This window comes from Clostridium sp. CS001 (assembly GCF_020443565.1).
GTDB lineage: Bacteria > Bacillota > Clostridia > Clostridiales > Clostridiaceae > Clostridium_AD.
This window is the reverse complement of the sequence record NZ_JAIZZN010000001.1, coordinates 230,685-288,355: the sequence shown is the minus strand read 5'-3', so window position 1 is coordinate 288,355 and position 57,671 is coordinate 230,685. Positions and strand designations below refer to the sequence as shown.

The window sequence follows — 57,671 nt, the reverse complement described above, 5'->3', positions numbered from 1 at the left end:
AGCTTATTTAAATGAAAAGTTAGCGGAGAGTTATATGAATTGCTTGCAAACTTTAAAAGATAAATATGATATTAAAGATGATATATCTCTTGCTCAAATATCTAGATTACCAGAAGTATTAACGCTTAAGCAAAAGGAAGAAGATGTTTCAGAAACCTTTGAGCATATTGAGCAATCATTAATGAAAGCCCTTGAAGCTCTCCTTTTTATGAGAGAAAAAGAAGGCGAAAAGCTGTTAGAGGATGTTATAAGCAAATGTGATTTAATCCAAGGGCTAGTTGACAGGGTCAGGGAAAGATCACCCTTTGTTGTTTGTGAGTATAAAGAAAAACTAATACAAAGACTAAATACGCTACACAAAGATGTTGATTTTGATGAGAATAGGGTGGCTATGGAGGTTGCAATTTTTGCGGATAAAGCTGGCATTGACGAGGAAATTGTAAGACTAAATAGCCATATTGTGCAAATGAAAGAGACTTTAATTCTAGATGAACCTATTGGCAGAAAACTTGATTTTATTATTCAAGAAATGAATAGAGAAACTAACACTATAGCTTCCAAAGCAAATGATTTAGAAATTTTAAATACGGTAATTAATATGAAAAGTGAAATAGAAAAGATTAGAGAACAAATACAAAACATAGAATAAACGGAGGTAAGTGATGAGTATAAAATTGATAAACATAGGTTTTGGAAACATTGTTTCAGCAAATAGGCTAGTAGCTATAGTTAGCCCTGAATCAGCTCCAATTAAAAGAATAATTCAAGAAGCAAGAGATAGAGGTATGCTTATTGATGCAACTTATGGAAGAAGAACTAGGGCAGTTATTATCACTGATAGTGACCATGTTATTCTATCAGCGGTTCAACCTGAAACTGTTGCTCATAGGTTATCTGCTAAAGATGATGAACGAATAGATGAGGTTGAGGAATAATGAGGGGTAGAGGTCAGCTTATTGTTATTTCAGGGCCTTCTGGTGCTGGAAAGGGGACTGTCTGCAATGAGCTTTTGCAAAAGAACGATTTTTGGATTTCAGTTTCTGCTACTACAAGAAGTCCAAGAAATGGAGAGGTAGAAGGAGAAAGTTACCACTTCATAACTAGAGAAAAGTTCTTAGAAGGAATTGCATCAGATGATTTTCTTGAATATGCGCAGGTTTACGGAAATTATTATGGGACACCTAAATCCGAGGTTTTAAAAGTGTTAGATGGTGGCAGAGATGTAATACTTGAAATAGATATTCAAGGTGCCCTTAAGGTGAAAAAGGCTTATCCCAAGGGTTTATTTATTTTTATTCTTCCGCCATCTATGGAGGAATTAAAGAATAGAATTACAAATAGGGGCAGTGAAACACCAGAGTCCCTAATTACTAGATTTACATCCGCTCATAAAGAAATTAGCTTTGTATCAAAATATGATTATGCAGTGGTAAATGACACTGTATCTAATGCCTGTCAAAAAATTCAAAGCATTATAATTGCAGAAAGATGTAGAGTAGGTAGAATGAATGCAGATTTTCTAAAGGAGGAAATAAGTAATGAATAATTCAATGATTAGCCCATCAATAGTAGATTTATTAAAAAAGGTAGACAACAGGTATTCTTTAGTTGTAGCAACCTCAAAAAGAGCAAGACAAATAATAGAGGGTCAAAGCCCACTTGTACATGTGGATTCCACTAAGCCTGTTACTATAGCTATACATGAAATTCAAGAAGGAGCCATTGTTGCTATTACAACAAAAGAAGGAATAAAGTAATATGGAAAATAAAAAAACGGTAGTTATTGGTGTTTCAGGTGGGATAGCAGCATATAAATCCTTAGATATCATTAGTAGGTTAAGAAAAGAAAATGTTTGCGTACATGTCATCATGACTAAATCTGCAATGGAGTTTGTAAATCCTATAAGCTTTCAATCCCTCAGTCAAAACATGGTAGTACATGATATGTTTGAGGAGCCTAAAGCGTGGGAGATACAACATATATCTCTTGCTAAAAAAGCAGATTTACTTATTGTTGTTCCAGCAACGGCTAATATAATTGGCAAAGTTGCAAATGGCATCGCTGATGATATACTTACTACTACTATTATGGCAACCAAGGCACCAGTAATTTTTGCCCCGGCTATGAATGTTAATATGTACAATAACCTGGTAGTACAGGATAATATTAAAAAGCTTAAGTCCTTTGGCTATGATTTTATTTCTCCAACATCGGGTAGACTTGCTTGTGGAGATATAGGCGAAGGTAAATTAGCACAAACTGAAGAAATTTTTGAAGTAATTATGAGTAATTTATATGATTTAAAAGATATGAAGGGTACTAAGGTTTTAGTTACAGCAGGTCCTACCATTGCACCTATTGATCCAGTAAGATTTATAACAAATAGATCTTCTGGAAAAATGGGATATGCAATTGCCAAAGAAGCCAGAGACAGAGGGGCAGTTGTAACTTTAATATCTGGTCCATGTAATCAGCCCACTCCCTTTGGAGTAAATTTTATAAGGATAAATACTAATGAAGAGATGAGAGAGGCTGTATTAAATAATTATGAAGATAGTGACATAGTTATAAAATCGGCGGCTGTAGCAGACTATAAGCCCAAACTATACTCTAGTATTAAAATCAAAAAGGGTGAAGGCGGATTAAACTTAGAACTAATAAGAGATAATGACATTTTGAAAGAATTAGGATTACATAAAAAGAAACAAATATTAGTTGGCTTTGCTGCTGAAAGTAATGATTTACTGCAAAATGCGAAAGAAAAGCTTCTAAAAAAGAACTTAGACTATATTGTTGCTAATGATATAACAGGAACAGATATTGGTTTTGCAAGTGAAGAAAACAAAGTTACTATCCTAAGCAAAGATAACGATCCAATAGCAATAGATAAAATGCCCAAAAAACAAGTTGCTAGGGAATTGTTTAATTTAATAAATAAAAAGCGCTAATGCGCTTTTTTATATTATAGAATGTTTAAAAAAAAAGGGTGATTAAGTGTATCAGTATGCTGGAGTTGTGGTTAATAACGATTCGGTTCAAGTGGATAAGATTTTCACATATAAAATACCTGTTGATTTAATGGGAAAAATTAATTTAGGATTTAGAGTTAAGGTGCCATTCGGCATGGGAAATAAGACTTTAGATGCTTTTGTGTTGGAACTTTATATGCAGTGTGATAATGTGAATAAAATTAAGGATATCAAAAGTGTTTGTGATGAAATGCCTTTGCTTAAAATAACTGATATTGAACTTATTAAAGTTATGAAAAAAAAATATCTTTGTACATATTTAGAATGCATTAAAGTTATTATTCCAAGGGGTATAACAAAAGGGATAAGAAGCAAAACTATGCAGGTACTAACTGTAGGCAAGGAACTAGAGGGCAAGTTTTTAAGTGAGCCTTATAAAAATATTTACGAATTAGTACAAATGAATAGTATGAAACACAACAAAAGCGATTTTAGTAAAAACTTTAATAAATCATTATCATCAATTAATACATTGATTAAATATGGATTCTTAGCTACAGAAGAAATTGTAATTAATAGATATAACGAAAATACATATTCAAGATATGAAGAAAAGGTGTTAAATATTAGGCAACAGCAATCGGTTGATTTAATAATAAATTCAGAGAAGAAAAAGTTTTTAATGCATGGAGTTACTGGTAGTGGAAAGACTGAAATATATATGAATTTGGTTAGTTATATGTTAAAACAAAATAAACAGTCTATAATACTTATACCAGAGATTTCTTTAACACCTCAAATGGTGGAGAGGTTCAAAGGGAGATTTGGGCGTAATATAGCTGTTTTCCATAGTAAGCTATCGGATGGAGAACGTTTTGACGAATGGATGAGAGTAAAACTTGGGAATGTTAACATTGCTATTGGGGCAAGATCAGCTATCTTTTTGCCTTTTGAAAATCTAGGACTTATTGTTATAGATGAGGAGCATGAAGCAAGTTATAAATCTGATAGTGATCCTAAATTTGATGCTCGTGAAATAGCTTACATGAAATGTGAACTAGAAAATTGTAAATTATTATTAGGCTCAGCAACACCTTCTATTGAAAGCTATTATAAAGCTACTAAAAACGAGTTGGAATTAATTACCATAAGCGAGAGAGCAGATGGTGCGGCTATGCCAAAAGTGGAAATTGTCGACATGCGTGAAGAACTTATGAATAACAATCGTTCAATATTTAGTAAGTCACTACATGAAGGGATTACACAGGCTCTAGAGAAAAAAGAGCAGATTATATTATTTTTAAATAGAAGAGGATTTTCAACCTTCGTCTCCTGTAGAAAATGTGGTTATGTTTTTAAATGCAAAAAATGCGATATTTCGTTAACCTACCATAATGTAGGCGAATACTTAACTTGCCATTACTGTGGAGAAAAGGAGAAAATAAGTAAAACATGTCCTAGTTGTGGGAGTAGCTATGTGAAGTACTTTGGAGTGGGAACTGAAAAAATTGAACAAGAAATTAATAGGATTTTTCCAAGTGCAAGAACACTGAGAATGGATTTTGATACAACTCGGAAAAAAAATTCTTATGAATATATATATAACACCTTTAAAATGAGGCAAGCAGATATTTTAATTGGAACTCAAATGGTTGCTAAAGGATTGGATTTTGAAAATGTTACTTTAGTAGGCGTTATTGCAGCAGATTTATCATTAAATTTGCCTGATTTTAGGGCCTTTGAACGGACATTTCAACTGATTACTCAAGTTTCAGGAAGATCAGGTAGAGGCAAAAAAGAAGGAAATGTAGTTATTCAAACTTATAATGCTGATGATTGTACCCTTCAATATGCAGCAAATAATGACTATGATAGTTTTTATAAAAATGAAATTAATATGAGAAAAACAATGGATTACCCTCCCTTTACAAGTATTCTGGTTATAACCATGAGCTCTGAAGATGAAAATTTGTTAATAAAAAGTATACAAAATGTTGGTATAAACTTAAAATATAAGATCCAAAATGATGATAAAATTACATTGTTAGGTCCTTGTCCTTGTGGTATTTCTAAAATTAAGAACTTCTACAGGTGGCAAATTATCATCAAGGGTAGTATTGAGGAGCTTTTAGCAGAAAAAATAAAGAATTTAGTTTATGAACTAGTTAAAAATGTTTATAATAGTATTAGGGTTAGCATAGATATTAACCCAAGTAGCATGAGTTAGAATAAGGAGGGGTTTTTATGGCTATAAGAAATATTAGAACCTATGGAGACGACATCTTAAGAAAAAAGAGCAAAGTGGTAGATGAGATTAACCCTAGGGTTTTATTACTAATAAAAGATATGACAGAAACAATGTATCATTCTAAAGGTGTAGGTCTTGCTGCACCACAAGTTGGCATTTTAAAACGAATAGCAGTTGTCGATGTTGGTAACGGGCCTATAACAATTATTAATCCGCAAATAGTAGATATGCAAGGCTCACAGGTGACTAATGAAGGCTGCTTAAGTGTGCCTGGTGCACAGAAAAGTGTAGATAGACCTTTAAAAGTTACGGTTAAAGCATTAAACGAAAACGGAGAAGAGACAGTAATTGTAGGGGAAGGACTTCTTGCAAGAGCCCTGTGCCATGAAATTGACCATTTAGATGGAGTGCTTTTTATAGATAAAGCATTAGAGGATGAGGAGGAGTAATATGAAATTAATTTTTATGGGAACACCAGAATTTTCTGTGCCTCCATTGCAAAGACTTATAAATGATTTTGAAGTTTCTGCTGTTTTTACTCAGCCTGATAGGCCAAAAGGAAGAGGTAAGAATTTAGCGGCATCACCTGTTAAGCAGTTAGCACAGAGTTATAATATACCAGTATATCAGCCATTGAAACTTAAAAAAAATGAGGAAATGATAGAAATAATTAAAGGGTTAAAACCAGATTTTATAGTTGTAGTAGCCTTTGGTCAGATCCTACCTAAAGAAATTTTAGATATACCAAAATACGGATGTATAAATCTGCATGCATCTTTATTACCCCAATATAGAGGTGCAGCTCCTATAAATTGGTGTATAATAGAAGGCGAAAGTAAAAGTGGTAATACAACAATGCTTATGGATGTTGGGCTTGATACAGGAGATATGCTTTTGACAGAAGAAATTGAGTTGCCAAGTGCTATGACAGCTGGAGAATTACATGATATTCTTATGAATAGTGGTGGGGAACTTTTAGTTAAAACAATAAATGGTATAGTAAATAATGACATAAAACCGGTTAAGCAAAATGATGATCAAAGCTCATATGCATCAATGCTAGGTAAGGAAATGGCAAACATAAATTGGAAGTGTAGCAATGTTAATATTCATAACTTCATAAGAGGATTAAATCCGTGGCCAATTGCATATACTCACTATAAAGATACTGTTATGAAGATATATAAATCAAAAGTTTTAAATGAAGAGTCCAGTAAGGAAATTGGAACTATTATAGGGGTTTCAAAAGAAGGATTAAAGGTGTCTACAGGAAATGGAGTTTTGCTTGTGGAAGAGATACAATTCCCAGGTAAAAAAACTATAAAAGTAAGGGATTATATAGTAGGAAATAGTATTGATGAAGGCGTAGTTTTAAAATAAAACTTGTTTTTAAGTAAGACTGATTATTATTATATAAATAAATAAAATCTAATAAAAGATTGAGGTAACAAAATGGATAATAGTAGGTTAGTAGCAATTACAGTTGTAGAAAAGGTATTAAATGAAAATGCTTATTCGAATATAGTATTAGGACTAGAACTTAACAAGTCAGAATTAAACGATAAAGATAAAGCATTAGTTACAGAAATAGTTTATGGCACTTTGAAATACAAGTATACTATCGATAAGATATTGTGTAACTATATAAAGAAAGGCATAGACAAATTAGATAGTTTTGTTTTGAATATACTAAGAATATCAATTTATCAAATTAGGTTTTTAGATAAGATCCCTAGCTTTGCAGTAGTTAATGAGGCTGTAAATTTAACTAAAAAAAAGAGCAATATAGGAGCATCAAAACTTGTTAATGGTGTTCTGCGAAATTATCTAAGGGATGTTGATGTCCATTACTATAATGAAAAGGATGATATTGAAAGATTATGCTTTGAATATTCCTTCACTAAGGCCTTGGTTAAACTTTTTATAAAACAATATGGATCTACTGTAGCGGAAGAAATACTAAAAGGATTAAATTATAAACCTGATGTTACGGTTAGAGTAAATACTCTAAAGCTAACTTATGAAGAAATTTGGGGAAAACTTATAGAAAATGGATACAATATAGAAAAGGGTTATGTATGCTCACAGGCTATACGAATTATTAAAGGGAAAAATATAGAGAATAACCTGTTATTCAACGAAGGTTATATAACTGTTCAAGATGAAAGTGCAATGCTCACAGCAATGTCTATGGAACTTGAGCCAAATTTAAAAGTCTTGGACCTTTGTAGTGCCCCAGGAGGGAAAACAACACATATTGCAGAAATTATGAAAAATACAGGAAATGTGCATGCATTTGATATACATAAAAACAAATTATCATTAATTAATGAAAACTTAAAAAGAATAGGAATTACAAATACAACCTGTGAGGTTATGGATGCTACAGTTTATGTAGAGGAGTTATTTGAATCAGCAGACAGAGTGCTTATGGATGTACCTTGCTCTGGTCTTGGAATTATAAGAAAAAAACCAGAGATAAAGTGGAGCAAAGACATAAGTAACATGAAAAGTATAATAGAAACACAAAGAAAGATAATGGATAACGCTTCAAAATACGTGAAAAAAGGTGGGGTTCTTGTATATTCAACTTGTACTCTTAACAAGGAAGAAAATGAAGAGAACATTCAGTGGTTTATAGAATCACATCCGGATTTTAAAATTGAACCAGTGTTTTATGGCGAATTTAATAATATAAGTTATAGCGATAAAGGTTCTGTTACAATATTACCAAATGAGTACATGGATGGTTTTTTTATAACCAAAATTATAAAGTCGTGGTAGGTGAATAAAGTGGAAAATATCTTGGACTTAAACTTAATAGAACTAAAGCAATGGATGAAAAGTAATGGAGAACCTGAATTTAGAGCAAAACAGGTATGGGACTTTATTTATAAGGGTACTTTTAAATTTGAAAATATGAATAATATTCCACAGACTGTAAAAGCAAAGCTACAAAATAATTTTTATATTGGAATGCCAGAGCTTATAGAGGAATATAGTTCAAAACAAAACGATACACGAAAATATCTCTTTTCATTGAATGATGGTAATTTAATTGAATGTGTTGTTATGAAGTATAAACATGGAAATTCAATATGCATATCCTCGCAAGTTGGATGTAGAATGGGATGCAAGTTTTGTGCTTCTACCATTGGCGGAATGGTTAGAAACTTAACCAACGGAGAGATGTTGTCTCAGATAATGAAATCTCAGAATCTAATTGGAGAGCGAATTTCTAATGTTGTATTAATGGGAAGTGGGGAGCCTTTTGATAACTTTGAAAATGTAATGAAATTCCTTGATATTGTGAATTCAGAGGATGGATTAAATATTGGGCAAAGACATATAACTATTTCTACCTGTGGTATTGTACCTAAAATCAAAGAGTTCGCAGATGCTAACGTGCAAACAACACTGGCTATTTCACTTCATGCTCCTACAGACGAGACCAGAGTGAAGACTATGCCAATAGCAAATAAGTATTCTATTGCAGAAGTTATTGATGCGTGCAAGTACTATATAAGTAAGACTAACAGAAGAATAACTTTTGAATATGCTCTTGTAAAAGGTCTTAACGATAGCCGTGAAGATGCAGAGAAGTTAAGTTTGTTATTAAAGGGCATGCTTTGTCATGTTAACTTAATTCCAGTCAATGAGATAAAAGAAAATGAATTAAAAAGATCTTCAAATGACGATGTTGCTGAGTTTATGAAAGTGCTTGAAGCTAATAATATTTTGGCAACAATAAGAAGAGAAATGGGACTTGATATTAATGCGGCATGTGGACAACTTAGAAGAAGCTACATTAAGGAGAAGAACTTAAATAAGGGGGTGTAACAATGCTGGGGATTTTATCTGATGTGGGAAATGTTAGAAAGACAAATGAAGACTCAGTAGGTTATTTTGAGGGCGATGATATTGAAATTTATATTGTAGCAGATGGGATGGGTGGGCATAATGCAGGAGAAGTTGCCAGTGAACTTGCAACTAAGATTATAATTGATTATATTAAAAGTAATCACCACGGTTTGAACATGAAAGATGTGCTTTCAGAAGGGATAAAATCTGCAAATAAAAAAATTTATGATATTGCAAGAGAAAGTGATTTACTTAAAGGAATGGGTACAACTGTAACAATTTGTTTTAAGAAACAAAATAAAATGGTGGTTGCAAACGTAGGTGACAGTAGTTGTTATATTATTGATAACAAAAGAGAGCTATCAAAGATTACAAGAGATCACTCTTTGGTACAACAACTTTTAGATAATGGTACTATAACTGAAGAGAAAGCTAGAAATCATCCAAATAAAAATATTATTACAAGGGCACTTGGAACGAATGAATTAGTGGAAGTTGATTTATTTGATGTTGATTTGACAAAGGTAATCAAGTGTGTTTTATGTACAGATGGGCTTACTAATGATGTGACTTATTCTGAAATGTATGATATTATTATGGAAAATGATAATGATTCTAGTTGCAAAATGCTAGTGGATTTGAGCAAATCTAAGGGTGGACGCGATAACATATCAGTTATCGTATTTGAAGGAGAGTGCAGAGATGATAGGAACCATATTAGGGAGTAGATATGAACTCCTTGAAAAAATTGGAGAGGGTGGAATGGCAATAGTTTATAAAGCTAAGTGTCATTTACTCAATCGTTATGTTGCAGTAAAAATACTAAAAGAAGAATACTCAAATAATGCAGACTTTATGGAAAAATTTAAAAGAGAAGCTGCATCAGTAGCTAGTCTTTCATCTAATAATATAGTTAATATCTATGATGTTGGAAGTGAAAGGGATATTAACTATATTGTAATGGAATATATAGAAGGAAAAACATTGAAGCAAATTATACTTGAAAATGGTAGCATGAATTGTGATCAGGTAATAGACTATGGAATGCAAATTGCTAAAGCACTTGAATGTGCTCATAAGAATAAAATTATACATAGGGATATCAAACCTCATAATATCCTAGTAACTGAAGATGGAACAGTTAAAGTTACGGATTTTGGTATAGCAAAAGCCACTAGCTCTGTAACCATCACTAATACTAGTACAGTAATGGGGTCGGCTCATTATTTCTCACCAGAACAAGCAAAAGCGAGTTTTGTGGACTGTAGAACAGACATTTATTCTTTCGGAATAGTGCTTTATGAGATGACAACAGGTAGGGTGCCTTATGACGCAGAAAGTCCTGTTTCTGTGGCATTAAAGCATATCCAACAACCAATTATACCACCTAAACAAATTAATGGTAATATTCCTGAGAATTTAAATAAATTAATAGTTAAAGCTATTGAAAAGGAACCTATAAAAAGATATCAAACTGCAAAAGAGATGTTTTTAGATTTGAAGAGGATACAAAATAACAGTTCTTACAATATACCAACAAGCAGCAATGAAAATGAATACACAAGAATTATGGAGCCTGTAAATGTACTAGATTATGAAAAGGAACAAGTGCCTAAGGGAGAAAAAAATAAGGTTAATAAAAAAAGCAAAACAAAAATAATAATTTCAGTTGCAATAATTTTAGTAATTCTTCTAGGTAGCGCTTTAGGATACATTTTAACAAAAGGCGGAGCGCCAGGTGAACCCAAAGTTACGAATCAAATATTAGTGCCTAAAATTGTAGGGCTTGATAAAAAAGAAGCAGAAGAGGTAGTTAAAAAGTTAGGACTCATTTTTTCAGTAGCAGATGAAGTGAATAGCGATAAGCCAAAGGACGTTGTTACAACCTGTTTTCCAGAAGAGGGAACGGAAGTCAAACCTAATCAAGAAGTAAGGGTTTATATTAGTAAAGGATTAGAAAGTTTCACCGCTCCTCTTGTTAAAGGGTATGATAAAATTTCAGCAAAATCTCTTATTGAAGGAAGCGGACTAGTGCTAGGTAATGTTACAGAGGAGTTCAGTGATACCATTGCCAGTGGCATAGTAATGAGTCAAAATCCAAGTGAAGATAGTCCAGTGCAAAAGGGCGATAAGATAAGTTTAGTAATAAGTAAGGGAGCTGAAGTTAAATCAACTAAAGTGCCAGATTTAAATGGCTTATCCTTAGATGAAGCACAACGAGTTTTACAAAATAAAAAGCTGAAATTAGGCAATAAAAAGGAAATAGTGACTAATGATAAGTCTCAAGATGGGAAGATTTTCAATCAAGATATTGCTGCATATGCAGAAGTCATTGAAGGTAACTCCGTAGGTGTTAGCTATTATAGGTATGAAGAGCCTAAAAAAGAAGAATTTGTTGTTCCGGACTTTAGGGGGAAAACAATTGCAGAGGCAAAAGCTTTAGCTGAAAGCCTGGATATAAGTATTAATACTGTTGGAAATGATGATTATATTATTGAATCACAAGATAGAAAGCCGGGGGATAAGGCCGATGTTGGAGATGTTATAACGTTAACAGCAAAAGAACCAGTACCACCAGTGACACAATAACTAATTAATTAAGTCAATGAAAGATAAATCATGGAGGTTATATGCAAGGGATAATCATGAAGGGTATCGGTGGGCTTTACTTTGTAAAAGCCGAAGATAAAATCATAGAATGTACAGCAAGGGGTAAGTTCAGATATTCTGGGCTTTCCCCTGTTATTGGTGATAAGGTTGAGGTAATACTAGAAACAGAGGATAAAGGCGTAATTGAAAAGATTTTTACCAGGGAAACAGAGATGATACGCCCTGTAGTTGCTAATGTTACTCAAGCTTTTGTTGTTTTTGCTTTCAAAAAACCGGATTTGAATATGGATTTACTTAATAAATTTCTAGTGCTTTGTAAATATTACAAACTAAAGATAGTTCTTTGTTTAAATAAGTTAGATTTAGTTGAGGAAGTTGACGATGAACTTATTAAAGAATTGAAAAGTGTGGGCTGTGATATAGTATTTTTGAAAGCAAAAGAAGGAGAAGGTCTTGATGAGCTTAAAACAAAGATAAAAGATAATATTAGTGTTTTTTGTGGACCCTCTGGGGTTGGAAAATCAACTATCCTTAATAGCTTAGTTGGAAGAGAAGCAATGAAAACTGGAGAAGTAAGTCAAAAGTCGCAGAAGGGGAAGCACACTACTAGGCATAGTGAGCTTATTGAATGTGGAGAGGGATTTTTGCTGGATACTCCAGGATTTTCATCCTTAAACATAGATTTCATAGAGAAAGAAGAGTTGCAGTATTGTTTTCCAGAGTTTGAAAAGTATAGATGTGAATGTAGATTTTCAAATTGTATACATCATAAAGAACCTAACTGTAGCGTTAAAGACGCGGTAGCAGCAAAAGAAATATACACGTATAGATATAAATTTTATATAAAAACATTAGAAGAAATTATTGCTAGGGGGAATAAAAGATGATAAAAATAGCACCGTCAATATTATCAGCAGATTTTTCAAGATTAGGGGAACACATCAAGCAGTTAGAAGAGTGTGGTGCGGATATGATTCACATTGATGTAATGGACGGTATGTTCGTACCAAATATCTCTTTTGGTACCCCAATTATTAAGAGTATTAGAAAACTAACAAAATTAACATTTGATGTGCATCTTATGATAGAAGAGCCTTCTAGATATGTAGAAGACTTTGTAAAGGCTGGAGCTGATATTATAACTGTTCATTATGAGGCTGATAGACATATTGATAGAACCATTAACTACATAAAAAGCTTTGGGGTTAAAGCAGCGGTTGCATTGAATCCTGCTACGCCTGTAGACTGCATTAAACATTTAATAAGCAATGTTGATATGGTACTTATTATGTCAGTAAATCCTGGATTCGGCGGACAAAAGTATATTGATTACTGCACAGAAAAAATTAAGGAAGTTAGAGCTATTGCTGATAAGTGCAATAAGAATCTTATGATCCAAGTAGATGGTGGCATTGATGAAACTAATATTGGGAAAGTTGTGAGTAACGGTGCAGATGTAATTGTTGCCGGTTCAGCTGTATTTAAAAATGGAGAAATAGAGAAAAATATAAGAACTCTAAGAGCTGGAATTTAACATGAAGGTTATAATAATATCAGGGGGAAAACCACCATCTAAAGAACTTTTGCTGCAGGAAGTTACAGAAGATACATTTTTAATTGCAGCGGATAGTGGTGCTAATTGTTTGTATAAATACAATATTAAACCAGATTTGCTTTTAGGAGATTTTGATTCCATTGATAGAGATGTATTGGAATATTTTAAAAAGAGTAATTGTACTATGGATGTTTACCCTACAGAAAAGGATTTTACTGATACTGAAATTGCTGTTAAAAAGGCTCTGAGTATGAAGCCTAGTGAAATAGTATTCTTAGGATGCACAGGGAGTAGAGTTGATCATTTACTAGGTAACATAGGAATGCTAAAGATTTGCTTGCAAAACGGCGTTAATGCCTACGTTAAGGATGAAAACAATAATATTAGGTTAACTAGTTCATCGACTTCATTAAGGGGCACAGGTGGTCAAATATTCTCATTGCAAGCCTATGGAGATGAAGTAACTCAGCTAACCATTGAAGGTGCAAAATATTCTTTGAATAATTATAATTTGAAAATTGGAGAGAGTATAACAATTTCCAATGAATTTTTAGGGGATATTGTGAACCTTAAGTTTAAAACTGGCACACTGATGATAATATTATCATCAGATTAACATATATGTAAAAACTATTTTTTTATTGATGAATTCAATAGAAAAATAGTTTTTTTTATTGAGTAACATTAGTAATAATGAATCATATAATAATATTGGAATACTTTTGGGGGGAATAACCTATGAAAAAGTACTATAAGTGTTTAGAAAAGCAACTGGGGATAATAATTGCATGCATAGGAATAGGAATTATAACTGTAGTAGTTGTTCCGTTTTGGTGGTGGATAATTGCAGTAGGAGGGGCAGTTGTTTATTTTGGATTCAATATAATCAATGATAAAAATCATTAACAATATCACAGATGATGATTTAATAGTAATGTGAAGATATATAGGTAATTTCTAGAGATGTTTTTGCAAAGTTCATGTTGGGAGGTAAGAGATGCGTATTATGGCCATAAAATTACCGAGATTTATGTCTAAAATAATAAAGTTTTTTCTTAGAAAATAACATAAAAACCTTGGGGATACAAAAATTTATAAATTATAGTTAGTAACTTTTAAATAAAAAATGCAGCTTTAACAGCTGCATTTTTATTCCTCAATTATATAGCACGTTGTACTTTACCTGAACGAAGACATCTAGTACATACATGTATAGATTTAGGCGTTCCGCTAACTATAGCTTTGATTTTTTGTATGTTTGGAGCCCACTTTCTTTTTGATAGACGGTGTGAGTGACTATATTGGCTACCTGAAATAACACCTTTATTGCATATTTCGCATTTTCTTGACATTGAAAACACCTCCTTAGACTACGAAGAAAAATTCATTTCCATTGAAACACAAATTATTGTAACATAAATACTACTCACCTTGCAAGTAAAATACAGAATTATAGTTACGAATTAATTATAAAATTAATTTTCTTGAATAAATTAGTATTATAATATAAAATAATGTATATAGCAGTATAAGGAGGAATTTCAATGAAAGGTAACATTACGAACGAGAATGGTAGTATATATTATTCAGAGGAAGCCTTAGCTAATATAGTTGGCATTTCCACAATGGAGTGTTATGGAGTTGTTGGCATGGCTTTAAAAAATGCCAAGGACGGATTTTGGCAATTGATTAAGAGCGATGGTTTAAATAAAGGCGTTAAAATTCATTCTAAGGAAAATGAAGATTCTAATGAAAATCAGCTAGTTATTGAATTATATGTAATAGTTGAATATGGCACAAAAATCTCTGTTATAGCAAATAACATAGTTCAAAAAATAAAATATAATGTTGAAAATTATACGGGACTGAAAGTTGCAACAATAACAGTAAACGTCCAAGGTGTAAGGGTCTAAGGAGGTAAGGATAGTGGAATACTTAAAAATTAACGGACAACATTTCCGAAATATGCTAATAAATGCGTCAAATAGGTTGGAAGATGAAAAAGAATACGTAAACGCCCTAAATGTGTTTCCGGTTCCAGACGGAGATACAGGTACCAATATGTCAATGACATTTAAAGCAGCTGTAAGTGAAATTGAAGGTATGAAAACAACCTCAATTGGAGAGATAGCACAAAAGGTAGCTAGAGGCGCGCTTATGGGTGCAAGAGGTAACTCAGGTGTTATATTGTCACAAATATTTAGAGGCATTGGAAAAGGACTTGAAGGCATCCATGAAGCTACTTCGGAAGAGTTTGCTAAAAGTATTTTAGAAGGTGCAAATTTTGCATATAAGGCTGTTATGAGACCAACCGAAGGAACCATTTTAACTATTATTAAGGCAGCTGGCGAGTGCGCGGTTAATACTCAAGTAGATGATGTGCTTATACTTATGAAAGAGGTTTGTAAGCATAGTGAAATTATGCTAGATAAAACTCCAGATATGCTTCCTGCATTAAAAGAGGCAAAGGTAGTTGATGCAGGAGGAATGGGACTATTAATATTATTTAAGGGAATGCATGAAGCCTTAAGTAGTAACATGGAAGCTACAATTAATAAATCAGACAAGCAAGGTTCTAAATCAGAGGCATTTATACCCGTAGCCAGTGATATTCCTGTAGATATAAAGTTTGCATACTGTACTGAATTATTAGTTATAACAGAAAACCCAAATACTATTGATTTAAAGAATTATTTAGAAAAACTTGGAGATTCAATGGTTGTGGTGGCTCAGGATGAATTTGTTAAAATTCACATTCACACAAATGATCCAGGGCTGGTACTTTCAAAAGCAGTAACACTAGGGGAACTGTCCAAGATAAAGATTGAGAATATGAAAGAACAACATAGAAATTTATTAGGCATTGAAGAGAATGAAGTTCAAGAAACTGTGCAAGAAAAGGTTATTGAAAACAAAAAATATGGATTTGTATCTGTTGCACTTGGAGAAGGAATTAAAAATATTTTTGAGGATTTAGGTGTGGATGTTGTAATAGAAGGTGGCCAAACCATGAATCCAAGTACGCAAGATATATTAGACGCTATAAATAGCATTAATGCAGATAATATATTTGTATTGCCAAATAATAAGAATATACTTATGGCAGCGCTTCAGGCAGTTGAATTGTCAGAAAAAAATGTAATAGTTATTCCATCGAAAACTATACCACAAGGAGTAACTGCTGTAACCATGTTTAATGTAGAGGCTAGTGCAGAAGAAAATGAAAATATATTTAAAGAAGCAATTAAGAATGTTGCAACAGCGTCTATAACATTTGCAGTTAAAGATACTGAGGCTGATGGTAAAATAATAAAAGAAGGAAATATATTAGGTTTAGTTGAACAAAATATTAAAGAGGTTGGAACAGATATTTATAAGGTTTGTGAAGACATTATAGATAGTATGATCACCGGTGATAGTGAACTTGTTACAATTTTCTATGGTGAAGATTGTAGTGAAGGTGAAGTAGAAGAATTTATTTCTGTTTTAGAGGGTAAATATCCAGATATAGATATTCAATATTATAATGGAAAGCAACCACTATATTATTTTATTGTTTCAGTTGAATAAAAGCCTTAGGGCTTTTTTTCTTATTTAGTTGGTATTAAAATCTTACTTTTGGAGTGGTGTTTTTGGATATTTATAGTGATATAAAGTATATAAAAGGTGTTGGTCCTAAAATGGCTGAAACTATGAATAAATGTGGGATTTTTAATGTACTGGATTTGCTATTATACTTCCCACGAGATTATGAACAAGTATCTGCTAAGAAAAGTATATTGGATTGCGTGGAAAGTGAAAAGGTCATTATAGAGTGTACTGTTTTAAATATATTAAAAGATGTCAGGTTAAAAAATAATAAAACTCTTTCTACAATAGAATTTTGTCAAGATGAAAACAAATTTAAGGGAAAATGGTTTAATCAACCCTATGCAAAAAATAGTTTTAAGATTTCAAATAAATATATTATTACAGGAAAAGTGGATAAGTTTAAAGATGAAATCACAATTATGAATCCTAAAATAGTGAAAAATACATCCATGGATGAAAATAAAATAATTGCCAAGTATCCACTTAAAAGCAATATTACAAATAATTTTTTTAATAAAATTATATCAGACGTGTTGTGTAACGTTGAAATAAAAGAAAATTTGCCTAAAGACCTTGTGAAAAAATATGATTTTTGTTCTTTAAATGATGCTATAAGAAATATACATAGTCCCAATAATTTGGCGCTACTTAATGAATCAAGAAGAAGACTTAAATTTCAAGAGCTATTTAACTATTCATTAAAAATACTAATGCTAAAGGAGTTTATAAAAGATCATAATGAGGGTATTCAATTCAAAATGACTAAAGAACTCACAACTTTAAAAGAGTGTCTTCCTTTCGAGCTTACTAAGTCACAAAGTAAAGTTGTACGTGAAATTTTAATAGATCAAAAGAAAAATATAGGTATGAATAGACTGGTTCAAGGAGATGTTGGAAGTGGCAAAACTATAGTTGCTATAATTACTATGTTTAACGTGGTAAAGAATGGTTATCAAACAGCTATGATGGCTCCAACTGAAATTTTAGCAAAGCAACACTTTGAGGAAATTCAAAAGGTATTAAAAAAATTCCAGCTTAAAATACAATTGTTAAGTGGAAGCACCACGCAAAAAAACAAAGAATTGATTAAGCAGGAGTTAAAAGATGGTGCCATTGATATACTTATTGGAACTCATGCACTTATTGAAGATAATGTTGAATTTAAAAACTTAGGTATGATTGTCACTGATGAGCAACATCGGTTTGGAGTGTCACAAAGAAATAGATTTTCTAATAAAGGAAAAAATATAGATATTCTTGTAATGACTGCTACTCCTATTCCAAGAACATTATCTTTATATTTATATGGTGATTTAGAAGTCTCTATTATAGATGAATTACCGCCAGGTAGGCAGAAAATTGATACGTCCTATGAAAGTATGTCCAAAAGTAAGTATGTTTATGAATTTGCCTTAAGTGAAGTTAATAAGGGCAGGCAAGTTTACATCGTTTGCCCACTAGTTGAAGAAAATGAAGAGATGAAATTAAGTTCAGTTGAGAAGCTTTATGAGAAATTAAAAAAGGAACACTTTAGTAATATAGAGATAGGAATGGTATATGGTAAAATGCCTAGTAAACTTAAAAATGAAATCATGGATAAATTCAAAAGTGGAGAAATAAAAGCACTGATTGCGACTACTGTAATTGAAGTTGGCGTAAATGTTCCAAATGCTACAATTATGATAATCGAAAACGCAGAAAGATTTGGACTTGCACAACTACATCAACTTAGGGGACGGGTAGGACGTGGAATACATAAGTCCTATTGCATACTTTTGGCTAATATTACAAACAATATAGTAAAAAAGCGATTAGAAGTATTGGTAAAAAGTAACGATGGCTTTTTTATTGCTGAGGAAGATTTAAAAACTAGGGGTGCAGGAGAACTATTTGGATTTAAACAGCATGGTGAATCAGGATTAATTTTAGCAGATGTAATTGAAGATATTAATGTTTTAAAGATTGCGAATGGTGAAGCAAAAAAATTAATGCAAAGTGATAATACTGAAGATGTAAAAATAAAGAATGAAATAATAGATAAAATTGAGAAAAGTGCTAACTATATTTGTTTCAATTAGGTAAAAATATCTTTGTATAAATTACATAGTTATGTTAAAATATTATCGAAACTTGCTTAAATGGAGGAATAAACATATGAGAATTATTTCAGGAAGTGCAAAAGGGAAAAAGATATTGTCACCTGTTGGAATGGGAACTAGACCAACTTTAGATAGAATAAAAGAATCTATATTTAATATAATCCAAAACAGGACACGTGGTTCAGTAGTGGTGGATATGTTCTCTGGGACAGGTAGCTTAGGTCTTGAGGCAGCAAGCAGAGGTGCTGAAAAGTGCTATCTAATTGATATGGGAGATACTACATTTGAAATGTTAAAGCAAAATGTAGATAATTTAAAGTTTAATGATAAATGTACATGTTTAAAAGGGGATACGTATAAATATATGCAGCAATTTGCTGATGAAAAAATTGTTTTTGATTTAATATTTATAGACCCACCCTATGCTAAAGACATGATTCCGCCTGCAATTGAGATTATTGCGGCAAATTGTCTTTTAAGGAAAGATGGATTAATTGTTTGCAAAATAGATTCCTCTGAGGAAATATACCAGGGAAATTCTATTATTTATCTTTGTGATTTAAGAAAGTATGGCAATACTACGGTATTGTTTTATGAGTATAAGTAGTCTAGTAACTAAGAGTTGTTAAGATTCTAGAGTAATACAGCTTGAGTGACAGCAAATAATGGTTGCAAGGGCGGATGAAAAGTGGAGGAATAACATGAAAAAAGCAATTTGCCCTGGAAGTTTTGACCCAATAACCAATGGACATTTAGATATTATTGAGAGGGCTGCCAAGATTTTTGACGAATTAATTGTAGGCGTTCTTGTAAACCCCGATAAAAAAGGGCTCTTTACTGTAGATGAGAGAGTGGAGCAAATAAAAAAACTAGTAAAAAACTTGCCAAATGTGCAGGTCAAGCAGTTTAGTGGTTTGCTTGTTGATCTTATGAATGAAGAAGGAGCAGGGGTTATTGTTAAAGGCCTTAGAGCTGTTTCAGATTTTGATTATGAGTTTCAACTGGCATCAATGAATAATAAGCTAGATCCAACTAAAGAAACGGTATTTATAATGACTAAGGCAGAATATTGCTACCTAAGTTCTTCCTCGGTTAAACAAGTTGCAATGTTTGGAGGGTGTATTAAGGGATTAGTTCCTGATGAAATTATCCCAGATATAATGAAGAAAATTAATTCTAAATAGGGGGAAAAGTATGGATGTTATAAAACTTTTAGAATACCTTCAAGAAATCATTGAGAGTTCCTCAAAGATACCTGTTACAGGTAAGGCAGTTATAAATAAAAAAGAAATATTAGATATAATTGATCAGATTACCAATCATTTGCCAGAAGAATTTAAAAGGGCTCAATGGGTTTGTGATGAAAAAGAACGAATTCTTACTGATGCAAAAAAACAAGCAAAGGTTTTTGAGGATGAAACCATGGATAAAATAAAAAGAAGAGTTGAAAAACAGGACCTAGTTAAAGAAGCACAAACAAGAGCAGAAGAAATCATAGCGTCGGCGCAAAGAGATGCTAAGACTATGAGGCTAGGTGCTAAAGATTATGCAGACGAAATATTATCGGAGTTAGACAAAGAGATTGAATTAAAGGGTCAGCAAATGCTTCATAAGGTTAAAGACGATGTTCAAGGATTTTTAATAATGATGCAGGGAGAGTTTACGGAAACTACAAATTCAATAAGAGAGAACGTAAAAGAGTTAAGGGATATGAAATAGCCTAGTTATATTTTTAAGTAATAGTGGAATAATTAGAATTATTAATAGTAAAATGTGTAGGTTATCACTCTTATATATGCCTATGTTATTAAAAGCGAAAACAGATGAACTCTGTAGGAAAACATAGTATAAAACTATTGTTAAAATTGAAGAAATTATCCCTTGAATAAATTTACGAGCAATATATTTTTTTATTGAGAGTGCATATTTGTATGTATAGCTATAAACTTGAGAAATTATAGATAAGCCACTAAATCCAATTAAAAAACTTAAAATTGGAAGTTTTACATAGAGATTTGAACTGCTAAGAGATATTAAGTAACATCCATTGGTCATTTCTAACATGCCCAGTAATAAACCTTCTATAAAATTTCCTGATGAACCAGTAATTAAAGACGCTTTATTTAGGATAATGTGAAATATCGCATTATCTTTAATAATTCCCGTTATTACTGAGAATGCTACAATGAAACCACCTATATTTAGGCAGCTTTTCACGGCATCTTCTATACTGTTTTTAAGTGTTATTCCAATATTTTTATCGGTAACTTTAGGGCTTAAATAATTGCAATTTTTAGTTCGATAAGAATAGTTATTTGAAGGAATAATAAACCCCATAAACATACAAGATAAAATATTAGAAGCTAATAATATGTATCCAATTTTAGAACTTGACATCATAGAAGCTCCAATTGAACCTATGATAAACAGGGGACTTGCGTTAGAAGCAATATTTAGTAATCTTTCACAAGTTTTTAAATCAATTATTTTTTTTTCGTATAAATCGCAAGTATACCTTGCACCTAAGGGATAACCACATAAGGTACTAACCACCAAGGCAAAGCTACATTCTTTTGGTAATCTTAGGGGTTTACAAAGTATATTCCCTAGTAACTTTGAGTAAATATGAATGCCATCGTAGTTAATTATAATGTTTATAACAACTAAAAATGGAAAAAGAGAAGGGAAAACTGCATTAAAGAACAATTTGGCACCGGATATAGTGTAGCGAATACAAATATTTGGTGCTAATATTATTTGGAGAATAATAAGAGAGCAAACTATTGTTATTAAAATATTTACTTTCAAAGTCTTAAACAACTTAAATAATAAGAGGACTATGATAACTAACAGCATAATTAATAGTAACCTCAATTTTAAACTCCTTTTTAAAGTAATGCTGTATTAAATATATTTAAATAGTAATGGACTTATGTATTTTAAATATTAATTTTAATTTTAATTTATAATAATAGGGGATATCAAATAATCGCTATTAGGGGATATACTACTATTTAGAATGCTATAAGCTTTAGTAGCTTGTATATCTAGTTCTAAAGTCTCATTTGTGACTTTAGAGATCTTTGTATAGAGGGGAATGCTACTATTTGATTTTATGGATTTAAGAATTGATTTCCCCCTTGAGTTAAATCCTAAAACACGAGCATATGGACAAGGCATTGATCGTAATCTATTAGTATCAAAGTTGTCAAATCCTATGAAGTATTGACATAAGATCCTAGCAATTCGTGTATAAGTGTAACGTTTGCTTTTTATATCATCTAATGCACTTGAATAGCTTAAATTGTGTTGCAAAGCCTTAATAATTCTATTATCAAGACCTTCAGAGACATCTGGTAAATTTACTAATGAGTTTTTTGAAGTAAAGGATTTATGTTTTATATAAGGAAACATGGAGTCTTCAAAAGTAAACTCATAATTTTGTGAGTATAGGTTTAAGATTTCTGCTAATACTGATTTTGGAACATGGTCTTCTAGCTTTGTTAAGCAGCCTTTTTCTTTTACAAATTTTCTTATAGCTGTTGCACTTGAAAATTCACTATGTAGAACATTGCTACTATAAGTTGCCCCTTCCCTTTTTAAAGTATAAGGTTTAATAGAACTATTTAATTTTATTAAACTCTTGCAATATTCAATACCTAGTATATTATTAGATGAATTTAAAAAATCATCTAATAATAGGTTAGAAAGGTCCATTTTTGAATTTATTAAATAATCATAAAGTGCGTTAGCTCTAGCTTTGGGATAAGCAATTCCTTTAGATAAATAAGTTTTAAGTAGTAATTTAAAATCAGTAGGCTCTTGATATAATATATTTGAAATATTATATATATCATCAATATCACCATGTTCACTGCCAAAACAAATATTATCTACTACTCCTAAACTGTCTAGAAGACTAACAGAGCCGAAGGAAAAAAATTCTGCTGAGGACACACTGTAAATAGCAGGTATTTCAATTACTAAATCTACTCCGTTTTGAAGCGCCATTTTGGTTTTTGTCCATTTATCTATGCTAGATGGGATTCCACGTTGAGCAAAGTTTCCACTCATAACACATATTAAGGCATCGCAATTTGTAAGTTCTTTAGTTTTGTTAATATGATATAAATGACCGTTGTGTAATGGGTTATATTCCACAATTATGCCTGAAACATTCATTAAAACACCTCACGAAAGCTTATATTAATTTGACTAGTTAAGTTATTTTTGGATAAATTATAAGCTAATAGTTACACGAAAAGAATATATAATATATAATTAGCTATATTATATATTATAAGACACCTTAATAAAAGTAAATATATTTCAACAATAAAATAAAGATAGTGAAAATTTTGAATATATTGAGTATAATATACATAAAGCAATTTGTTATTTTATGTTGAAATGTATAGCATAAAAGGAGTATATTAATAGTGTACGTAACTTGATTATAACTGAAAGGAGAAATAAGAATGGCGTTTATAGAGAAGATATGCAAAATGGCACAAGCTGATAAGAAAAGAATTGTACTTCCTGAAGGCGAAGAGGAAAGGACTATAAAAGCTAGTGAAATTATCAAAAATAATTCATTAGCTGAGGTAATACTAATAGGTGACTTAGATGTAATTAAAACAAAAGCATCTGAATTTGGAGTTAACCTTGAAGGTATAGAAATTATAGATCCAAAGACTTCTACAAAAACTGATGCTTATGCAAATGAATTTTATGAGCTAAGAAAAAATAAAGGAATGACTTTAGAAAAAGCCTTAGAGACAATGCAAGATTGTTTGTATTTTGGAACCATGATGGTTAAGATGGGCGAAGCGGATGGTTTAGTATCAGGAGCAATACATACTACAGGAGATTTACTTAGACCTGGAATGCAGATTATTAAAACAGCACCAGGAATCAAGGTTGTTTCAAGTTTCTTTATAATGGAAGTTCCTAGCAGCGAATATGGTGAAGATGGATTGCTACTATTTGCAGATTGTGCTGTTAATCCAAATCCTAATGCAGAAGAATTAGCATCAATTGCTATTAGTACTGCAGAAAATGCAAAGTGCTTATGTAATTTCGAACCTAAAGTTGCAATGTTATCTTTTTCAACTATGGGAAGTGCAAAACATGAATTAGTTGATAAGGTAGCTAAAGCTACTGAAATTGCAAAAAATGCTAGACCGGATTTACAAATCGATGGTGAGCTTCAATTAGATGCTGCTATCGTTCCAAGTGTAGGAAAACAAAAGGCACCAAACAGTAGCGTAGCTGGGAAAGCAAATGTTTTAGTGTTCCCAGACTTACAATCAGGAAACATTGGATACAAATTAGTACAAAGGTTCGCGAATGCTGAGGCGATTGGACCGGTTTGTCAAGGTTTTGCTAAGCCTATAAATGATTTATCAAGAGGTTGCAGTGTTCAGGATATAGTTAATGTTGTTGCTGTAACAGCAGTTCAAGCTCAAATCCAAAGATAATTATATAAAATAAACATAATAAACATAGCAATTGGAGGCATATTAAATGAAAATATTAGTTATAAACTGTGGAAGTTCATCTTTAAAGTATCAATTGATAAACATGGAAAATGAAGAATGCTTAGCCCTAGGATTAGTAGAAAGAATAGGAATAGAAGGATCAATATTAACTCAAAAGGCTAAGGGAGAAAAATATATTATTCAAGAGATAATGAAAGACCATACAGATGCTATTAGATTAGTGCTTGGAGCGCTAGTAGATGCTGAGCATGGTGTTATTAAGGATTTATCAGAAATAGGCGCTGCAGGCCATAGAATCGTCCATGGCGGAGAAAAATATGCACAATCAGTTTTAATTAATGATGTAGTAATGCAGGATTTGAAGGAATGTTCTAAACTTGCACCACTTCATAATCCAGCTAATATAATTGGAATCAATGCGTGCATGGCATTAATGCCAAATACACCAATGGTAGCTGTATTTGATACTGCATTTCATCAAACAATGCCTGAAACAGCATATATATATCCACTTCCATATGATTTATATACTAATCACGGCGTTAGAAAATATGGATTCCATGGAACATCTCACAAATATGTTTCAGCTAAAGCTGCAGAAATGATGGGTAAAGATATAAAAGATTTAAAAATAATCACTTGTCATTTAGGAAATGGTGCAAGTATTACTGCAGTAAAAAATGGTGTATCAGTTGAAACAAGTATGGGATTTACGCCACTTGAAGGAATAGCTATGGGAACTAGATGTGGAAGTATTGACCCTGCTATAATAACATATATAATGCATGAATTAAACTTAACAATCGATGAAGTAAATGATTTAATGAATAAAAAATCAGGGGTTTTAGGAATATCTGGAGTAAGTAGTGACTTTAGAGATATAGAAACAGCTGCATGGGAACAAGGAAATCATAGAGCTCAATTAGCCCTTGATATATTCAGCTATAAGGTTAAAACTTTCATAGGATCTTATGCTGCAGTAATGGGTGGAGTAGATGCAATAGTATTTACTGCTGGACTTGGTGAAAACTCTCCAGAAACAAGAGAAGATATATGTAACGGATTAGAATTCTTAGGTGCAGTTTTAGATAAGGCTAAGAATAAGGTTCGTGGAAAAGCTGTAGAATTAAATACAGAGGATTCTAAAACTAAAATATTCGTTATACCAACAAATGAAGAATTAGTAATTGCAAGAGACACTGAAGCTTTAACAAAATAAAGCTTTAATATAATAAGTCATTGTTAATTTCTATGATAAATAATTCTTGACTTTTTACTGTATTATTTATATAATAATTTGTGTTTGATGTAAGTAAAAAAACAATTTAGTTAGGAGGGACGCAGAAGCTTTGCTCGAGCTGTATAATTCGTTTATACAATGTATAAAGAGTTTCTTTATATGAGAAAAAACTAAATGATATTTAGTTTTTCAGAGTGGATAGTATGGTAATAGATGTTTCAGAGTTATTTAGCAATAAAAAAACAAGAAAACAAATTCATTTAGAATTAGAAAAAGATAATTTTACCTATGAAAATGAATTTATACAATTTTCTAAACCCATTAAGTTAGATTTGAGCCTAAAGCCAATTGGTGAAGAAATAAATTTAACTGGGAATATGGAGACAGAACTATTACTTGCTTGTTCTAGGTGTCTTGAGACTTTTTCTTATTCAATAAATGTTGAATTAAATGAAAGAATGTCGAAAACTCTAAAGAGTGAAGATGAGGATATTATTTTTATTAAAAATGATAGATTAGATTTAAATGAAATTGTAGAAAATAATATCATTGCTGTATTACCTATAAAAAAACTCTGTAATAAAGATTGTAAAGGCTTATGCCATCAGTGCGGAATCGATTTAAATCATAACACATGTAAATGTGAAAATGAGGATATCGACCCAAGGTTGGCAAAATTAAAAAACTTGTTTTCAACTGATTAAGGAGGTGTTACAATGGGAAATCCTGCTAGAAGATTTTCAAAAGGTAGAAGAGATTCTCGAAGAGCGCAAACATTTAAACTTGGTTTACCAGGAATAGTTGAGTGTCCTCAATGCCACGATATGAAACTTGCTCATAGAGTATGTAAAAACTGTGGATATTACAAGAATAGAGAAGTAGTTGCAATGGAACAAAAATAAGAAGAAAGTCGAAAGACTTTCTTTTTACTTTTAAGAGATACTTATAAAAAAATAAATCTAATTATATTTGCATTGTAGGCTTATTAATACTAGAAATATTTGTGCGCTATAGTATATAATATAAATAAATATAAGAATATGACACATTTAAGGTGAGGGTAAAAATGGTTGTTGTTGTAGATGGAATGGGCGGGGATTTTTCTCCAAAGGCTGTAGTTGAGGGTTGTGTTGAAGCTATAAAAGAATACAATATAGAAATTTTAATAACAGGTTCAGAGGATTTAATTAAAGAAGAGTTAAAAAAATATTCCTATGATTGTAATAAAATAAAGGTTATTGATGCCAAAGAAGTAATAAGTACAAATGAACATCCGGTAATGGCCATTAAGCGTAAGAAAGATTCCAGCTTAGTAAAAGCCTTAAATCTTGTAAAAAGCGGAGATGCAGATGCTATAATTTCTGCTGGAAGCTCTGGAGCTTTTTTAGCTGGATGTACACTAATAGTAGGAAGAATAAAAGGCATAGATAGACCAGCGCTAGCGCCAGTACTGCCAGGTAAAAATGGGCCCTTTATGATAATTGATTGTGGAGCCAATGCAGAATGTAAACCTCATTATTTAGTACAGTTTGGACTTATGGGAAAAACATACTTTGAAAACATACTAAAAGTAGCGAATCCCTCTGTAGGTTTAGTGAACATAGGATCAGAAGAAGAGAAGGGTAACGAACTTTCAAAATCAGCTCATAAACTACTAAAGGAAGCAAACTTAAACTTTATAGGAAATGTAGAAGCTAGAGAGATTCCAAGTGGAGACGTTAAAGTTTTAGTTTGTGATGGGTTTGTAGGAAATGTAATTCTAAAGTTGTATGAAGGCGCAGTTGCTAATATATTTGATATATTAAAGGTTGGAATAATGAGTTCATTTAGAACTAAGCTTGGTGGAATACTACTCAAACCGGTGTTTAAAAAATTTAAAAAGGATTTTGATTATAAAGAGTATGGTGGAGCTGCCTTTTTAGGGGTAAATGGTATTTGTATAAAAGCTCATGGAAGTTCAGATGCAAAGGCTTTTAAGAATGCTATTAAGCAAGCTACAATATTTTATGAAAATAAGGTTGTAGATAAGTTAAAATTAGAAATTGAAAAACTATCTGAGAAAGAAAATAACGCTAATTAGGATATAGAAGTATAATCTTTTTATAGCATAATCAAAGGTAATTATATCTTCGATATAATTAAATTTAAATATAATAGTTGATAAGTTAGTAAGAACCTATTAATATAATATAAGATGATTATAATTTGCATGAATAACAAACTATAATTGTTAGTTACCTACAGGTAAGGAGGTGAAGATATTATGTTTGAAAAAATTAGAGCTACTATAGCATCACAATTAAGCATTGATGAAGAAGAAATAAAGATGGAATCATCTTTTATGGATAACTTAGGCGCTGATTCTCTTGATATTGTGGAATTGATCATGGCACTTGAAGAAGAGTACGAGATAGAAATTCCTGATGAAGATGTTGAAAAAATGGCTACTGTTTCTGATGTAGTAGAATATATTAAAGCACGTTCAGAAGAATAATATAAGGCTCCGCGCTACTGCGGGCCTTTAGCTTTTTCAAGCTTATTCTTGAATTTACTACAATATAGAAGCTGTTGAAAATAATTAGTAGATGGTATAGCAGATTTAAGGGTGAGTATCGTATTACTTACCTTATTTAAATTATAAAGTAAATTCAATAATAAACTTGAAAGACCGTGGAAAATAAATATTAATTAAATAGTAAATATAAAGGGATAATAAATAGTATATCCATAGATAAATGAAGGTTTAAATAAACTTCCGAAAAGGAGCAATGATTATGAAGTACGATATAAAGTTACATGACCTTGAGCGCGAATTACAATTGAATTTTAAAAATAAGGAGCTACTTAGAACAGCAATAACCCACAGCTCCTATGCAAATCAGAAAAAAAAGATTGAATTTAACGAAAGACTTGAATTCCTAGGCGATTCTGTATTGCAGCTAATTATATCTGAACACTTATATACTCGGTTTAATGAAAAGCCAGAAGGCTATTTAACTAAAATCAGATCACTTATTGTTTGTGAAAATTCATTGTGTGACATTGCCATTGCTTGGAAATTAGGAATGTACATGAATATGAGTAAAGGGGAGGAAATTACTGGTGGTAGAGATAGAGTTTCAATATTGGCTGATTGTGTTGAAGCTATAATTGCTGCTATATATTTAGATAGAGGAATAGAGGAAGCTAAGCTATTTATACTTAATAATTTTAAAGCAACAATTGAAAAAGCAATTAGTAATGAGATAGTTTTAGATTATAAGACTAAGCTTCAAGAAATATTACAACAAAATGGAGAAGTTGATATTCGCTATGAGCTTTTAAGATTTGAAGGGCCACCTCATAGGAGAACATTCTTTGTTAATTTATTAATAAATAACTGCATAAAAGGCTCAGGACAGGGTTACAGCAAAAAGGAAGCAGAGCAAAATGCGGCTAAAGAAGTTATGGCTAGGCAGGAGGGTTTGCATGAGTAAAGCACATTATATTATTCCTATTTTTGTTCCTCATGAAGGTTGTCCACATGATTGCGTGTTTTGTAATCAAAATAGCATAACAGGAACATCCACAAAAGTTGATGCTATGTATGTGGAGCAAACAGTAAATGAATATTTACGAACAATAAAAAGCGATAATGCTACAATTGAGGTATCCTTCTTTGGTGGTACATTTACAGCTATAAACATGGAAAAACAGATTGAGCTGTTAGAAGTTGCAAAGAAGTTTAAGGATAGTAATAAAATAAGATTCATTAGATTATCTACAAGACCGGATTATATAGATGATAATATCTTAATAAATCTTAAAAAGTATTCTGTAGATATTATAGAACTTGGAGTGCAATCCCTAGATGAGGAGGTACTATTGAAATCCGGAAGAGGTCATACAGTGAAGGATGTAGAGCATGCTTCAAAGCTGATAAAACAATATGGGTTTACATTAGGGCATCAAATTATGATAGGACTGCCTGGTGATAATATGAATAAAGATATAGAGACAGCCAAAGGAGTTATTGCTCTTAAACCGGATATATGTAGAATATACCCTGCGCTTATAATTAAAGATACTCATATGGAAAATATGTATGTAGAAGGGCAATTTAAACCTTATTCGCTAAATGAAGCTGTAGATATAAGTAAGGTCATTTACATGATGATGATTTCAAACCAAATAAATGTAATTCGAATAGGATTACAGCCCACTGAAGAAATTTCAGAGGGCAATGATTTAGTTGCAGGGCCATTTCATCCTGCATTTAGAGAGTTAGTGGAAGGTAGCATATATAATGATATGTTATATGATGCTATAATTAATAATATTATCGGTGATATATCCCTCAATAAGATTTTGGTGAAAATAAACCCAAAGGATATTTCAAGGCTTTATGCTAATGGTAAGAGTTTTTTTTATGACATAAAAAAACAAATAAAGGCAGATTCGATAGATATATTCCAAGATATTACTACTGAGCGTGGAAGTATTAATGTTTTTATAGGGGAAAAATGTATTATTATGAGTATATATGACTATGCGTGCAGAAAATATAAAAAAGGTTTTTAGTTTACTATATAGAATATACTCTCTATGGTGTTCTTAATAAGGAATTCAGTGGGGGGTAATAGAATGGAAGTATTGAGGGTGTCTGCTAGCTCACAACCTAAATCCGTGGCTGGAGCATTAGCTGCAGTATTAAGGGTAAAATCAGTTGTAGAGCTACAAGCTGTGGGAGCAGGGGCAGTTAATCAAGCGGTTAAAGCTATCGCCATTACTAGAGGATTTGTTGCTCCAAATGGCATTGATTTAGTTGTAATCCCCGCTTTTGTCGAAATACTTATTGATGGTGAAATGAAAACAGCTATAAAGTTCATAGTTGAGCCGAGATGAAAAACCGTGCATGCACGGTTTTTTTATTTGGATATTATTATTCAAGTAATTGATATTTCTTTGTAAATGCTATACTATATAATAGAATAAAGTATATGTTACATTAAAGTACATGGATTTTAGTGATACATATTTTTTTTAAATTAAGTAAAATCATAAAAATTTAAACATGAGGTGAAGTATGAATAAGAAAAAAAGAGAAAAGCAGACTAAGATATTAATTTATGGTATGATCATAATTTTTACATTAAGTTTCGTATTACCAATGTTATTTAGGTAAAATAGGAGTGTGTTCCAATGTTCTTAAAATCTATCGAGATAAGAGGATTTAAATCCTTTGCAGATAAAACAGAATTAACATTTAAAAAAGGCATTACGGCAGTGGTAGGTCCAAATGGTAGTGGGAAAAGCAATATATCAGATGCCGTTAAGTGGGTCCTTGGGGAACAAAGTGTAAAAAACCTAAGAGGCGATAAAATGGAGGATGTTATATTCGCAGGAACACAGTTTAGGAAACCTGTTAGTTTGGCTCAGGTTTCCTTGACTTTGGATAATTGTGATTGTGAACTGGACATAGATTATTCAAATGTTACCATATCAAGAAGGTTATATCGCTCGGGAGAAAGCGAATATTTAATAAATAATACATCTTGTAGATTAAAAGATGTGCAGCAACTTTTTATGGATACAGGCATAGGCAAAGAGGGTTATTCTATCATAGGTCAAGGTAAAATTGACGCTATTTTAAGTGGGAAAACAGAAGAAAGAAGAAAGCTTATTGAAGAGGCAGCAGGAATTGTTAAGTTTAAGACACGAAAAGAAGAATCGGAAAAGAGATTAGCTGGTACTGAGCAGAATTTGATTAGAATAAAGGATATTTTAAGTACATATGAAGAGAGATTAGAACCCTTGAAAAATGAAAGTGAAAAAGCTAAGAGTTTTTTAAAGCTTTTTGAAGAGTTGAAAAATAAAGAAGTTAGCTTAATTATTGATTCAATAAAGAAAGTTCAGGGAAAGATTAAAAGTTTAGGCGAGGAATGTTCTAAATTAAAACTAGAGGTGGAAAATCTTTCAGAGGGCAAAGAGCAGTTTAAGAAGGATGTTGAATATTGGAATTGTGAATTTGAAAAGTTTGAAAATCGCAATAAAGAAGAAAAACAATTCTATTATGATAATAAGCTAGTTTACCAGAACAGTACTTCTGAAATAAACATTTTAAAAGAACGGATAGAGAATTTATTAAAGGTTATTGATAAAACGTCAAAAGATAGTAACGTTATTCATGAAAAACTATTAGAAACCAAACAACATATTGAGGGATTAGAGAACTCATTAAATAATATGAAAAATGCACAAACAGATATGGAAGAAAAGATTAAATCTAAAGAGATTAGTATTAGAGATATTCAAGAAAATCTAGCAAATCAAAGCGCAGAAGCTAAATGTTTCAAAGAAGAAAAGCAAAGCAATATTGATAAAACTACGGAGATTACTAATAGTTTATTAATTTTAAATAATAACATAGACTATTACAAAGTAAGAATAGATACTTTGAAAAATAATCTTGAAAGTTTCAGGAATTCAGTAAAAATTAATATAACAACAAAAACAATGTTTGAAAGTCAAATAGAACAAATTAAAAGTATTATGGATAATCATGAAAGCAAGATTAAAGAAAATAAGAAAGAAATTAATACATATCAAAACCATCTAGAGATTCATGAAGCGGGTATGAAAAATTGTAACTTTAAGATAAGTAAAGCAGAAGCTAATTTTAATGTTCTTACAACATTAGAAAAAAAACATGAAGGTTATAATAAATCAGTAAAGAATTTAATGGAGCATATTAGCCAGGGTAAAGTAGGGAATATTAATGATTGTTTTGTACTAGGAGAAGTTATAAAAGTTGAAAAGAATCTAGAAGTGGCTATAGAAATTGCATTAGGCGGAACTATATCACATATAATAACCAAAGATGAATCAGTGGCAAAAATGCTCATCACATATTTGAAGGCTAATAACCTTGGAAGAGCAACGTTTTTGCCTTTGAATATTATTAAGGGTAAAAAGCTTATAATTGATAATGTAACTAAAAATGATCCTGGTTTTGTGGGGATTGCAAGTGAATTAATAAGTTATGATGAAAGATTTAGCGAGGTTATGACTTTTATTCTTGGCAAAACAATTATATGTAAGGACATGGATTCAGCGTTGCAAATATCGAAAAATAATAATTATAGATATAAAATTGTTACACTATCTGGGGAGGTTATAAATCCTGGTGGATCATTAACTGGTGGAAGTATATACTCAAAGACTTCAAGCATAATCGGTAGAAAAAGAGAAATACAGGAGCTAGCTAAGGATTTAGTCACACTGAAAAATGAACTGATTATTTACTTAGAAAATATAAAACAAAGTAAATCTAAAGTTTTAATATTAGATGAAGAAAATTTAAATCTAAAGGATAAAATTCACTTTGAAAATATTGAAGTAGCAAAGACTGAAGCTAAAATAAATGCAATTGAAGATGAAACTATGAGGCTAAAGGATAACATAATTAAATTAGAGGCGGAGAGATTGTCAGAGGTAAGTAAATTTGAACTAGATAGTAAGGAAGTTAAGGAAAAAAATATCTGTCTTGCTGAATTTGAACTGGCAACAAAGGAAATAGAGCAGAAACTTAATAATGTTGAATTAAAATTGAAAGACAAGTTACTAGAAATTGAGGGTATAAAAGAATCAATTATTGATGATAAGATAAAAAAAGCTCAGATTGATGAAACAATAAATAATAAGCATTCTGAAATTGAAAGGCTAAAGGCTGAGATATTAGTATATAATGAGAATATAATCATATTTTCTAGAGAAATAGAAGAAGCTATGAAAAATAGGATGATAAGTGAAGAAGCTATTCAAACCACTGAGAAAAAACTAGGTGAAACAATGGCTGTGTTAGAAAAAATGGAAAAGAACTTTGAAGACAATGAAATTGAAAGAATTAAAATTAAAGAAAAAATAAAGATATGTGTTGAAAAGCTAGACAATGTTTCGATTATGTTAGAAAAAGGCGAAAAAGATTTGTATAAATGCGAATTAGCATTTGCAAAAGTAGGAATGGAAAAGGATGCTCATTACGAAAAGTTGAATGAAGACTTTGAAATAACCTATGCAGAAGCACTTGAATTTGAAAATGAAATTGATGATGTTGACAAGCTTAAAAAAGAAATAATAGTATTAAAAGGGTCTATTTCTGCGCTTGGCAAAGTTAATGTTGGTGCTATAGAGGAGTATAAAGAAGTAAAAGAAAAATTTACTTTTATGGATGATCAAAGAGAAGACTTGATGTCTGCTAAAAATGAATTATTAACTGTAATAGTTGAAATGACCGAAAAAATGAAAGAAATATTTGCGGAAAACTTTATTATACTAAGAGAGAACTTCCAAGAAACCTTCGCGGAACTATTTAAGGGTGGAAGTGCGGATTTAATACTTACAGAAGGGGATGAACTAACGGGTAAAATAGATATTAATGTGCAGCCGCCAGGAAAAAAACTTCAAAGTATAAACTTAATGTCTGGTGGGGAAAAGGTGCTATCAGCCATTGCATTATTGTTTGCTATTTTAAAGATGAAGCCCACACCATTTTGCATTTTGGATGAAATTGAGGCGGCACTTGACGATGCAAATGTATATAGATATGCGGAATTCTTAAAGAAATTTTCTGATGATGTTCAATTTATTATAATAACTCACCGAAAAGGAACTATGGAGGCCAGTGATGTATTGTATGGAGTTACTATGGAGGAAAAAGGAGTTTCTAAAATAGTGTCAGTAGATTTTGGTAAGTAGAAAGGGTTATAAGAATTACTACTTGATATATAAATTAGATATAAGAAAATGTATAGTTAAAAATCAGTAAGGAGGAATGTAAGTGTTTGGAGGATTTTTTGATAAATTAAAAGATGGGTTAACAAAAACTAGAAATAGTATTACGGAAAAAGTTAGTGAGGTATTAAATTTAGCCATTACCATTGATGATGAGTTATATGAGGAATTAGAAGAAATATTAATAACATCGGACATTGGAGTAGAAACCTCTATTTATATTATTGAAAAACTTAAAAAGAAGGTTAAAGAAGATAAAGTAAAAGATCCGTCAGGAATTAGACCTTGCTTAAAGGAAGTTATAATAGATATATTAGGCGAAGATGAAAATTCAACGATGCCTGTTGTGCTGCCAAAGGTTTTGCTGATAATAGGTGTAAATGGAGTTGGAAAAACAACCTCAATTGGTAAAATAGCTGCTTCTCTGAAATCCGAAAAGTATAAAGTTCTAATTGCTGCTGCAGATACATTTAGAGCTGCTGCAATTGATCAATTAGAGGTATGGAGCAGTAGGGCAGGTGTTGAACTCATAAAACATCAAGAAGGGTCTGACCCTGCGGCGGTGGTTTTTGATGCTGTTCAAGCAGCTAAGGCAAGAAAAGTTGATATACTAATTTGTGATACTGCAGGAAGACTTCATAACAAAAAAAATCTTATGGATGAACTCGGAAAGATAAATAGAGTAATTAAGCGTGAGTATAGTGAGGCAAACATGGAAACTTTACTAGTGCTTGATGCTACCACAGGACAAAATGGTGTTGAACAGGCTAAGCAGTTTATGGCGATATGCCACATAGATGGAATAATACTAACTAAATTAGATGGAACTGCTAAAGGTGGTATTGTAATATCAATTAAAAAACAACTTGAAATACCAGTTAAATATATAGGTGTTGGTGAAGGAATAGATGATTTACAAGAGTTTAATTCAAAAGATTTTGTAGATGCTTTATTTTAAAAAAAATAATCTGTTAAGCAAAACTACTTGACACGGTATATTAATTCTGATATTATATGACTTGTGAGTGGTGATGAAATGGAAAAAAGATTTGAAACGTCTCTATTATTTGATTTTTATAGTGAATTGCTTACTGAAAAGCAGAGGGATATAATGGATTTATATTTTAATAATGATTTCTCTTTATCAGAAATAGCAGAGCTAAATAATACTAGTAGGCAAGCTATTCATGATACCATAAAAAAATGTGAAAAGGTACTTTTAGTATATGAGGAAAAGTTAAATTTATTAAGTAAAAATCATAAACTAAAAGAAACTTTGGAAAATGTACTATCAAAATTAGATAACTTACAGATTAACATAAAAGATGAAAAAATGAATCAGCTTATATATGATATAAAAACCCAAATTGTCGAAAATATTTAGGAGGGTTATTATGGCTTTTGAAGGATTATCTTCTAAATTACAAGATACCATAAAAAAATTAAAAGGTAAGGGTAAGCTTTCCGAAAAAGATATCAAAGATGCTATGAGAGAAGTAAAACTGGCATTGCTTGAAGCTGATGTTAATTATAAAGTAGTTAAAGATTTTGTAAAGAATGTTAGTGAAAAATGTCTAGGTAATGGAGTGCTACAAAGTTTAACACCTGGGCAGCAGGTTATTAAAATTGTTAATGATGAGTTAACTAATTTAATGGGAAATGCGGAAAGCAAGCTAGAACTTTCTTCAGAAGGATTAACGGTTATCATGCTGGTAGGACTTCAAGGTGCTGGTAAAACCACTATGGGTGGTAAACTTGCCCTTTCACTTAAAAGAAAAAATAAAAAACCTTTATTAGTTGCTTGTGATATATATAGACCTGCGGCAATTAAACAACTACAAGTAGTAGGAAAACAAATTGATGTTCCAGTATTTACTATGGGAGACAAGGTTACTCCAGTAGACATAGCAAAAGCGTCTTTAGCATTTGCTAAAGAAAATGGTAATAATGTAGTTATAATAGATACAGCAGGAAGACTTCATATAGATGAAAGTCTTATGGAAGAACTTCAAAATATAAAATTAAGCATGAAACCTAGTGAAATAATGTTAGTTGTAGATTCTATGACAGGACAAGATGCGGTTAATGTAGCCGAGAGTTTTAATTCACAGTTAGACATAACTGGCGTAATTTTAACTAAACTAGATGGAGATACCAGAGGTGGTGCTGCACTATCTATTAAAGCAATAACTGGAAAGCCTATAAAATTTGTTGGTACTGGCGAAAAAATGAACGATTTAGAAGTTTTTTATCCAGATAGAATGGCATCACGTATACTTGGTATGGGGGATGTACTTTCATTAATAGAAAAGGCGCAACAGGCTATAGATGAAACTGAAGCTAAGGAACTTGGAAGCAGAATGCTTTCTCAAGAATTTAATTTAGATGATTTTTTAGCATCCATGCAACAAATGAAAAAGCTTGGGCCATTGAATAAGTTAATAGAAATGATGCCAGGTGTTAATAAAAAAGAGTTGCAAGGTGTAGACTTATCCCAAAGTGAGAAAGAAATGGGCAAGGTTGAGGCTATTATAAGATCAATGACTATAGCAGAAAGAAAACATCCTAGTTTGGTTAGCGGATCTTCTTCTAGAAAAAAGCGAATTGCTAATGGATCAGGTACTTTGGTACAGCAAGTTAATAAGCTATTAAAAGATTTTGAAATGATGAAAAAATTCATGAAGCAAGCAAAGGGTTTCCAAAAACCTGGTAAAAAAGGTTTGTTTGGTAAAATGCCTTTTTAATAAAACAACTTAGATAGTGACTAAATTTATATTTAAAGGAGGTGATATACATGGCAGTTAAAATAAGATTAAAAAGAATGGGTGCTAAACATGCTCCATTTTATAGAGTGGTAGTTGCAGATTCAAGATCTCCTAGAGATGGAAAATTCATCGAAGAAATAGGATACTACAATCCAACAACAGAGCCAACTACTATTAAAATTGATACTGAGAAAGCAGCTAATTGGATTAAGAATGGTGCACAACCATCTGATACAGTTAAAAGATTACTTAACAAAATAGCAGTCAACTAGAAAAATTTGTAAGTAATGAATGGAGGAGTTTTCCATGAAACAGTTACTTGAAGTATTGGCAAAGTCTTTAGTTGATAAACCAGAAATGGTAGTAGTAAACGAAGTAACTCATGAGCATGCTATAGTTCTTGAATTATCTGTAGCGCATGAGGATATGGGAAAAGTTATAGGCAAACAAGGTAGAATAGCAAAAGCTATTAGAACCGTTGTTAAGGCAGCTGCCGTTAAAGAAAATAAAAAGGTAGTTGTTGAAATAAAGTAAGAGTTAGGTTCTGCCTAACTCTTATTTTAATTAAATATTGAGTTTTTAATACGTTGATGGGTAAAATATATAATTAGTAACTTCTAAATTGGAGTTATCTATATAAATGAAATTGAAAGGAGGATTTTAAATGAAAGAATTTATGAATGTAGGTCAGATTGGTAAAACACATGGTTTAAAGGGTGAAGTTAAGGTTTTTTCATTAACAGATAGTCTTGAAAGATTTAAAAAATTAAAAAGTGTGTATATTGATGGAGAACTTAGAAAAGTTGAAGGTTGTAAACTTCAAACAGACAAAGTAATACTTAAGATTGAAGGTATCGACAGTATAGAACAAGCAGAATTATATAGAAATAAATACTTGATGGTTAGTAGGGAAGATGCAATTAAGTTACCAGAGGGTAGTTACTATGTGGCTGACCTATTAGATTGTAGTGTTTATGAAGAAAATGGAGAAGAAGAACTAGGAAAGATATATGACGTTTTGCATACTCCAGGTAATGATGTGTATTGGGTTAAAGGAAATACAGAAGTACTCATTCCAGTGCTTAAGGATATTGTGCTTAGTATAGATATGGATAAACGTGTAATAATAATTAAACCAGTGAAAGAATGGATGGAATGAAAATAGATATTTTGACGCTATTTCCTGAAATGTTTCAGATTTTTAATCAGAGTATTATTGGAAAAGCAATAGATAAAAATATACTGGATATTAAAGCTCATAATATTAGAGATTATTCTTTGAATAAACATAAAAAAGTAGATGATTATCCTTATGGTGGTGGAGCAGGTATGGTAATGCTGGCTCAACCCTTAATTCATAGCATTAAAGATATTAAAGTACATAATAGTGGGAAAGTAATATTTCTAGGACCTAGGGGGAATACCTTTACCCAAGAAATTGCTAAGGAATTGTGCTTAGAAAAAGAATTAATATTTGTATGTGGTCATTACGAAGGCATAGATGAAAGAACTTATGATTACATCGATATGGAACTTTCTTTAGGTGATTATGTTTTAACAGGTGGGGAAATGGCATGCATACCTATAGTGGATAGTATTTGTAGGCTAATACCAGGGGTGTTATCCTGTAGTGAAAGCTTCACAGAGGAATCCTTTTATGATGGAGTACTAGAGTATCCTCATTATACAAGGCCAGAGTGCTTTGAGGGTTCATTGGTTCCAGAGATATTAACCTCAGGGCATCATGAGAACGTACGTAAGTGGAGAAGGCTACAATCACTTCTAATAACTAAAGAAAAGAGACCAGATTTATTTGAAAAGCTCAAACTTACCAAGGAAGATATAAAACTATTAAGTAAGGCAACTGAAAAAAAATAAAGTTCTTGGATTTAAGCATAAATTGTATTTTTACGTTGATATATATATAAATATATGATAAAATATACTTTGTGCTAGTACGGGCGGTCCTCTGTCATGTTAAAATGAGTATGAACGTTACAATAAATTTTAGGAGGGAATGCACATGTTAGAAATTATAAGACAAATAGAAGCAGAGCAAATTAGAACTGACTTACCAGATTTTCATGTAGGTGATACTGTTAAAGTTCACATCAAAATCAAAGAAGGTGCTAAGGAAAGAGTTCAAGTTTTCGAAGGAACCGTTCTTAAAAGACAAAATGGTGGATTAAGAGAAACTTTCACAGTAAGAAGAGTATCAGGTGGTGTTGGTTGCGAAAAAACATTCCCAGTAAACGCTCCGGTTATTGAGAAGATTGAAATCGTAAGATTAGGTAAAGTTAGAAGAGCTAAACTATTCTACTTAAGAGATAGAGTTGGTAAGGCTGCAAAAGTTAAAGAAAGAATGAGATAAAAAAATGGGGCTGTAAAGTCCCTTTTTACTTTAAAGTAGTTTTAAGACTTTATCCATTCAATAAAATGGGAAGGATTAGATAAATATGAGCATGAGTATAAATTGGTTTCCAGGGCACATGGCAAAAACTAGAAGACAAATTCAAGAAAGTTTAAAACTTGTTGATGCTGTAATAGAAATTAGAGATGCAAGGATAGTTAAATCAAGTGCTAATCCTCAAATAGATGAAATTTGTAAAGATAAGCCTAGAGTTATTTTGTTAAATAAATCTGACTTAGCAGAAGATAAAGTTACTAAAGATTGGATAAGGAAGCTTACAACTGATACTGTTAAGCCATTGGCTGTAAATTGCATCACAGGAGAAGGGTTAAAAGGTATAAAACCTACTCTCGAGGAATTATTGAAAGCAAAGCATGATAGGCAGAGAAAAAAAGGGTTAGTTAACATAGTTATAAGAGTTATGGTAGTTGGTATACCTAATGTAGGTAAATCTTCTTTTATAAACAAAATGGCAAAAAACAATATAGCTAAAACTGGTGACAAACCAGGGGTTACCAAGACTAAGCAATGGATAAAAACTAGCTTAGGTATAGAACTTATGGACACTCCGGGAGTTTTATGGCCTAAATTCGAAGATGAAGCAGTTGGTCTAAATCTGGCATTTACAGGGGCTATTAAAGATGAAATTATGGATATCGAAGAATTGGCGCTTAGGCTTGTAGAAAGACTTCAAGTTAATAATGCACAAAGATTAGTAGAGAGATACAAACTTTCAGAAATTATGGAGAATCCTATAGATAATATGGATAACATAGGTAAGAAAAGAGGTGCCGTAATCTCTGGCGGAAATATTGACTACAATAGAATTGCAGTAATGCTTCTAGATGAATTTAGAGGTGGTAAATTAGGGTCTATATCGCTAGAAAGGGCAGACGAAGTTTAAGTTTTTACACAAAAATAATCATATATTAATTTAGTGCAAAATGTACATAGGCATCTTAATAAACAATTATAGTATTATCTAATTGTTTATTAAGGTGCCTAATTAGTATAATGAAGGAGAAAAAGCCGTGGGTCTTAATGTTGACTTTTCAAATATGAGTTATAAGGAAATAAGTGAATATGTTTTAAATATAAAAATCACTGATAAGATTATAAAAGATAGTGATAGGAGAAATATATTAAAACTTTTGTTGGAAGACAATCGGAAAACAGTTCAAAAACTAGGTGATAAAATGGTTAGAAACTTTGAGCTAAAAGAAAAAGAAATTCAGAGAGTAAAAAGAATGTACGAGTTTGATAAAAGCTTTGGAAATTATAAACATATAGCTGGAGTTGACGAAGTTGGACGTGGACCTCTTGCTGGGCCAATAGTTGCGGCGGCGGTGATATTAGATTTAAGTATAGAAGACCATAAGGATTTAATATTAAGAGCTAATGATTCTAAAAAGTTATCTGCAGCTTTAAGGAAAGAATTATCTTGTATTATTAAAGAAAAAGCTTTAGATTATAAGATAATTGCTATTGATAACAATGAGATTGATGAAAAGGGTATTGGTTTTTGCAACAATCAAGTATTTATAGACTCTTGTGCGGGGCTTGCCATTAAACCAGATTTAGTTTTATCTGATGGATATAAAATAAAAGGATTTAAAGGTCTAAATGAATTTGTAATAAAAGGAGACACAAAAAGTATAAGTATAGCTTGTGCATCTATAATTGCAAAGGTATATAGGGATGAACTTATGTTAAAGTATCATGATAAGTATCCTAATTATGGATTTGAAAAGAATGTTGGGTATGGCACAGAGGAACATGTGCTTGCCATAAAGGAGCATGGGATTACTCCTATGCATAGGATGAGTTTCTTAAAAAATATTCTAAAATAATACAATAATAATTAACATAAAGTTTACAAATACAAATTCAGTAAAGTGATTGTATTTGTATTTTTTTATTTTATAGCTAAAAACTACACTTGAAATGCATCTTCAATATGATTAATTAAAAAATCATTATTATCATGATTTAGAATTATTTCAACAACATCAAATCTAAAATTAAAGTTAACGATATGTCTCGTCATAATGTACATCTGCGCTGTCTTATAAATTTTATGTTGCTTAGAAAAACTAACTGATTCAGCTGGAATACCAAAGTTTATTCCATACCTAGTTTTAACTTCTACAAAACAAATATAACCGTTATTTACTACAATTAAATCAATTTCTCCACATTTACATCTAAAATTTTTGTCTAAAATATTATACCCTAAGTTCTCAAAATAGCCTTCTGATATATCTTCACCAAGTGAACCGATATCTTTGTTAAACGATTTCATAGGAAACATCCTTCCAAAAGTTTTTATTAATTATATGTAAACATTGCTATTATATTAATTTTAATATAATAGCTTCTAGTTAGTTTGAATAGTTACAATTATTGCCCAAAAATTTAAAAGTAAACAGAATTTAATTTTATAATAAAGTTTATAGAATATTATTTTGTCAATAATTATATATGAGAAATAATAAGAAAAAGTAAGGTAAGAGGTGATAACATGGCAATACAAATTATGTCAGCTTCATTTGCTGGAATTAAAGGGGTTATAGTTACCGTTGAAATTGATATTACAAGGGGATTACCAGCGTTAAATATTGTTGGACTTGCAGATATTTCTGTTAAAGAATCTAGGGAGCGGGTACGTTCTGCAATTCTAAATTCAGGATTTGAGTTCCCGGTGAGTAGAATAACAATTAATTTAGCACCTGCAGACCTCAAAAAAGAAGGGTCCTTATTTGATTTACCAATAGCTATAGGCATACTACTTGCGACTAAGCAAATAATTATTAATGATATTAACGATTATCTATTTATCGGTGAATTATCTTTATTTGGTAAGCTAAAGAAAGTAAGAGGTGCATTGCCTGTTGTTATGGAAGGAATAGAAAATGGTATTGAAAAGTTTATAGTACCTAGTGATAATGCAAAAGAGTGTAGCCTTGTTAAATCTGCAAAAATATTTCCCTTAGATAATTTAATTCAAGTGATAGATTTTTTAAATTATAAGGACTTAATGCCCTATTCACAAAGTAGTGATACAGAAGTATTAATTAATGAAGAATTAGACTATGAAGATGTTATGGGACAAGAGAGTTCGAAACGAGCTATTGAGGTAGCAGCTGCAGGAAATCATAATTTAATTATGTATGGTCCTCCGGGCTCCGGTAAATCAATGATGGCTAAGAGAATACCGACTATACTACCCACCTTAAGTCAAGAAGAAGCATTGGAAGTTACTAGGATTTATAGTGTTTCTGGAAACGTTTCTACCAATGGAGAAGTTATTCTTCAAAGACCTTTTAGAAGTCCACATCATACCATATCAAGGATTGCTCTGGTAGGCGGAGGAAATAAAATAATACCTGGAGAAGTTTCTTTAGCTCATAAGGGAGTTTTGTTTTTAGATGAAATATTGGAATTTAAAAAAAATGTAATAGAAATATTAAGACAGCCACTAGAAGAAAGAAAAATTAATATTTCAAGAGTTAATGGAACTGTAGAGTATCCATCTAACTTCATGTTTGTAGGTGCGTTAAATCCATGCCCCTGTGGATACTATGGAACTTATGAAAAGCAATGTAGCTGCAGTGATTATGAAAGAAGAAGATATTTAAGCAAATTAAGTGGACCATTATTAGATCGTATCGATATATTTACATCAGTAAATGCTCTACCTTATAACAAAATAGCTAGTGGTAAAAATAGTGAAAGATCTGATTTGATTAAAAAAAGAGTTGAAGCCGCGAGGGCTATTCAATTAAAAAGATTTAGAGAAGAAAAAATCAATTGTAATGCTGAAATGAGTCAAAAGTTAATTAAGAAATACTGTAATTTAGATACTAAGGTTAATAATATTATGGAATTAATGTATAAAAAGTTTAATTTAAGTACTCGAGCTTATTCTAGAATTCTTAAGGTGGCTAGGACTATTGCAGATTTAGATGAAAGTGAAAATATATTGGAGAAGCATATCATTGAAGCTATGCAATATAGAAAGTTTATAGATGAAAGAATAGTTTAAAGTGTTTCAGCAATTAAGTTAGTGGAGGTATAGCAAAAGAATGAATGACTATGATATATGGTTTGCTCTGGTTAAATTATCGCCTAGAATTAAGTTGAAATTAATAAATGATTTCCAAAGTGCGGAGAAAGTGTGGTATTATGGTGTACATAGCAAGAAAACAGAATATTTTAATAACGCATTAATAAACACATTATCTGATGCTTGGAAGGAAAATGAGATTACAAACCTAAAAAAAAGCATAGAGATAAATGAAATAAGTACCATAGCTTACTACGAAGACGGATATCCGAAGAAACTCAAAAATTATGATGATGCACCGTATATATTATTTTACAAGGGGAACATATTGCAATTAAATGAAGGGTACAATATCTCCATAGTGGGTTCGAGAAAATATTCAAATTACGGTAAAGATGTTACTAAAATTGTATGTTCTCAGCTATGTAATAATAATATTAATGTTGTTAGTGGAATGGCAAGGGGAATTGATACTTTTGCCCATGAAAGTTGTTTAGAAAATGAAGGGTATACTTGTGCAGTTTTAGGCTCGGGGCTAGATGTGGTATACCCTAAAGAAAACCTTAAAACTTTTAATAAACTAATTGAAAAAGGTTGTGTCATTACGGAATTTTTACCTGGAACACCACCATATGCATATAACTTTCCTCAAAGAAACAGAATAATAAGCGCTCTTAGTGATATTATTATTGTAATAGAGGCTGGTGAAAAAAGTGGATCATTGATTACCGCTAACCTAGCCCTAGAACAAGGCAAGGATGTTATGGCTGTTCCAGGATCAATATTTTCATATGAAAGTAAAGGGACAAATAAATTAATTAAAGATGGAGCGTTTCCTTTAACTTGTACTGATGATATATTTAATTTGCTTGGAATGGAAATAAAGGTTGATAAAGCCATTGATACAAAGGTTTTTGATAGTAAAATGCACAAAGGGATATATAGCATTATAAATGATAGTCCATTGCATATTAACGATATCGTTAGAATAACTAACATTGACATAAAACAATTATATGAGGTATTATTTAAAATGCAGATTAAAAATGAGATATTATGTTTATCAGGAAACTATTATGTCCGGGTAAATAACAAAATATAAGGTTAAATATATAATACATTGATGGAGGGGATAAGATGGGACAAAAACTTGTTATAGTTGAGTCACCTGCAAAAGCTAAAACTATAAAGAAGTATTTAGGAAGTAATTATGTAGTTGAAGCATCCATGGGACATGTTAGGGATTTACCAAAAAGCCAATTGGGGGTTGACATAGATAATAATTATCAACCTAAATATATAACTATCCGTGGTAAAGGTGAACTACTTGAAAAATTACGAAAAGAAGCAAAAAAGTCTGACAAAGTTTACTTGGCAACTGACCCTGATAGAGAGGGTGAGGCTATATCTTGGCATTTAGCAAAAGCCTTGAAAATAGATGAAAAGGATAAGTGCAGAATTGTATTTAATGAAATAACTAAAACAGCCGTTAAGAATGCAATAAAGTCTCCAAGAGTAATAAACGAGCAACTCGTTGATGCGCAACAAGCAAGGCGCATACTAGATAGATTAGTTGGATATGAGATTAGCCCAATACTGTGGAGAAAAGTTAAATGGGGACTTAGTGCTGGGAGAGTTCAGTCGGTTACACTTAAAATAATCTGTGACAGACAAAAGGAAATAGAAAAATTTATAGCTAAAGAATATTGGACTATAGAATGCGAATTATGTAAAGAAGGAGAACCTCAGAGATTAAATGTAAAACTTGCTTCACATAAGGGTGAAAAGATTGAAATAAATTCTAAAGAAGAAAGTGATAATATCATTAACTCACTTAATGCAAATGGTTTTATTGTAAAAAAGGTTAAAAAGTCTCCTAAAAGTAAAAATCCATTGGCGCCATTCATTACAAGTACATTGCAACAAGACGCATATAGAAAGCTTAATTTTGCAACCAAAAGAACTATGTCTATTGCTCAGCAATTATATGAAGGTATGGAAATAGAGGGACATGGCACAGTAGGATTAATTACATATATGAGAACTGACTCTACCAGAATATCAGAAGAAGCTCAAGGTAATGCAAAAGATTTTATTGTTAGCAAATACGGGGAGCAATATTATCCAAGTATTCCAAGAGTGTTTAAAGGTAAAAAAAATATACAGGATGCTCACGAAGCGATAAGACCTTCTAATATTGAAATAACACCAGCAATAGCAAAGAAAAGCCTTAAAGATCCACAATATAAACTATACGCATTAATATGGAACAGGTTCATGGCAAGTCAAATGGAATCATGCATACTTGATACCGTATCTATAGATATTGAAAATGGTGATTATGGTCTTAAAGCATCTGGATCTAAAGTAGCTTTTGATGGTTTTAGAAAAGTTTATGATGGAGAACTAGATGAAGAAGAAAACACATTAAAGCTTCCAGAACTAGCGATAGGAGATATATTAGGTAGTGAAAAGACAGAGGGGAAACAACATTTTACTCAGCCACCTGCAAAGTTTTCAGAGGCATCACTTGTTAAAACATTAGAAGAGAATGGAATAGGAAGACCTAGTACATATGCACCAATTATTACTACGCTTCTTAGTAGAAAATATGTTGAAAAAGACAAAAAAACGTTAGAAGTAACGGAACTTGGGCATATTGTAAATAACATTGTAAGTGAATATTTCAAGCAGATAGTAGATATTGAATTTACAGCACAGATGGAGAATAACTTGGATTGCATAGAAGAAGGACAAGAAAAGTGGGAAAACATAGTGGATACCTTTTTTACACCTTTAAAGAAAGATATCGAAATTGCTGAGAAGGAAATAGCTAAAATCACAATTGAAGATGAAGTTACTGATGTAGAATGTGATAAGTGTGGCAAGTTCATGGTAATAAAGCATGGAAGATTTGGTGATTTTTTAGCATGTCCTGGATATCCAGAGTGTAAAAATACAAAAGCAATTACTAAAGAACTTGAAGTGCCTTGTCCTAAATGTGGAGGTAAAATCTTAGAACGAAGAAGCAAAAAAGGAACTAAGTTTTTTGGATGTAGCAATTATCCAGAGTGTGATTTCGTTAGTTGGTTTGAGCCTACTGATGTAAAGTGTTCAAAGTGTAGTACATATATGTTAAAAAGATATAGCAAAACCAAAGGTGAGTATATGGAATGTTCAAATGCAGAATGTAAAAACAAGGAATATAAAGCCGAGGAAGGCAGCGAAGAAAAGTAAGATTAAGTTAAAATTATAGATTAATTCATAGAGTTTACTAAAATTTCATAAATATTGTGTCGAAATTTATGAAATGACTGTTGATATGATGTTAATGTTATGATAACATTAAGTAGAGAAGGAATGATTCTAAAAATTTTAAATATTTTGAATTTTGCCTATTCTAAAGTAATTTGCTTTATGAAGTGGATTAAATAATAAAAGTTGTGTTTTATAACATAAATGAGGAGGAATATCGTGTCACTATTAACTAAAACAAGAATGTTAAATAAGGTATTGCAAAAATCAGGAACAGAGCCAGTGGTTTTTGACGACATTTGCAATCTACTAAGCGATGTATTGGAATGTAATGTGTACATTGTTAGTAGAAGAGGAAAAATATTAGGATATAATTTAGCAAATGGGTATGAATGTGATATTGTTAAAGATGATATTATAGTAAATATGAGATTCCCAGATGAATATAATGTAAAATTACTTAGTAATACTGAGACTAAATCTAATCTTACAAACACAGCTGTTTGTGTGTTCTCAGAAAGTAATAAATGTGGAATTGAAAACAAACTAACTACAATAGTTCCAATAAATGGGAATAGAGAAAGATTAGGTACTCTTTTACTTGCAAGATTTGATAAAGAGTTTACAGATGATGATTTAGTTTTAGCAGAATATAGCGCTACTATAGTTGGACTTGAAATCTTGAGGGGCAAGAATGATGTCATCGAAGAAGAGGCAAGAAAGAAGGCAGTAGTGCAACTCTCTATTGGAACATTATCTTATTCAGAGCTTGAAGCTGTACAGCATATTTTCAACGAGTTAGATGGTTCTGAAGGATTATTAGTAGCATCTAAAATAGCAGATAAAGTTGGAATAACAAGATCTGTTATAGTTAATGCATTAAGAAAATTTGAAAGTGCAGGAGTAATTGAATCAAGATCCCTTGGAATGAAAGGGACTCATATTAAAATATTAAATGACAAATTATTAGATGAACTTAAAAAGATTAAATAAATAAAATTACTAAATAAATAACCTTAGGCAGCTATGAATAGCTTTGTCTAAGGTTATTTTATTTTCAAGTATAAATATGTATTAAGTGAGAATAATAAATATATTATTAAGTTAATAGCAATAAAGCTTTTGATTTTATTAAAAGTTTTTATTGAATACCACATTTTCTTGTGATACAATACGAAGGTAAGAAAATATGCACATTACTTAATTATGGAAGAGTTCCAATATGTGGCCTTCAATAAGATGATGGTAATGGAAGTAAAAACTAGGAGGTTTATTAATAATGGCAGTTATTTCAATGAAACAATTATTAGAAGCAGGCGTTCACTTTGGACATCAAACTAGAAGATGGAACCCTAAAATGGCTCCGTACATATTTACAGAAAGAAATGGTATATACATTATCGATTTACAAAAAACAGTTAGAAAAATCGATGAAGCATATGACTTTATTAAATCTGTATCTGAAGAAGGAAAAGATATTTTATTTGTAGGAACAAAAAAACAAGCTCAAGAAGCTATTAAAGTTGAAGCTATAAGATCAGGTATGCATTTTGTAAACAATAGATGGTTGGGTGGAATGCTTACAAACTTCAAAACAATTAAAACAAGAATAAAAAGATTAGAAGAGTTATATAAAATGGAAGAAGACGGAGTTTTTGATGTTCTTCCAAAAAAAGAAGTAAGTAAACTTCTAAATGAAAGAGAAAAACTTGAAAAGAACTTAGGCGGAATCAGAACTATGGATGCTAACAAAATAGGAGCTCTATTCGTTGTAGATCCAAGAAAAGAAAAGAATGCAATTTCTGAAGCTAAGATTCTTGGAATTCCTGTAATCGCAATAGTTGATACAAACTGTGATCCAGATGAAGTTGATTATGTAATACCAGGAAATGATGATGCTATAAGAGCAGTTAAATTAATAACTGAAAGATTAGCTGATGCTATTATAGAAGCAAGACAAGGTGAACAATTAGCAGAATAATAGTAACTATATTTATCTAATAAGATAGTTATTGATAAACAGTTGAAAGGTAGGTGCGAGTTAATTCTTTCATTTACCTTTTAAATTAGATAGGAATAGGAGGAAATAATAATGATTAGTGCAAGTATGGTTAAAGAGTTAAGAGAAAGAACTGGGGCTGGAATGATGGATTGTAAAAGAGCTCTAGGTGAAACAGATGGTGATATTGATAAAGCCATTGAACTTTTAAGAGAAAAAGGATTGGCAGCTGCTGCAAAAAAAGCTGGAAGAATAGCTGCAGAAGGATTAGTATGTACTTATATTTCAGAAGATATGAAAACTGGTTCTATTGTAGAAGTTAATTGCGAAACAGACTTTGTTTCTGCTAATGAAGAATTTGCTACTTTAGCAAAAAATGTTGCAATACAAACATCAAAAACTACTTCAACTACTGTTGAAGAATTAATTGCTGAAGAATACATAGGTGACAAAGCAAAAACAGTTTCAGGTGCTGTTACTGACTTAATATCAAAACTAGGTGAGAATATGTCTGTAAGAAGATTTGGGAAATTCTCAATTGAAAATGGAATAGTTCAAAGTTATATCCATGGCGGTGGAAGAATTGGTGTTTTAGTAGAATTGTCTTGCGATAAACAAGATGAATCATTAAGCAGAATTGCTAAAGATATTGCAATGCAAATAGCAGCAGCTAATCCTTTATTCTTAGATAATACATGTGTTGATAATGAAACTTTAGAAAAAGAAAAAGAAATATACAGAGTTCAAGCTTTAAACGAAGGAAAACCAGTAAACATTGTTGAGAAAATGGTTATGGGAAGAGTAAACAAGTATTACAAAGAAGTATGTTTACTTGAACAAGTTTGGGTTAAAAACGCTGATTATACTATTACTAAATATCTTCAAGAAGAATCTAAGAAAATTGGTGCTGATATAAAAGTAACAAGATTCTTAAGGTTTGAAAGAGGAGAAGGTATAGAGAAAAAAGTAGAAGACTTTGCTGAAGAAGTTAAAAGACAAGTGGCAGGTAAATAACAATTTAAGGAGAACACTAGGTGTTCTCTTTTTTAAAATAGGTATTATTTTAAATTTGGAGGTGTAATGTTTATGGAGGTTGCTAAATATAAAAGAATCATGTTAAAAATTTCTGGAGAAGCTTTAGCTGGTGAAAAAGGATTTGGAATAGACTTTGAAATCACAAATGAAATCGCTCTTCAAATAAAAGAGTTAATTAAGCTTGGTGTTAAAGTGGGAATAGTCGTTGGTGGTGGAAATATATGGCGTGGTAGAAGTGGAGAAGGTATGGACAGGACTACTGCAGATTATATGGGAATGATGGCTACTTGTATTAATGCGTTGGCGCTTCAAGACTCTTTGGAAAATCTAGGTGTAAATACTAGGGTTCAAACTGCAATTGAAATGAAAGAAGTTGCAGAACCATTTATAAGAAGAAGAGCTATGAGACATTTGGAAAAAGGTAGAGTTATTATATTCGCAGCTGGCACAGGCAATCCATATTTTTCAACAGATACAACAGCAGCACTTAGAGCAGCAGAAATAGAAGCCGAAGTGATTTTACTTGCCAAAAAGGTTGATGGAGTTTATGATAAAGATCCCCACAAATATAATGATGCAAAGAAGTTTGATCATCTAAGTTATATTAACGTACTTGAAAAGGGACTCCAAGTTATGGATTCTACGGCTACATCATTATGCATGGACAACAATATACCTATATTAGTTTTTGGACTTGATAAACCTGAAAATATAAAGAAGGCAATTTTAGGAGAAAAAATTGGTACTTTAGTTACGTCTTGCGCTAAAGCATCAGAATAATATGGAGGGAATTTTATGATTAAAGAGATTATTAGCACTGCTGATGAAAAAATGAAAAAGACTATCAATGTTTTAAAACACGAGTTTGAAAGCATGAAAGCTGGAAGAGCAAATCCTACAATGCTAGATAGAATTACTGTTGAATGTTATGGGAGCTTTTTGCCAATAACTCAAGTAGCAAATGTTTCTGCACCAGAACCTAGAGTATTGCTTATTCAACCTTGGGATAAATCTTCTTTAAAAGATATAGAAAAAGCTATATTAAAATCTGATTTAGGGTTAAATCCATCTAATGATGGTAGTTCAATTAGATTGATTATTGCAGAACTCACTGAAGAAACAAGAAAAAATTTAATTAAGGTTATAAAGAAAACAGGCGAAGATTCTAAAGTGGCTGTAAGGTCTATTAGAAGAGATGCCAATGATAAAATTAAGACTTTGAAAAAAAATACAGAAATTAGTGAAGATGAGGCTAAAAAGTCAGAAGATATTATTCAAAAGGAAACGGATAGAGTTATTAAAGAAATAGATAAATTAGTAGATGCTAAAGAAAAACAAATAATGGTAGTTTAGTATATAATTTTAAATAGAACCTGCATAATTGCAGGTTCTATTTAAAATTATACTATAAGGAATAAAGAGGAGAGAATTTTATTGAAAAAATTATTCGCTTTTTTAAAAAGGGATATACGTACAAAAAATGATATAGATATGGCGAGAATCCCTATGCATATCGCAATTATAATGGATGGTAATGGCAGATGGGCAAAGGAACATAATTTACCAAGAGCACTTGGCCATAAAGCAGGGGTAGAAACAATAAGAAAGATTGTAAAAGCGTGTAATAATTTAGGCGTTAAATACTTAACATTATATGCATTTTCAACCGAGAACTGGAATAGACCTTTAGAAGAAGTAAATTCCTTAATGAAATTATTAGTAGAATACTTAAAAAATGAGTTTGAAGAGTTAAATGCAAATGATGTTGTGATAAATTCTATAGGTAATGTATCAAAGTTACCAAAGGTTTGCAGAGAAGAATTAAATTATGCTTATGAAAAAACAAAGAATAATAAAGGACTAATTCTAAATCTAGCTTTAAATTATGGCGGAAGAAATGAAATAATAGATGCTGTAAAACAAATATCTTTAGATTTGGTTAATAAGAAGATCTCTAAAGATAAAATAACTGAAGATTTATTTTCAAAGTATATGTATACTAAAGAAATGCCAGATCCAGACCTTATAATAAGACCAAGTGGGGAGTTAAGATTAAGTAACTTTTTACTGTGGCAAAGTGCATACTCTGAACTATGGTTTTCGGATGTTAAATGGCCAGATTTTAATGAAGAACAACTTAAATTAGCTATAGCAGACTATCAAAAAAGAGATAGAAGATTTGGAAAGGTTAAATAGGAGAAAAGATTATGAATAGTAGATATTTAGGAGCACTTATTTTAGCGCCACTGGTAATATTTTTATTTTTAGGAGGGGAGTATTTAAAATATCTCGTAATGGTACTTTCGCTTTTTGGTATGTACGAGTTTTATAAAGTTTCCAGGAAAAAACACTATAAACCAATTAAGATTATAGGATATATCTTATGTGTTGCTTATTACTTAAACATTAGTAATGATTTTTTAACTAGTTTTAATGTATATGTTTTAATAGCAACTATATTTTTGTTATTATGTATTCCTGTTTTAAATACAACTTATAATTTTGTGGATGTTGCACTTACTATATTTGGGTTTTTGTATGTTGCAGTATTTTTTAGTTTTATTGTGTTTATAAATAGTAAAGCCTATGGTGAATATTTAGTATGGATTATATTTATTTGTTCATGGGTTTGTGATACAGCGGCATATTATTCTGGAAGGTTTTTTGGTAAAGGTGGAAAACATAAGTTATGCCCTAAAGTAAGCCCTAAAAAAACCATAGAAGGATCAATAGGTGGGCTACTAGGGAGTGCTGTAGGATGTACAATTTATGGTTATGTGATTTCAAAATTCGGGGTTCCTATAGAGTTATATCATTACACTATAATTGGTGTGATTTGTGGTGCTTTTGGTCAAGTTGGAGATTTAATTGCATCCTCTATAAAAAGATTTGTAGGAGTTAAAGATTATAGTAACCTTATACCAGGACACGGTGGTATCTTAGACAGATTTGACAGTATTTTATTTGTTTCTGTGGTAGCTTTTTATTACATTACTTTTATATTGGGGATATAAAGCCATATTTAAATATGCTATACTAAATGTTAAACAGGAATTAAATATAAATATAAAACATAAACTATAGGCTCAGAGGAATGGAGAGATTTACATGAAGAAGATTACTATATTAGGGGTTACTGGCTCTATAGGAACTCAAACTTTAGATGTTATTCGAAAGGATATTAAAAATTTATCTATTGTGGGGATTTCGGCAAATACTAACTTTGACAAAGTTATATCGATTATTGAGGAGTTTAAACCTAAGTATGTTGCTATGATGGATGAAGAAGCTTACTTAAAGCTTAAGAAATATTGTATCGATAAAAAAATATCAACGCAAGTGTTACATGGGATAGAAGGATTAAATTATATAAGCACCTTACCAGAAGTGGATATTGTAGTAACTTCAGTTGTAGGGATGATAGGATTAGTTCCTACTATGAAAGCTATACAGGCAGGAAAAGATATTGCCTTAGCCAATAAGGAAACTTTAGTAGCAGCAGGTGCATTAGTTATGGAAGCTGCTAAAAAAAACAATGTAAATATATTGCCAGTTGATTCAGAACATGGCGCGATTTTTCAATGTTTGCAAGGTAATAAATTAGATGCTGTTAATAAAATAATATTAACAGCATCAGGTGGACCATTTAGGGGTAAAAGCAAAGAACAATTGATGGAAATAAAACCAGAGGATGCACTTAAACATCCAAAATGGAACATGGGTAAAAAGATTTCCATTGATTCTTCAACACTTATGAATAAAGGCCTCGAGGTTATAGAAGCGCATTGGTTATTTGGTGTAACTTACGAAAATATCCAAGTAGTTGTTCATCCTCAAAGTACAATACATTCCATGGTAGAGTACGTTGATGGAAGTGTGATAGCTCAGCTTAGTTCAACTGATATGAGACTTCCTATTCAATATGCAATAAATTATCCAGAAAGAAAAAATACTGTTATTGATCCATTAGATATTTATAATATGGGTAATTTGACTTTTGAAAAACCGGATACAGATACTTTTAAATGCCTTGATTTGGCCTATAAAGCAGGCAGAATGGGCGGAAATATGCCTGCTATTATGAATGCGGCAAATGAAGTAGCTGTTGAGTTATTTTTAGATTGCAAAATCAAGTATCTTGACATAGAAGATATTATAGAAAAGTCCATGGCGGAATTTAAGCACCATAGTAATCCAAACCTAGAAGAAATCTTAGAAATTGACTTGAAAGTAAGAGAATATGTAAGAAAAAATTATGATAAGAAATAGGGAGGAAAACTGTTATGGGTAATATTATAGCAAACTTGCCATATTTTATTATGGCTATATTAGCATTTAGTCTTTTGGTTATAATACATGAATTAGGTCATTTTGCTTTAGCTAAGTTTAATGGAGTAAAGGTACATGAATTTTCACTAGGAATGGGACCTAAGCTTTTTGGTATAAAGGGAAAGGAAACAGAGTATTTAATTAAAGCCTTTCCTATTGGTGGTTATGTTAAGATGGAAGGTGAAAATGATGAGAGTAATGACCCTAGAGCTTTTAACAATAAAACACCAGGTCAAAAGTTAAGCATAGTTTCTGCAGGAGCAATTATGAATTTTATATTAGCAATTGTTCTATTTGCCATAATAGGTGCAGTGGATGGATATATATCACCAGTAATAGGAGAAGTAGTACCTAATAGCCCCGCTATGAAAGCTGGGATATTAGTTGGAGATAAAATTACTAAAGTTAATAGTGTAAATATAGAAAGCTGGGATGATTTTTTAGGTGAGATGTCCACAAATAAAGGCGAAAGTTTAAATATTGAAGTAACTAGAGATTCTAAGGCTCAGAAGTTATTATTGAAACCCCTTAAAGATGAAAAAGAAAATAAGTTCATAATAGGGATACGGGTTTCTAATATACGTGAAAAAATGAGTTTAGGTGAATCTGTGGTTTATGGATTTGATCAAACTGCTACCTCAGCAAGACAAATCTTCGATTTTTTTGGAAGTTTATTTAAAGGTAAAGTGTCAGTTAATGATGTAGGAGGACCAATAAGCATAATACGAATTTCTGGAAAAGCAGCTCAAATGGGGCTTACAAGTTTAATGATGCTCACTGCAATGTTAAGTGTTCAATTAGGAATATTTAATATAATACCTTTCCCGGCTTTAGATGGAGGTTGGATTTTTATACTCTTATTTGAGATAATATCAGGTAAAAAGCTAAATGAGAGTAAAGTCGCAGCTGTAAACTATATTGGATTTATGTGTTTGATGGCATTAATGGTATTAATAGTCTTAAAGGATATAATTAGTCCAATGAAATTCTAGGAGATGAGTACTATGAAAACAAGAGAAACGAAAAAGATTAAAGTTGGAAATATATTTATAGGTGGAGATTCAAAGGTATCGGTGCAGTCGATGACTAGCACTGATACACGAGATGTAGAAGCTACTATAAATCAAATTCTGCAGTTAGAAAAGGCAGGCTGTGACATTGTGCGATGCGCTGTACCTGATATGACAGCGGCTGAGGCTATTAAGGACATAGTAAAGGGCATACATATACCCTTAGTTGCTGACATTCATTTTGACTATAGACTAGCTTTAAAATCCATTGAGAACGGAATATCTAAATTAAGAATTAATCCAGGCAATATTGGTAGCCACGATAAAATACAATTAGTTGCAAAAGCTGCTAAAGAAAAGGGGATTCCCATTAGAATTGGTGTGAATTCAGGGTCCCTTGAAAAGGATATTCTTGAAAAGTACGGTCATGTATGTGCAGAGGCGTTAGTTGAAAGTGCATTAAGGCATGTTAAAATACTAGAAAGTTTAGATTTTTATGATATAGTTATTTCTATAAAATCTTCTGATGTAGTTATGATGATTGAAAGTTATAAATTAATATCAAGTAAAGTAGATTATCCTCTTCATTTAGGAGTTACAGAAGCAGGAACTACATGGAGAGGAACCATAAAGTCAAGTGTGGGAATTGGTGCGCTTTTAGCAGATGGAATTGGTGATACTATAAGGGTATCTCTAACTGGAGAGGTAGTAGACGAGGTTAAGGTTGGCATAGAAATATTAAAAACCTTAGGATATATAAATGAAGGAATTACATTTGTATCCTGCCCAACCTGTGGAAGAACTCAAATTAATCTTATTAAAATTGCAAATGAAGTAGAGGCAAGACTTGCAAGTTGTGATAAGAAAATAAAGATTGCAGTAATGGGATGCGCTGTTAACGGACCAGGTGAAGCAAGGGAAGCAGATATTGGAATTGCCGGGGGTAACGGAGTTGGTCTCATATTTAAAAAAGGTGAAATAATAAAAACTGTAAAGGAAGAAGATTTAGTGGAAGAACTTATCCGCGAGATAGATAAATTATAACAGGATCTTCTCAGGAGGAATACTAATGAATGTAAGCCTAGCTGAAATGTTAAAAAGTGATTTAAGTTTAAATAAAGAGACATTAACAGATGATATCAAGGTACTTAGGGTTCAATACCTTAAAAAGAGCAATAAGTTAAGGGTAATAATTAAGTCCTTTGATGATATAGATGATAATAAGAAACTACTAATCAAAGATATTATATCAAAACGATTCTGTAGTTTTGAGGATATACAGTTAATTTGTTACAAAGACGTATCAAATGCCACTATAGAAGATGTGAAAGATAAATTTTGGCTTGATGTTGTCAATGTAATATCTATTTCAGAGCCAGCAAGTAAAGATAGTCTACTTAAATCTTCTAGGATAATTGAGAATGGGGCACTGAAAATACAGTGTGGAAATGATTTTATGTGTAAGATTTTGAGAGATAAGAATATAGAAGTGCTTATGAAGAATACCATAAGCGATATGTTCGGAATTAATTCTTTAGTTAAATTAGAACATAATAGTAAACTCACTAATGAAGATTATTCAGGAAAAAAAGAACAGGAAAATATAATAAGTGAAATAGTAAAAAATATAAATACAGAAAAAAGAGATAAGCCACAAAAGAGTAACCAAAGTAATGGAAGTAGTGGAAATAATTCAAATAAGTATAGTAGGCCAGAGTATAAAAAAGATGAAATTGCTGATGAGAATACAATAATGGGAAGAAATATAAACAGTGAGGCAACAACTATTAAAGATATAAATGAAACTTCAGGAATAGTATGCGCCTGTGGGGATATCTTTAAAGTAAATATAGTTGAAACAAAAACGGGTAGAATAATCATAACCTTTAACATTACAGATTACTCAAGCTCCATTACAGTAAAGTGTTTTCCAAAACCTAAGGATGTAGAAAAACTAATGGAAGAAATTAAAGTTGGACTTTACTGTAAAGTACGAGGAGAGGCAGGTTATGATACCTATGCAAAAGAAGTTGTTTTAATGGCTAGGGATATAATTAAACTAAAGAAAATAGAAAGAATGGATACAGCACAGGAAAAAAGAGTGGAACTTCATCTCCATACACAAATGAGTGCCATGGATGGACTAAGCCCAACGTCAAAACTTATTGAAAGAGCCGCTAAATGGGGGCATTCTGCCATAACAATAACGGATCATGGAGTAGTGCAAGCTTTCCCAGAAGCTATGGATGCAGCTAAGAAACATAAGATTAAGGTTATATACGGCGTAGAAGGCTACCTAGTGGATGATGGAGTACCGATTGTCATTAATCATCAAAATGAAAGTCTAGAACATTG

The 57,671-nt window shown here is 31.5% G+C and carries 60 protein-coding genes (2 of these 60 cut by a window edge); 56 read left to right on the top strand and 4 right to left on the bottom strand.

Going from position 1 to position 57,671, the window contains the following annotated elements; translation table 11 throughout:
- From LGK97_RS01370 to LGK97_RS01295, 16 genes are all read left to right on the top strand, one after another.
- A protein-coding gene (locus LGK97_RS01370) for a YicC/YloC family endoribonuclease (RefSeq protein ID WP_226257935.1) crosses the window boundary here: on the top strand, positions 1-649 show its 3' portion. 230 nt of this gene lie to the left of the window's left edge; only the last 649 of its 879 coding nucleotides appear in the window; its start codon lies off the left edge, out of view; its stop codon occupies positions 647-649.
- 13 nt (positions 650-662) lie between these two features.
- Entirely contained in the window at positions 663-935 is a 273-nt protein-coding gene (gene remA, locus LGK97_RS01365; protein WP_226257934.1) for an extracellular matrix/biofilm regulator RemA, read from the top strand.
- Positions 935-1,546 (top strand): guanylate kinase, encoded by a 612-nt coding sequence (gene gmk, locus LGK97_RS01360; RefSeq protein WP_226257933.1) that lies wholly within the window; start codon positions 935-937, stop codon positions 1,544-1,546. Before remA ends, gmk begins: the two co-directional genes overlap by 1 nt.
- Positions 1,539-1,757 carry a DNA-directed RNA polymerase subunit omega gene (rpoZ, locus tag LGK97_RS01355; protein ID WP_226257932.1) on the top strand — a complete coding sequence of 73 codons (219 nt, stop codon included), beginning with the start codon at positions 1,539-1,541 and terminating at the stop codon, positions 1,755-1,757. The genes gmk and rpoZ overlap by 8 nt, the downstream gene beginning before the upstream one ends.
- 1 nt (position 1,758) lies before the next feature.
- Positions 1,759-2,949 carry a bifunctional phosphopantothenoylcysteine decarboxylase/phosphopantothenate--cysteine ligase CoaBC gene (gene coaBC / locus LGK97_RS01350; RefSeq protein WP_226257931.1) on the top strand — a complete coding sequence of 397 codons (1,191 nt, stop codon included), beginning with the start codon at positions 1,759-1,761 and terminating at the stop codon, positions 2,947-2,949.
- 46 nt (positions 2,950-2,995) lie between these two features.
- Positions 2,996-5,197 (top strand): primosomal protein N', encoded by a 2,202-nt coding sequence (priA, locus tag LGK97_RS01345; protein ID WP_226257930.1) that lies wholly within the window; start codon positions 2,996-2,998, stop codon positions 5,195-5,197.
- A gap of 17 nt (positions 5,198-5,214) precedes the next feature.
- Positions 5,215-5,667 carry a peptide deformylase gene (gene def / locus LGK97_RS01340; RefSeq protein WP_226257929.1) on the top strand — a complete coding sequence of 151 codons (453 nt, stop codon included), beginning with the start codon at positions 5,215-5,217 and terminating at the stop codon, positions 5,665-5,667.
- Position 5,668: 1 nt separating this feature from the next.
- Entirely contained in the window at positions 5,669-6,598 is a 930-nt protein-coding gene (gene fmt / locus LGK97_RS01335; RefSeq protein ID WP_226257928.1) for a methionyl-tRNA formyltransferase, read from the top strand.
- 72 nt (positions 6,599-6,670) lie between these two features.
- Entirely contained in the window at positions 6,671-8,002 is a 1,332-nt protein-coding gene (rsmB, locus tag LGK97_RS01330; RefSeq protein WP_226257927.1) for a 16S rRNA (cytosine(967)-C(5))-methyltransferase RsmB, read from the top strand.
- Between the two features lie 9 nt (positions 8,003-8,011).
- Positions 8,012-9,058, top strand: a complete 1,047-nt coding sequence (rlmN, locus tag LGK97_RS01325; RefSeq protein ID WP_226257926.1) for a 23S rRNA (adenine(2503)-C(2))-methyltransferase RlmN — start codon at positions 8,012-8,014, stop codon at positions 9,056-9,058.
- Between the two features lie 2 nt (positions 9,059-9,060).
- Positions 9,061-9,807: a Stp1/IreP family PP2C-type Ser/Thr phosphatase gene (locus tag LGK97_RS01320; protein WP_226257925.1), complete on the top strand. Its 747-nt coding sequence runs from the start codon at positions 9,061-9,063 to the stop codon at positions 9,805-9,807.
- Positions 9,782-11,668, top strand: a complete 1,887-nt coding sequence (gene pknB / locus LGK97_RS01315) for a Stk1 family PASTA domain-containing Ser/Thr kinase (RefSeq protein WP_226257924.1) — start codon at positions 9,782-9,784, stop codon at positions 11,666-11,668. Before LGK97_RS01320 ends, pknB begins: the two co-directional genes overlap by 26 nt.
- A gap of 41 nt (positions 11,669-11,709) precedes the next feature.
- Positions 11,710-12,576 (top strand): ribosome small subunit-dependent GTPase A, encoded by an 867-nt coding sequence (gene rsgA, locus LGK97_RS01310; RefSeq protein ID WP_226257923.1) that lies wholly within the window; start codon positions 11,710-11,712, stop codon positions 12,574-12,576.
- Positions 12,573-13,223, top strand: a complete 651-nt coding sequence (gene rpe, locus LGK97_RS01305; RefSeq protein WP_226257922.1) for a ribulose-phosphate 3-epimerase — start codon at positions 12,573-12,575, stop codon at positions 13,221-13,223. The genes rsgA and rpe overlap by 4 nt, the downstream gene beginning before the upstream one ends.
- A gap of 1 nt (position 13,224) precedes the next feature.
- A complete protein-coding gene (locus LGK97_RS01300) occupies positions 13,225-13,860 on the top strand; it encodes a thiamine diphosphokinase (protein ID WP_226257921.1) in 636 nt (211 codons plus the stop codon).
- Between the two features lie 122 nt (positions 13,861-13,982).
- Entirely contained in the window at positions 13,983-14,150 is a 168-nt protein-coding gene (locus LGK97_RS01295) for a hypothetical protein (protein WP_226257920.1), read from the top strand.
- Positions 14,151-14,404: 254 nt separating this feature from the next.
- Here the strand turns inward: LGK97_RS01295 and rpmB are convergent, their stop codons facing one another.
- Positions 14,405-14,596, bottom strand: a complete 192-nt coding sequence (rpmB, locus tag LGK97_RS01290; protein WP_226257919.1) for a 50S ribosomal protein L28 — start codon at positions 14,594-14,596, stop codon at positions 14,405-14,407.
- A gap of 192 nt (positions 14,597-14,788) precedes the next feature.
- Here rpmB and LGK97_RS01285 point away from each other — a divergent pair, with 192 nt between their 5' ends.
- From LGK97_RS01285 to LGK97_RS01260, 6 genes are all read left to right on the top strand, one after another.
- On the top strand, positions 14,789-15,157 hold the full coding sequence (locus LGK97_RS01285) for an Asp23/Gls24 family envelope stress response protein (RefSeq protein WP_226257918.1): 369 nt from the start codon (positions 14,789-14,791) through the stop codon (positions 15,155-15,157).
- 13 nt (positions 15,158-15,170) lie between these two features.
- The gene (locus LGK97_RS01280) at positions 15,171-16,814 is read left to right on the top strand and encodes a DAK2 domain-containing protein (RefSeq protein ID WP_226257917.1); all 1,644 of its coding nucleotides are present in this window, start codon (positions 15,171-15,173) and stop codon (positions 16,812-16,814) included.
- Positions 16,815-16,876: 62 nt separating this feature from the next.
- Positions 16,877-18,913 carry an ATP-dependent DNA helicase RecG gene (gene recG, locus LGK97_RS01275; protein ID WP_226257916.1) on the top strand — a complete coding sequence of 679 codons (2,037 nt, stop codon included), beginning with the start codon at positions 16,877-16,879 and terminating at the stop codon, positions 18,911-18,913.
- 76 nt (positions 18,914-18,989) lie between these two features.
- The gene (gene rsmD, locus LGK97_RS01270) at positions 18,990-19,541 is read left to right on the top strand and encodes a 16S rRNA (guanine(966)-N(2))-methyltransferase RsmD (protein ID WP_226257915.1); all 552 of its coding nucleotides are present in this window, start codon (positions 18,990-18,992) and stop codon (positions 19,539-19,541) included.
- 94 nt (positions 19,542-19,635) lie between these two features.
- Positions 19,636-20,118, top strand: coding sequence for a pantetheine-phosphate adenylyltransferase (gene coaD, locus LGK97_RS01265; RefSeq protein ID WP_226257914.1), 483 nt, complete (start codon positions 19,636-19,638; stop codon positions 20,116-20,118).
- A 10-nt stretch (positions 20,119-20,128) separates the two neighbouring features.
- A complete protein-coding gene (locus LGK97_RS01260; RefSeq protein ID WP_226257913.1) occupies positions 20,129-20,653 on the top strand; it encodes an ATPase in 525 nt (174 codons plus the stop codon).
- Here LGK97_RS01260 and ylbJ read toward each other — a convergent pair.
- Both ylbJ and LGK97_RS01250 read right to left on the bottom strand, forming a co-directional pair.
- Complete coding sequence (gene ylbJ, locus LGK97_RS01255) at positions 20,636-21,808, bottom strand: sporulation integral membrane protein YlbJ (RefSeq protein ID WP_413228404.1); 1,173 nt, start codon at positions 21,806-21,808, stop codon at positions 20,636-20,638. The genes LGK97_RS01260 and ylbJ overlap by 18 nt on opposite strands.
- 84 nt (positions 21,809-21,892) lie before the next feature.
- The gene (locus tag LGK97_RS01250; protein WP_226257912.1) at positions 21,893-23,116 is read right to left on the bottom strand and encodes a nucleotidyltransferase; all 1,224 of its coding nucleotides are present in this window, start codon (positions 23,114-23,116) and stop codon (positions 21,893-21,895) included.
- A gap of 296 nt (positions 23,117-23,412) precedes the next feature.
- Between LGK97_RS01250 and pta the strand changes: the two genes are divergently transcribed.
- The 20 genes from pta to LGK97_RS01150 all read left to right on the top strand — a co-directional run bounded on the left by pta (position 23,413) and on the right by LGK97_RS01150 (position 41,472).
- Positions 23,413-24,414, top strand: a complete 1,002-nt coding sequence (pta, locus tag LGK97_RS01245) for a phosphate acetyltransferase (RefSeq protein WP_226257911.1) — start codon at positions 23,413-23,415, stop codon at positions 24,412-24,414.
- Positions 24,415-24,460: 46 nt separating this feature from the next.
- On the top strand, positions 24,461-25,654 hold the full coding sequence (locus tag LGK97_RS01240; protein WP_226257910.1) for an acetate kinase: 1,194 nt from the start codon (positions 24,461-24,463) through the stop codon (positions 25,652-25,654).
- A 224-nt stretch (positions 25,655-25,878) separates the two neighbouring features.
- Positions 25,879-26,379 carry a YceD family protein gene (locus LGK97_RS01235; RefSeq protein ID WP_226257909.1) on the top strand — a complete coding sequence of 167 codons (501 nt, stop codon included), beginning with the start codon at positions 25,879-25,881 and terminating at the stop codon, positions 26,377-26,379.
- Between the two features lie 12 nt (positions 26,380-26,391).
- Positions 26,392-26,577: a 50S ribosomal protein L32 gene (gene rpmF, locus LGK97_RS01230; RefSeq protein WP_226257908.1), complete on the top strand. Its 186-nt coding sequence runs from the start codon at positions 26,392-26,394 to the stop codon at positions 26,575-26,577.
- Positions 26,578-26,741: 164 nt separating this feature from the next.
- Positions 26,742-27,755 carry a phosphate acyltransferase PlsX gene (plsX, locus tag LGK97_RS01225; RefSeq protein WP_226257907.1) on the top strand — a complete coding sequence of 338 codons (1,014 nt, stop codon included), beginning with the start codon at positions 26,742-26,744 and terminating at the stop codon, positions 27,753-27,755.
- A 180-nt stretch (positions 27,756-27,935) separates the two neighbouring features.
- Entirely contained in the window at positions 27,936-28,169 is a 234-nt protein-coding gene (acpP, locus tag LGK97_RS01220; protein WP_226258005.1) for an acyl carrier protein, read from the top strand.
- A gap of 280 nt (positions 28,170-28,449) precedes the next feature.
- On the top strand, positions 28,450-29,151 hold the full coding sequence (gene rnc / locus LGK97_RS01215; RefSeq protein ID WP_413228403.1) for a ribonuclease III: 702 nt from the start codon (positions 28,450-28,452) through the stop codon (positions 29,149-29,151).
- Positions 29,144-30,235 (top strand): elongator complex protein 3, encoded by a 1,092-nt coding sequence (locus LGK97_RS01210; protein ID WP_226257905.1) that lies wholly within the window; start codon positions 29,144-29,146, stop codon positions 30,233-30,235. The genes rnc and LGK97_RS01210 overlap by 8 nt, the downstream gene beginning before the upstream one ends.
- Before the next feature lie 63 nt (positions 30,236-30,298).
- Positions 30,299-30,559 (top strand): stage V sporulation protein S, encoded by a 261-nt coding sequence (locus LGK97_RS01205; protein WP_226257904.1) that lies wholly within the window; start codon positions 30,299-30,301, stop codon positions 30,557-30,559.
- 297 nt (positions 30,560-30,856) lie between these two features.
- Positions 30,857-34,411 carry a chromosome segregation protein SMC gene (smc, locus tag LGK97_RS01200; RefSeq protein ID WP_226257903.1) on the top strand — a complete coding sequence of 1,185 codons (3,555 nt, stop codon included), beginning with the start codon at positions 30,857-30,859 and terminating at the stop codon, positions 34,409-34,411.
- Between the two features lie 82 nt (positions 34,412-34,493).
- Positions 34,494-35,405, top strand: a complete 912-nt coding sequence (gene ftsY, locus LGK97_RS01195) for a signal recognition particle-docking protein FtsY (protein WP_226257902.1) — start codon at positions 34,494-34,496, stop codon at positions 35,403-35,405.
- 78 nt (positions 35,406-35,483) lie between these two features.
- Complete coding sequence (locus LGK97_RS01190; protein WP_226257901.1) at positions 35,484-35,831, top strand: putative DNA-binding protein; 348 nt, start codon at positions 35,484-35,486, stop codon at positions 35,829-35,831.
- A 10-nt stretch (positions 35,832-35,841) separates the two neighbouring features.
- Entirely contained in the window at positions 35,842-37,191 is a 1,350-nt protein-coding gene (gene ffh / locus LGK97_RS01185; protein ID WP_226257900.1) for a signal recognition particle protein, read from the top strand.
- Between the two features lie 50 nt (positions 37,192-37,241).
- A complete protein-coding gene (gene rpsP / locus LGK97_RS01180) occupies positions 37,242-37,484 on the top strand; it encodes a 30S ribosomal protein S16 (RefSeq protein WP_226257899.1) in 243 nt (80 codons plus the stop codon).
- Between the two features lie 34 nt (positions 37,485-37,518).
- Positions 37,519-37,746, top strand: coding sequence for a KH domain-containing protein (locus tag LGK97_RS01175; protein WP_226257898.1), 228 nt, complete (start codon positions 37,519-37,521; stop codon positions 37,744-37,746).
- Between the two features lie 130 nt (positions 37,747-37,876).
- Positions 37,877-38,371: a ribosome maturation factor RimM gene (gene rimM, locus LGK97_RS01170; protein ID WP_226257897.1), complete on the top strand. Its 495-nt coding sequence runs from the start codon at positions 37,877-37,879 to the stop codon at positions 38,369-38,371.
- Entirely contained in the window at positions 38,368-39,090 is a 723-nt protein-coding gene (gene trmD / locus LGK97_RS01165) for a tRNA (guanosine(37)-N1)-methyltransferase TrmD (protein ID WP_226257896.1), read from the top strand. The genes rimM and trmD overlap by 4 nt, the downstream gene beginning before the upstream one ends.
- Before the next feature lie 145 nt (positions 39,091-39,235).
- Positions 39,236-39,583, top strand: a complete 348-nt coding sequence (rplS, locus tag LGK97_RS01160; protein ID WP_226257895.1) for a 50S ribosomal protein L19 — start codon at positions 39,236-39,238, stop codon at positions 39,581-39,583.
- A 91-nt stretch (positions 39,584-39,674) separates the two neighbouring features.
- Complete coding sequence (gene ylqF, locus LGK97_RS01155; protein WP_226258004.1) at positions 39,675-40,526, top strand: ribosome biogenesis GTPase YlqF; 852 nt, start codon at positions 39,675-39,677, stop codon at positions 40,524-40,526.
- 154 nt (positions 40,527-40,680) lie between these two features.
- Positions 40,681-41,472 (top strand): ribonuclease HII, encoded by a 792-nt coding sequence (locus tag LGK97_RS01150; protein ID WP_226258003.1) that lies wholly within the window; start codon positions 40,681-40,683, stop codon positions 41,470-41,472.
- An 83-nt stretch (positions 41,473-41,555) separates the two neighbouring features.
- On the opposite strand, the gene LGK97_RS01145 is transcribed toward LGK97_RS01150, so the two are convergent.
- A complete protein-coding gene (locus LGK97_RS01145) occupies positions 41,556-41,924 on the bottom strand; it encodes a YraN family protein (RefSeq protein ID WP_226257894.1) in 369 nt (122 codons plus the stop codon).
- 219 nt (positions 41,925-42,143) lie between these two features.
- Between LGK97_RS01145 and LGK97_RS01140 the strand changes: the two genes are divergently transcribed.
- The 14 genes from LGK97_RS01140 to LGK97_RS01075 all read left to right on the top strand — a co-directional run.
- Positions 42,144-43,667, top strand: a complete 1,524-nt coding sequence (locus LGK97_RS01140; protein ID WP_226257893.1) for a YifB family Mg chelatase-like AAA ATPase — start codon at positions 42,144-42,146, stop codon at positions 43,665-43,667.
- Between the two features lie 40 nt (positions 43,668-43,707).
- Complete coding sequence (gene dprA, locus LGK97_RS01135) at positions 43,708-44,790, top strand: DNA-processing protein DprA (protein WP_226257892.1); 1,083 nt, start codon at positions 43,708-43,710, stop codon at positions 44,788-44,790.
- 35 nt (positions 44,791-44,825) lie between these two features.
- Entirely contained in the window at positions 44,826-46,925 is a 2,100-nt protein-coding gene (topA, locus tag LGK97_RS01130; protein ID WP_226257891.1) for a type I DNA topoisomerase, read from the top strand.
- 234 nt (positions 46,926-47,159) lie between these two features.
- Positions 47,160-47,936 (top strand): GTP-sensing pleiotropic transcriptional regulator CodY, encoded by a 777-nt coding sequence (codY, locus tag LGK97_RS01125; RefSeq protein ID WP_226258002.1) that lies wholly within the window; start codon positions 47,160-47,162, stop codon positions 47,934-47,936.
- Between the two features lie 286 nt (positions 47,937-48,222).
- Positions 48,223-48,924 carry a 30S ribosomal protein S2 gene (gene rpsB, locus LGK97_RS01120; RefSeq protein WP_226257890.1) on the top strand — a complete coding sequence of 234 codons (702 nt, stop codon included), beginning with the start codon at positions 48,223-48,225 and terminating at the stop codon, positions 48,922-48,924.
- Positions 48,925-49,035: 111 nt separating this feature from the next.
- Positions 49,036-49,956 carry a translation elongation factor Ts gene (tsf, locus tag LGK97_RS01115; RefSeq protein WP_226257889.1) on the top strand — a complete coding sequence of 307 codons (921 nt, stop codon included), beginning with the start codon at positions 49,036-49,038 and terminating at the stop codon, positions 49,954-49,956.
- A gap of 72 nt (positions 49,957-50,028) precedes the next feature.
- A complete protein-coding gene (gene pyrH / locus LGK97_RS01110) occupies positions 50,029-50,757 on the top strand; it encodes a UMP kinase (protein ID WP_226257888.1) in 729 nt (242 codons plus the stop codon).
- Between the two features lie 15 nt (positions 50,758-50,772).
- Complete coding sequence (gene frr, locus LGK97_RS01105) at positions 50,773-51,330, top strand: ribosome recycling factor (protein ID WP_226257887.1); 558 nt, start codon at positions 50,773-50,775, stop codon at positions 51,328-51,330.
- 81 nt (positions 51,331-51,411) lie between these two features.
- Entirely contained in the window at positions 51,412-52,173 is a 762-nt protein-coding gene (locus tag LGK97_RS01100) for an isoprenyl transferase (protein ID WP_226257886.1), read from the top strand.
- An 11-nt stretch (positions 52,174-52,184) separates the two neighbouring features.
- Positions 52,185-52,991, top strand: a complete 807-nt coding sequence (locus LGK97_RS01095) for a phosphatidate cytidylyltransferase (RefSeq protein ID WP_226257885.1) — start codon at positions 52,185-52,187, stop codon at positions 52,989-52,991.
- Positions 52,992-53,085: 94 nt separating this feature from the next.
- Positions 53,086-54,246 carry a 1-deoxy-D-xylulose-5-phosphate reductoisomerase gene (gene dxr / locus LGK97_RS01090; protein ID WP_226257884.1) on the top strand — a complete coding sequence of 387 codons (1,161 nt, stop codon included), beginning with the start codon at positions 53,086-53,088 and terminating at the stop codon, positions 54,244-54,246.
- A 14-nt stretch (positions 54,247-54,260) separates the two neighbouring features.
- Positions 54,261-55,298: an RIP metalloprotease RseP gene (gene rseP / locus LGK97_RS01085; protein WP_226257883.1), complete on the top strand. Its 1,038-nt coding sequence runs from the start codon at positions 54,261-54,263 to the stop codon at positions 55,296-55,298.
- Between the two features lie 12 nt (positions 55,299-55,310).
- Positions 55,311-56,360, top strand: a complete 1,050-nt coding sequence (gene ispG / locus LGK97_RS01080; RefSeq protein ID WP_226257882.1) for a flavodoxin-dependent (E)-4-hydroxy-3-methylbut-2-enyl-diphosphate synthase — start codon at positions 55,311-55,313, stop codon at positions 56,358-56,360.
- A 25-nt stretch (positions 56,361-56,385) separates the two neighbouring features.
- On the top strand, positions 56,386-57,671 hold the 5' end (the start) of the coding sequence (locus LGK97_RS01075; RefSeq protein ID WP_413228402.1) for a PolC-type DNA polymerase III. The gene runs 3,043 nt beyond the window's last position; 1,286 of the gene's 4,329 nt are visible here — the first part of the coding sequence; its start codon is at positions 56,386-56,388; its stop codon lies off the right edge, out of view.

Bases quoted from the DNA above. Each gene is read 5' to 3' on its own strand.
- remA (WP_226257934.1), top strand. From the start codon at position 663: ATGAGTATAAAATTGATAAACATAGGTTTTGGAAACATTGTTTCAGCA.
- gmk (WP_226257933.1), top strand. From the start codon at position 935: ATGAGGGGTAGAGGTCAGCTTATTGTTATTTCAGGGCCTTCTGGTGCT.
- rpoZ (WP_226257932.1), top strand. From the start codon at position 1,539: ATGAATAATTCAATGATTAGCCCATCAATAGTAGATTTATTAAAAAAG.
- coaBC (WP_226257931.1), top strand. From the start codon at position 1,759: ATGGAAAATAAAAAAACGGTAGTTATTGGTGTTTCAGGTGGGATAGCA.
- def (WP_226257929.1), top strand. From the start codon at position 5,215: ATGGCTATAAGAAATATTAGAACCTATGGAGACGACATCTTAAGAAAA.
- fmt (WP_226257928.1), top strand. From the start codon at position 5,669: ATGAAATTAATTTTTATGGGAACACCAGAATTTTCTGTGCCTCCATTG.
- rsmB (WP_226257927.1), top strand. From the start codon at position 6,671: ATGGATAATAGTAGGTTAGTAGCAATTACAGTTGTAGAAAAGGTATTA.
- LGK97_RS01320 (WP_226257925.1), top strand. From the start codon at position 9,061: ATGCTGGGGATTTTATCTGATGTGGGAAATGTTAGAAAGACAAATGAA.
- pknB (WP_226257924.1), top strand. From the start codon at position 9,782: ATGATAGGAACCATATTAGGGAGTAGATATGAACTCCTTGAAAAAATT.
- rsgA (WP_226257923.1), top strand. From the start codon at position 11,710: ATGCAAGGGATAATCATGAAGGGTATCGGTGGGCTTTACTTTGTAAAA.
- rpe (WP_226257922.1), top strand. From the start codon at position 12,573: ATGATAAAAATAGCACCGTCAATATTATCAGCAGATTTTTCAAGATTA.
- LGK97_RS01300 (WP_226257921.1), top strand. From the start codon at position 13,225: ATGAAGGTTATAATAATATCAGGGGGAAAACCACCATCTAAAGAACTT.
- LGK97_RS01295 (WP_226257920.1), top strand. From the start codon at position 13,983: ATGAAAAAGTACTATAAGTGTTTAGAAAAGCAACTGGGGATAATAATT.
- rpmB (WP_226257919.1), bottom strand. From the start codon at position 14,596: ATGTCAAGAAAATGCGAAATATGCAATAAAGGTGTTATTTCAGGTAGC.
- LGK97_RS01285 (WP_226257918.1), top strand. From the start codon at position 14,789: ATGAAAGGTAACATTACGAACGAGAATGGTAGTATATATTATTCAGAG.
- rsmD (WP_226257915.1), top strand. From the start codon at position 18,990: ATGAGAATTATTTCAGGAAGTGCAAAAGGGAAAAAGATATTGTCACCT.
- coaD (WP_226257914.1), top strand. From the start codon at position 19,636: ATGAAAAAAGCAATTTGCCCTGGAAGTTTTGACCCAATAACCAATGGA.
- LGK97_RS01260 (WP_226257913.1), top strand. From the start codon at position 20,129: ATGGATGTTATAAAACTTTTAGAATACCTTCAAGAAATCATTGAGAGT.
- LGK97_RS01250 (WP_226257912.1), bottom strand. From the start codon at position 23,116: ATGAATGTTTCAGGCATAATTGTGGAATATAACCCATTACACAACGGT.
- pta (WP_226257911.1), top strand. From the start codon at position 23,413: ATGGCGTTTATAGAGAAGATATGCAAAATGGCACAAGCTGATAAGAAA.
- LGK97_RS01240 (WP_226257910.1), top strand. From the start codon at position 24,461: ATGAAAATATTAGTTATAAACTGTGGAAGTTCATCTTTAAAGTATCAA.
- LGK97_RS01235 (WP_226257909.1), top strand. From the start codon at position 25,879: ATGGTAATAGATGTTTCAGAGTTATTTAGCAATAAAAAAACAAGAAAA.
- rpmF (WP_226257908.1), top strand. From the start codon at position 26,392: ATGGGAAATCCTGCTAGAAGATTTTCAAAAGGTAGAAGAGATTCTCGA.
- plsX (WP_226257907.1), top strand. From the start codon at position 26,742: ATGGTTGTTGTTGTAGATGGAATGGGCGGGGATTTTTCTCCAAAGGCT.
- rnc (WP_413228403.1), top strand. From the start codon at position 28,450: ATGAAGTACGATATAAAGTTACATGACCTTGAGCGCGAATTACAATTG.
- LGK97_RS01210 (WP_226257905.1), top strand. From the start codon at position 29,144: ATGAGTAAAGCACATTATATTATTCCTATTTTTGTTCCTCATGAAGGT.
- LGK97_RS01205 (WP_226257904.1), top strand. From the start codon at position 30,299: ATGGAAGTATTGAGGGTGTCTGCTAGCTCACAACCTAAATCCGTGGCT.
- smc (WP_226257903.1), top strand. From the start codon at position 30,857: ATGTTCTTAAAATCTATCGAGATAAGAGGATTTAAATCCTTTGCAGAT.
- LGK97_RS01190 (WP_226257901.1), top strand. From the start codon at position 35,484: ATGGAAAAAAGATTTGAAACGTCTCTATTATTTGATTTTTATAGTGAA.
- ffh (WP_226257900.1), top strand. From the start codon at position 35,842: ATGGCTTTTGAAGGATTATCTTCTAAATTACAAGATACCATAAAAAAA.
- rpsP (WP_226257899.1), top strand. From the start codon at position 37,242: ATGGCAGTTAAAATAAGATTAAAAAGAATGGGTGCTAAACATGCTCCA.
- LGK97_RS01175 (WP_226257898.1), top strand. From the start codon at position 37,519: ATGAAACAGTTACTTGAAGTATTGGCAAAGTCTTTAGTTGATAAACCA.
- rimM (WP_226257897.1), top strand. From the start codon at position 37,877: ATGAAAGAATTTATGAATGTAGGTCAGATTGGTAAAACACATGGTTTA.
- trmD (WP_226257896.1), top strand. From the start codon at position 38,368: ATGAAAATAGATATTTTGACGCTATTTCCTGAAATGTTTCAGATTTTT.
- rplS (WP_226257895.1), top strand. From the start codon at position 39,236: ATGTTAGAAATTATAAGACAAATAGAAGCAGAGCAAATTAGAACTGAC.
- ylqF (WP_226258004.1), top strand. From the start codon at position 39,675: ATGAGTATAAATTGGTTTCCAGGGCACATGGCAAAAACTAGAAGACAA.
- LGK97_RS01150 (WP_226258003.1), top strand. From the start codon at position 40,681: ATGAGTTATAAGGAAATAAGTGAATATGTTTTAAATATAAAAATCACT.
- LGK97_RS01145 (WP_226257894.1), bottom strand. From the start codon at position 41,924: ATGAAATCGTTTAACAAAGATATCGGTTCACTTGGTGAAGATATATCA.
- LGK97_RS01140 (WP_226257893.1), top strand. From the start codon at position 42,144: ATGGCAATACAAATTATGTCAGCTTCATTTGCTGGAATTAAAGGGGTT.
- dprA (WP_226257892.1), top strand. From the start codon at position 43,708: ATGAATGACTATGATATATGGTTTGCTCTGGTTAAATTATCGCCTAGA.
- topA (WP_226257891.1), top strand. From the start codon at position 44,826: ATGGGACAAAAACTTGTTATAGTTGAGTCACCTGCAAAAGCTAAAACT.
- rpsB (WP_226257890.1), top strand. From the start codon at position 48,223: ATGGCAGTTATTTCAATGAAACAATTATTAGAAGCAGGCGTTCACTTT.
- tsf (WP_226257889.1), top strand. From the start codon at position 49,036: ATGATTAGTGCAAGTATGGTTAAAGAGTTAAGAGAAAGAACTGGGGCT.
- pyrH (WP_226257888.1), top strand. From the start codon at position 50,029: ATGGAGGTTGCTAAATATAAAAGAATCATGTTAAAAATTTCTGGAGAA.
- frr (WP_226257887.1), top strand. From the start codon at position 50,773: ATGATTAAAGAGATTATTAGCACTGCTGATGAAAAAATGAAAAAGACT.
- LGK97_RS01095 (WP_226257885.1), top strand. From the start codon at position 52,185: ATGAATAGTAGATATTTAGGAGCACTTATTTTAGCGCCACTGGTAATA.
- dxr (WP_226257884.1), top strand. From the start codon at position 53,086: ATGAAGAAGATTACTATATTAGGGGTTACTGGCTCTATAGGAACTCAA.
- rseP (WP_226257883.1), top strand. From the start codon at position 54,261: ATGGGTAATATTATAGCAAACTTGCCATATTTTATTATGGCTATATTA.
- ispG (WP_226257882.1), top strand. From the start codon at position 55,311: ATGAAAACAAGAGAAACGAAAAAGATTAAAGTTGGAAATATATTTATA.